Annotated in this window: 44 protein-coding genes and 5 pseudogenes (1 of these 49 running past the window's edge); 24 read left to right on the top strand and 25 right to left on the bottom strand. The window is 70.8% G+C overall.

Annotation, left to right across the window (positions count from 1 at the left end; translation table 11 throughout):
• From MCHUDSM44219_RS31350 to MCHUDSM44219_RS24275, 3 genes are all read left to right on the top strand, one after another.
• Positions 1 to 4166: part of a type I polyketide synthase coding region (locus MCHUDSM44219_RS31350; protein WP_236695578.1), annotated on the top strand (this coding region is incomplete at its 5' end). Its footprint begins 2355 nt before the window's first position; the window shows 4166 of its 6521 annotated nt.
• Between the two features lie 85 nt (positions 4167 to 4251).
• Positions 4252 to 4746, top strand: coding sequence for a TspO/MBR family protein (locus tag MCHUDSM44219_RS24280; RefSeq protein WP_048420834.1), 495 nt, complete (start codon positions 4252 to 4254; stop codon positions 4744 to 4746).
• Between the two features lie 12 nt (positions 4747 to 4758).
• On the top strand, positions 4759 to 5550 hold the full coding sequence (locus tag MCHUDSM44219_RS24275; protein ID WP_048420833.1) for an SDR family oxidoreductase: 792 nt from the start codon (positions 4759 to 4761) through the stop codon (positions 5548 to 5550).
• On the opposite strand, the gene MCHUDSM44219_RS24270 is transcribed toward MCHUDSM44219_RS24275, so the two are convergent.
• Positions 5547 to 6635, bottom strand: a complete 1089-nt coding sequence (locus MCHUDSM44219_RS24270) for an NAD(P)H-dependent amine dehydrogenase family protein (protein WP_048420832.1) — start codon at positions 6633 to 6635, stop codon at positions 5547 to 5549. The genes MCHUDSM44219_RS24275 and MCHUDSM44219_RS24270 overlap by 4 nt on opposite strands.
• A 238-nt stretch (positions 6636 to 6873) precedes the next feature.
• Here MCHUDSM44219_RS24270 and MCHUDSM44219_RS24265 point away from each other — a divergent pair, with 238 nt between their 5' ends.
• Positions 6874 to 8709: an acyl-CoA dehydrogenase gene (locus tag MCHUDSM44219_RS24265; protein WP_048420831.1), complete on the top strand. Its 1836-nt coding sequence runs from the start codon at positions 6874 to 6876 to the stop codon at positions 8707 to 8709.
• 244 nt (positions 8710 to 8953) lie between these two features.
• On the opposite strand, the gene MCHUDSM44219_RS24260 is transcribed toward MCHUDSM44219_RS24265, so the two are convergent.
• Complete coding sequence (locus tag MCHUDSM44219_RS24260; RefSeq protein ID WP_048420830.1) at positions 8954 to 9886, bottom strand: TIGR03564 family F420-dependent LLM class oxidoreductase; 933 nt, start codon at positions 9884 to 9886, stop codon at positions 8954 to 8956.
• Between the two features lie 117 nt (positions 9887 to 10003).
• The gene (locus MCHUDSM44219_RS24255; protein ID WP_048420829.1) at positions 10004 to 11305 is read right to left on the bottom strand and encodes an acetyl-CoA C-acetyltransferase; all 1302 of its coding nucleotides are present in this window, start codon (positions 11303 to 11305) and stop codon (positions 10004 to 10006) included.
• Between the two features lie 151 nt (positions 11306 to 11456).
• On the opposite strand from MCHUDSM44219_RS24255, the gene MCHUDSM44219_RS24250 reads away from it, so the two are divergent.
• Complete coding sequence (locus MCHUDSM44219_RS24250; protein WP_109777952.1) at positions 11457 to 12809, top strand: 3-oxoacyl-ACP reductase; 1353 nt, start codon at positions 11457 to 11459, stop codon at positions 12807 to 12809.
• Positions 12806 to 13657 (top strand): MaoC/PaaZ C-terminal domain-containing protein, encoded by an 852-nt coding sequence (locus MCHUDSM44219_RS24245; protein WP_048420859.1) that lies wholly within the window; start codon positions 12806 to 12808, stop codon positions 13655 to 13657. Before MCHUDSM44219_RS24250 ends, MCHUDSM44219_RS24245 begins: the two co-directional genes overlap by 4 nt.
• Before the next feature lie 3 nt (positions 13658 to 13660).
• Here the strand turns inward: MCHUDSM44219_RS24245 and MCHUDSM44219_RS24240 are convergent, their stop codons facing one another.
• From MCHUDSM44219_RS24240 to MCHUDSM44219_RS24235, 3 genes and pseudogenes are all read right to left on the bottom strand, one after another.
• Positions 13661 to 14290 carry a TetR/AcrR family transcriptional regulator gene (locus MCHUDSM44219_RS24240; RefSeq protein WP_048420827.1) on the bottom strand — a complete coding sequence of 210 codons (630 nt, stop codon included), beginning with the start codon at positions 14288 to 14290 and terminating at the stop codon, positions 13661 to 13663.
• A 64-nt stretch (positions 14291 to 14354) separates the two neighbouring features.
• Positions 14355 to 14794, bottom strand: a pseudogene (locus tag MCHUDSM44219_RS31785) (glycoside hydrolase family 3 N-terminal domain-containing protein); the annotation flags it as partial.
• A gap of 1 nt (position 14795) precedes the next feature.
• Positions 14796 to 15764: glycoside hydrolase family 3 N-terminal domain-containing protein (locus MCHUDSM44219_RS24235; protein WP_413783642.1), on the bottom strand; the 969-nt coding region annotated here is incomplete at its 3' end.
• A 70-nt stretch (positions 15765 to 15834) separates the two neighbouring features.
• Here MCHUDSM44219_RS24235 and MCHUDSM44219_RS24230 point away from each other — a divergent pair.
• From MCHUDSM44219_RS24230 to MCHUDSM44219_RS24220, 4 genes and pseudogenes are all read left to right on the top strand, one after another.
• Entirely contained in the window at positions 15835 to 16302 is a 468-nt protein-coding gene (locus MCHUDSM44219_RS24230; RefSeq protein WP_048420826.1) for a universal stress protein, read from the top strand.
• Positions 16303 to 16326: 24 nt separating this feature from the next.
• Positions 16327 to 16500, top strand: coding sequence for a DUF2613 domain-containing protein (locus MCHUDSM44219_RS29220; protein WP_070356595.1), 174 nt, complete (start codon positions 16327 to 16329; stop codon positions 16498 to 16500).
• A 13-nt stretch (positions 16501 to 16513) separates the two neighbouring features.
• A pseudogene (locus tag MCHUDSM44219_RS24225) lies at positions 16514 to 20518 on the top strand (alpha-(1->3)-arabinofuranosyltransferase); the annotation flags it as partial.
• A gap of 273 nt (positions 20519 to 20791) precedes the next feature.
• Positions 20792 to 22255, top strand: coding sequence for an AMP-binding protein (locus MCHUDSM44219_RS24220; protein ID WP_048420825.1), 1464 nt, complete (start codon positions 20792 to 20794; stop codon positions 22253 to 22255).
• Here the strand turns inward: MCHUDSM44219_RS24220 and MCHUDSM44219_RS24215 are convergent.
• Positions 22230 to 23423 (bottom strand): acyltransferase family protein, encoded by a 1194-nt coding sequence (locus MCHUDSM44219_RS24215; protein WP_109777949.1) that lies wholly within the window; start codon positions 23421 to 23423, stop codon positions 22230 to 22232. The two genes, MCHUDSM44219_RS24220 and MCHUDSM44219_RS24215, sit on opposite strands and share 26 nt — an antisense overlap.
• A gap of 147 nt (positions 23424 to 23570) precedes the next feature.
• Between MCHUDSM44219_RS24215 and MCHUDSM44219_RS24210 the strand changes: the two genes are divergently transcribed.
• Positions 23571 to 24776: a cell envelope lipid trafficking protein PgfA gene (locus tag MCHUDSM44219_RS24210; RefSeq protein WP_048420823.1), complete on the top strand. Its 1206-nt coding sequence runs from the start codon at positions 23571 to 23573 to the stop codon at positions 24774 to 24776.
• 41 nt (positions 24777 to 24817) lie between these two features.
• The gene (locus MCHUDSM44219_RS24205) at positions 24818 to 26536 is read left to right on the top strand and encodes an MmpA family trehalose lipid delivery protein (RefSeq protein WP_109777947.1); all 1719 of its coding nucleotides are present in this window, start codon (positions 24818 to 24820) and stop codon (positions 26534 to 26536) included.
• On the opposite strand, the gene MCHUDSM44219_RS24200 is transcribed toward MCHUDSM44219_RS24205, so the two are convergent.
• The 4 genes from MCHUDSM44219_RS24200 to MCHUDSM44219_RS24185 are packed head-to-tail and all read right to left on the bottom strand — an operon-like array spanning position 26477 to position 29014.
• Positions 26477 to 26734 (bottom strand): hypothetical protein, encoded by a 258-nt coding sequence (locus MCHUDSM44219_RS24200; protein WP_048420821.1) that lies wholly within the window; start codon positions 26732 to 26734, stop codon positions 26477 to 26479. The two genes, MCHUDSM44219_RS24205 and MCHUDSM44219_RS24200, sit on opposite strands and share 60 nt — an antisense overlap.
• Before the next feature lie 8 nt (positions 26735 to 26742).
• The gene (locus MCHUDSM44219_RS24195; RefSeq protein WP_048420820.1) at positions 26743 to 27600 is read right to left on the bottom strand and encodes an oxygenase MpaB family protein; all 858 of its coding nucleotides are present in this window, start codon (positions 27598 to 27600) and stop codon (positions 26743 to 26745) included.
• Positions 27597 to 27821 (bottom strand): hypothetical protein, encoded by a 225-nt coding sequence (locus MCHUDSM44219_RS24190; RefSeq protein ID WP_048420819.1) that lies wholly within the window; start codon positions 27819 to 27821, stop codon positions 27597 to 27599. Before MCHUDSM44219_RS24190 ends, MCHUDSM44219_RS24195 begins: the two co-directional genes overlap by 4 nt.
• Positions 27822 to 27856: 35 nt before the next feature.
• Positions 27857 to 29014: a glycosyltransferase family 4 protein gene (locus MCHUDSM44219_RS24185; protein WP_048420818.1), complete on the bottom strand. Its 1158-nt coding sequence runs from the start codon at positions 29012 to 29014 to the stop codon at positions 27857 to 27859.
• Positions 29015 to 29050: 36 nt separating this feature from the next.
• Here MCHUDSM44219_RS24185 and MCHUDSM44219_RS24180 point away from each other — a divergent pair, with 36 nt between their 5' ends.
• A complete protein-coding gene (locus MCHUDSM44219_RS24180; protein ID WP_048420817.1) occupies positions 29051 to 29818 on the top strand; it encodes a class I SAM-dependent methyltransferase in 768 nt (255 codons plus the stop codon).
• 55 nt (positions 29819 to 29873) lie between these two features.
• Positions 29874 to 31346: an aldehyde dehydrogenase gene (locus MCHUDSM44219_RS24175; protein ID WP_048420816.1), complete on the top strand. Its 1473-nt coding sequence runs from the start codon at positions 29874 to 29876 to the stop codon at positions 31344 to 31346.
• 84 nt (positions 31347 to 31430) lie between these two features.
• Here the strand turns inward: MCHUDSM44219_RS24175 and MCHUDSM44219_RS24170 are convergent, their stop codons facing one another.
• The 4 genes from MCHUDSM44219_RS24170 to MCHUDSM44219_RS24155 are packed head-to-tail and all read right to left on the bottom strand — an operon-like array spanning position 31431 to position 35194.
• Positions 31431 to 31826, bottom strand: a complete 396-nt coding sequence (locus MCHUDSM44219_RS24170; protein WP_048420815.1) for a YybH family protein — start codon at positions 31824 to 31826, stop codon at positions 31431 to 31433.
• Positions 31827 to 31869: 43 nt separating this feature from the next.
• Positions 31870 to 33705: an acyl-CoA dehydrogenase gene (locus MCHUDSM44219_RS24165; protein ID WP_048420814.1), complete on the bottom strand. Its 1836-nt coding sequence runs from the start codon at positions 33703 to 33705 to the stop codon at positions 31870 to 31872.
• A 33-nt stretch (positions 33706 to 33738) separates the two neighbouring features.
• Positions 33739 to 34260 (bottom strand): dihydrofolate reductase family protein, encoded by a 522-nt coding sequence (locus tag MCHUDSM44219_RS24160; RefSeq protein ID WP_048420813.1) that lies wholly within the window; start codon positions 34258 to 34260, stop codon positions 33739 to 33741.
• Position 34261: 1 nt separating this feature from the next.
• The gene (locus MCHUDSM44219_RS24155; protein WP_048420812.1) at positions 34262 to 35194 is read right to left on the bottom strand and encodes a helix-turn-helix domain-containing protein; all 933 of its coding nucleotides are present in this window, start codon (positions 35192 to 35194) and stop codon (positions 34262 to 34264) included.
• A 230-nt stretch (positions 35195 to 35424) separates the two neighbouring features.
• Between MCHUDSM44219_RS24155 and MCHUDSM44219_RS24150 the strand changes: the two genes are divergently transcribed.
• The 3 genes and pseudogenes from MCHUDSM44219_RS24150 to MCHUDSM44219_RS29215 form a co-directional block, all read left to right on the top strand.
• Positions 35425 to 36117, top strand: coding sequence for an SDR family oxidoreductase (locus MCHUDSM44219_RS24150; protein WP_048420811.1), 693 nt, complete (start codon positions 35425 to 35427; stop codon positions 36115 to 36117).
• 114 nt (positions 36118 to 36231) lie between these two features.
• Complete coding sequence (locus tag MCHUDSM44219_RS24145; RefSeq protein ID WP_413783644.1) at positions 36232 to 37023, top strand: 1-acyl-sn-glycerol-3-phosphate acyltransferase; 792 nt, start codon at positions 36232 to 36234, stop codon at positions 37021 to 37023.
• Positions 37023 to 37658, top strand: a pseudogene (locus MCHUDSM44219_RS29215) (AMP-binding protein); the annotation flags it as partial. The gene MCHUDSM44219_RS24145 and the pseudogene MCHUDSM44219_RS29215, both read left to right, overlap by 1 nt.
• Here MCHUDSM44219_RS29215 and MCHUDSM44219_RS31340 read toward each other — a convergent pair.
• Positions 37643 to 37783, bottom strand: a pseudogene (locus MCHUDSM44219_RS31340) (YggT family protein); the annotation flags it as partial. The pseudogenes MCHUDSM44219_RS29215 and MCHUDSM44219_RS31340 sit on opposite strands and share 16 nt — an antisense overlap.
• A gap of 69 nt (positions 37784 to 37852) precedes the next feature.
• Between MCHUDSM44219_RS31340 and MCHUDSM44219_RS29210 the strand changes: the two are divergent.
• Positions 37853 to 38864 (top strand): AMP-binding protein (locus MCHUDSM44219_RS29210; protein ID WP_157868787.1); only part of this gene is annotated, 1012 nt, incomplete at its 5' end.
• A gap of 11 nt (positions 38865 to 38875) precedes the next feature.
• Positions 38876 to 40129: an alpha/beta hydrolase gene (locus tag MCHUDSM44219_RS24135; protein WP_048420809.1), complete on the top strand. Its 1254-nt coding sequence runs from the start codon at positions 38876 to 38878 to the stop codon at positions 40127 to 40129.
• A gap of 75 nt (positions 40130 to 40204) precedes the next feature.
• Here the strand turns inward: MCHUDSM44219_RS24135 and MCHUDSM44219_RS24130 are convergent, their stop codons facing one another.
• Together MCHUDSM44219_RS24130 and MCHUDSM44219_RS24125 are read right to left on the bottom strand one after the other, a co-directional pair.
• Positions 40205 to 41623 carry a WS/DGAT/MGAT family O-acyltransferase gene (locus MCHUDSM44219_RS24130; protein WP_048420808.1) on the bottom strand — a complete coding sequence of 473 codons (1419 nt, stop codon included), beginning with the start codon at positions 41621 to 41623 and terminating at the stop codon, positions 40205 to 40207.
• Between the two features lie 25 nt (positions 41624 to 41648).
• Positions 41649 to 42872, bottom strand: coding sequence for an alpha/beta hydrolase (locus tag MCHUDSM44219_RS24125; RefSeq protein ID WP_048420807.1), 1224 nt, complete (start codon positions 42870 to 42872; stop codon positions 41649 to 41651).
• Between the two features lie 154 nt (positions 42873 to 43026).
• Here MCHUDSM44219_RS24125 and MCHUDSM44219_RS24120 point away from each other — a divergent pair, with 154 nt between their 5' ends.
• Both MCHUDSM44219_RS24120 and MCHUDSM44219_RS24115 read left to right on the top strand, forming a co-directional pair.
• Positions 43027 to 45261: an acyl-CoA dehydrogenase family protein gene (locus MCHUDSM44219_RS24120; protein WP_048420806.1), complete on the top strand. Its 2235-nt coding sequence runs from the start codon at positions 43027 to 43029 to the stop codon at positions 45259 to 45261.
• 104 nt (positions 45262 to 45365) lie between these two features.
• Complete coding sequence (locus tag MCHUDSM44219_RS24115) at positions 45366 to 46208, top strand: alpha/beta hydrolase (RefSeq protein WP_048420857.1); 843 nt, start codon at positions 45366 to 45368, stop codon at positions 46206 to 46208.
• 7 nt (positions 46209 to 46215) lie between these two features.
• Here MCHUDSM44219_RS24115 and MCHUDSM44219_RS24110 read toward each other — a convergent pair whose 3' ends face one another.
• From MCHUDSM44219_RS24110 to MCHUDSM44219_RS24100, 3 genes are read right to left on the bottom strand one after another with little or no spacing between them, the layout of a single operon-like run.
• A complete protein-coding gene (locus tag MCHUDSM44219_RS24110) occupies positions 46216 to 47517 on the bottom strand; it encodes an amidohydrolase family protein (RefSeq protein WP_048420805.1) in 1302 nt (433 codons plus the stop codon).
• Entirely contained in the window at positions 47511 to 48623 is a 1113-nt protein-coding gene (locus MCHUDSM44219_RS24105) for a CoA transferase (RefSeq protein ID WP_048420804.1), read from the bottom strand. The genes MCHUDSM44219_RS24110 and MCHUDSM44219_RS24105 overlap by 7 nt, the downstream gene beginning before the upstream one ends.
• A gap of 16 nt (positions 48624 to 48639) precedes the next feature.
• Positions 48640 to 49641, bottom strand: a complete 1002-nt coding sequence (locus MCHUDSM44219_RS24100; RefSeq protein WP_048420803.1) for a MaoC family dehydratase — start codon at positions 49639 to 49641, stop codon at positions 48640 to 48642.
• 48 nt (positions 49642 to 49689) lie between these two features.
• Here MCHUDSM44219_RS24100 and MCHUDSM44219_RS24095 point away from each other — a divergent pair, with 48 nt between their 5' ends.
• The 3 genes from MCHUDSM44219_RS24095 to MCHUDSM44219_RS24085 all read left to right on the top strand — a co-directional run bounded on the left by MCHUDSM44219_RS24095 (position 49690) and on the right by MCHUDSM44219_RS24085 (position 52379).
• A complete protein-coding gene (locus MCHUDSM44219_RS24095; protein ID WP_048420802.1) occupies positions 49690 to 50850 on the top strand; it encodes an acyl-CoA dehydrogenase family protein in 1161 nt (386 codons plus the stop codon).
• 1 nt (position 50851) lies between these two features.
• On the top strand, positions 50852 to 51580 hold the full coding sequence (locus tag MCHUDSM44219_RS24090) for a GntR family transcriptional regulator (protein ID WP_048420801.1): 729 nt from the start codon (positions 50852 to 50854) through the stop codon (positions 51578 to 51580).
• A gap of 70 nt (positions 51581 to 51650) precedes the next feature.
• A complete protein-coding gene (locus tag MCHUDSM44219_RS24085; RefSeq protein WP_048420800.1) occupies positions 51651 to 52379 on the top strand; it encodes an SDR family oxidoreductase in 729 nt (242 codons plus the stop codon).
• Here MCHUDSM44219_RS24085 and MCHUDSM44219_RS24080 read toward each other — a convergent pair.
• The 4 genes and pseudogenes from MCHUDSM44219_RS24080 to MCHUDSM44219_RS30085 all read right to left on the bottom strand — a co-directional run.
• Positions 52354 to 53253: an enoyl-CoA hydratase/isomerase family protein gene (locus MCHUDSM44219_RS24080; protein WP_048420799.1), complete on the bottom strand. Its 900-nt coding sequence runs from the start codon at positions 53251 to 53253 to the stop codon at positions 52354 to 52356. The genes MCHUDSM44219_RS24085 and MCHUDSM44219_RS24080 overlap by 26 nt on opposite strands.
• Positions 53250 to 54770 carry a fatty-acid--CoA ligase FadD4 gene (fadD4, locus tag MCHUDSM44219_RS24075; RefSeq protein WP_048420798.1) on the bottom strand — a complete coding sequence of 507 codons (1521 nt, stop codon included), beginning with the start codon at positions 54768 to 54770 and terminating at the stop codon, positions 53250 to 53252. Before fadD4 ends, MCHUDSM44219_RS24080 begins: the two co-directional genes overlap by 4 nt.
• A gap of 152 nt (positions 54771 to 54922) precedes the next feature.
• Entirely contained in the window at positions 54923 to 56752 is a 1830-nt protein-coding gene (locus tag MCHUDSM44219_RS24070) for a phosphoenolpyruvate carboxykinase (GTP) (RefSeq protein WP_048420797.1), read from the bottom strand.
• A 196-nt stretch (positions 56753 to 56948) separates the two neighbouring features.
• Positions 56949 to 57671 (bottom strand): annotated as a pseudogene (locus tag MCHUDSM44219_RS30085) (hypothetical protein); the annotation flags it as partial.

The following is a 57671-nucleotide window of genomic DNA, read 5'->3' as shown; positions in this document are numbered from 1 at the left end:
TCGAGCAGATCGTCGCGACGTTCGGTGAGGACGGCGTCCGCTGCACCTGGCTGGAGACCAGCCACGCCTTCCACTCCGAACTGCTCGACCCCGTCCTCGACGAATTCGAGTCCTACGCCGCGCAACTGCCGTTCGCCGCCCCGGCGCTGCCGCTGGTCTGCAACCGCACCGGCGCGGTGCTCACCGGCCACACCACGCTGGACGCCGAGTACTGGCGCAAGCACTCCCGTCAGCCGGTGCAGTTCGCCGAGAGCGTGCGCACCGTCGCGGCCCTCGGTTGCTCGGTGCTGATGGAGATCGGTCCGCAACCGGTGCTCACCGGCTCCGCGGTACAGGTCTGGCCGGAGCACCTGCCGGCCCCGCGGGCGATCGCGTCGCTGCGCAAGGGCGTCAGCGACCGCCGTCAGATCGCCGACGCGCTGGCCGCCGCCTACGTCGGCGGCCACCGGCCCGACTTCGCCGCGGTGGCGCGCCGTCCCCGGCACGTCGTGGAACTGCCCACCTATCCGTTCCAGCGTCGCCGCTTCTGGCCCAGAAGTGCGGGCATCACGGTGGACGGCGGGGTCGGCCCCGCGGTGTCCGGGATCCTGGGCAGCGCCAAGGAACTGGCCTCCGGTGACTCGGTGTACACCAGCAGGCTGTCGGTGAAATCGCAGCCGTGGCTGTCCGACCACGTCATCTACGGCACCGTCGTCGTGCCCGGCGCGACCTACGCGGCGATGGCGCTGGCCGCCGTCGGCGCCCCCGCCCGGGCCAGGGACGTCTTCTTCTACGAGCCGATCATCCTGCCGGAGAAGGCGTCCCGCGAGGTGCAGCTGACCCTGCATCCCACCGACGGCGACTGGACCTTCCAGGTGCACAGCCGGCCCTACGGCGAAGCCGGTGCCGACTGGTCGCTCAACGCCGAGGGCCGGGTGCTGGCCGGCACAGAAGACGCAGACACCGCCGATGATGCCTCCGACGCCCCTGCACCCGAACCGATCGACGAGGCCGTCGAGCGGCTCACCCGGATGCGGCCGCAGGAGCTGTTCGAGACGTTCGCCGACCTCGAACTGGCCTGGGGTCCCACGTGGTCGGGATCGCTGAAATCGCTGTGGCTCGGCGACGGCGAGGCGATCGGCGACATCCTCGTCGGCGAGGAACTCACCGAACACCTCGGCACCGAACCGATGCATCCGGTGCTGATGGATCTGTGCACGGGAGTCGCGTTCCCGGCGTTCCCGGCGCTGCTGGCCGCCGAACAGGGCGTCACCGATCTGTACCTGCCGCTGCGGTACGGGCAGGTGTCGGTGGCGCAGAGCATGCCGCGCCGGTTCTACTGCCGCGCCACCTGGCACCGGGCCGCGCTGGACAGTGAGACCCAGGTCTTCGATCTCGACTTCGTCGACCGGGACGGCAACCGGCTGGGCGGTATTCGCGATTTCACCGTCAAACGGGCGCCGCGCGAAGCACTGCTGCGCGGCCTCGGCGGCGACGCGACCCGGCTGCTCTACACCGTGGGCTGGCACGAGGTGCCTCCGCCGGCCGCCGAGGATCCGGTGCCCAGCGGTACCTGGCTCATCGCCGGGTTCGACGAGCTGGCCGCGCTCGTGCCGGGGTGTGTTCCGTTGCCCCGCACCACCGAGTCCCCCGCGCTGGGACGGGTCCTGGCCGACGCGCACCAGCGCGGTGTCGGGTTCTCCGGCGTCGTGTGGCGCGCCGCCCCGTCCCCCGAAGACGAATCGGGCGCCGCGCGGGCCGCCCGCCTGGACGGCGAGATCGACCACCTGCTCAGCGCGGTCCATGCCGTGCAGAGCGGGGAGGTGAAGCTGCCCGGCGGACTGTGGATCGTCACCGAACGCGCGGTGGCCTGCGAATCCGGCGAGCCCGTGGACCCCGTCCAGGCCGCCCTGTGGGGATTCGGGCGCACCGTGGCCAACGAGGAACCCGCACTGCGGTCCCGGCTCGTCGACGGCGACGGATCACCGGAAGCCGTCCGTGCGCTGGCCACCCTGCTCACCCACCCCGTCGACGAACCCGAAGTCGCTGTGCGGCAGGGCAAACTGTTGGCCTCCCGGCTGGTGCCGTGGGCGCGCACCGGGCACCTCACCGTCCCCCGGGCGAACGACTACGTGCTCGCGCCCACCGAACGGGGCGCCATCGACAACCTGCGGCTGACCGAGACCGAGGTGGCGCCGCCCGCCGAAGGCTATGTGCAGGTGCGGGTCGAGGCGGCGGGGCTGAACTTCCGCGACGTCCTCAACGTGCTGGGCCTCTACCCCGGCGATCCCGGCCCGATCGGCGGCGACTTCGCCGGCACCGTCACGCACGTGGGTGACGGCGTCACCGGACTCGAGATCGGCCAGCGCGTCTACGGCTCCATGCAGGGGGCGTTCGCCAGCCGGTTCAACGTGCCCTCGCAGTTCCTGGCCCCGATCCCCGACGGGGTGAGCGCGGTCGAGGCCGCGACCATCCCCGCAGCGGCACTCACGGTGCGTCTGTCCTTCGACTGGGCGCGGCTCGAGCCGGGCGACAAGGTGCTGATCCACGCCGCCAGCGGCGGCGTCGGACTGGCGGCCGTGCAGATGGCCCAGCGCTGCGGGGCAGAGGTGTTCGCCACGGCCAGCGCCTTCAAGCGCGAGACGCTGCGCCGGATGGGGGTGCAGCACGTCTACGACTCGCGCAGCACCGATTTCGCCGATCAGATCCTGGCTGACACCGACGGTGCCGGCGTCGACGTGGTGCTCAACAGCCTGACGAGTGAGGGGTTCATCGAGGCGACGTTGCGGGCCACCGCCCACGGCGGCCGCTTCGCCGAGATCGCCAAGCGTGACATCTGGACGCCGGAACAGATGGCGCAGGCCCGGTCCGACATCGACTACGAGATCGTCGCCCTGGACACGGTGATGCTCACCGAGCCCGAGCGCATCCGCGGGCTGCTGACCGAGGTGTCGGAGGGTCTGGCCAAGGGCGAGTGGACGCCGCTGCCCGCGGAGATCTACCCGCTGACGGAGGCCAGATCGGCGTTCCGGCGCATGCAGCAGGCCCGGCACATCGGCAAGATCGTGCTGCAGATACCGAGACCGCTTCAGCCGCAACCTGATCGGACCTATCTGATCACCGGCGGTCTGGGCGCGATCGGGCTGCACACCGCGGCGCATCTGGCGCAGCTCGGTGCCGGCGACATCGTGCTCACCAGTCGCCGCGCCCCGTCCGCCGATTCGGCGCAGCTCCTCGACGACCTCGCCGAACGGCACCGGTGCCGGGTGCACGTCGTGACCGCGGACGTCGGCGACGAGCACGAGGTGACGGCCCTGCTGGACCGCATCCGCGCCGAGATGCCCCCGCTTGCGGGCGTGGTGCATCTGGCCGGCGTGCTCGACGATGCGCTGCTGTCGACGCAGGATCTGCAGCGGTTCCGGAACACGTTGGCCCCCAAGGCCTACGGCGCCGATCACCTCGACCGGTTGACTGGCGACGACGATCTCGACTTCTTCATCGTGTCGTCGTCGGTGTCCAGTGTGTTCGGGTCTCCGGGGCAGGCCAACTACGCGACGGCCAACGCGTTCCTCGACGGTCTGGTCGCGGCGCGGCGGGCCCACGGTCTACCGGCGACAGGCGTGAACTTCGGCCCCTGGGCCCGCGGCGGGATGGCGTCGTCGGAGGCGGCGACGGCCAACATCAGCGCCCAGGGCCTAACCCCGCTCGAACCGTCGGCGGCGCTCAGCGCGCTGTCGGAGGTCGTGGCCAACGGGACCGGGCAGGCGACCGTGCTCAAGGCCAACTGGCAGCGGGCCGCCAAGGTGCTCGGCGCCGCGCGTCCGCCGATGCTCGACCTGGTGCTGCCCAGCGCCGGCGGTGAGGTGACCGGCGACAGCGAACTGCTGCGCCAGCTGCAGGAGATCCCGGTGCCGCAACGCGCCGGTTTCGTCACCGAGTTCCTGCAGCGCGAGGTGCAGAACTTCCTGCGCCTGGCACAGCCGCCGGCGGCGTCGAGCAGATTCCTCGACCTCGGCACCGATTCGCTGATGGCGATCGAGCTGCGCAACCGGCTGCACAGCCAGTTCGGCGGAGCGTTCACGATCAACGCGACCGCGGTGTTCGACTACCCGACCATCGGCGGGCTCGCCGAGTACCTGGTGGGCCAGCTGCCCGATGCCGAACCGCCCGCCGAATCGGCGGACTGACGCCGGGTGCGGCAATTCGAACGGAATCGGGACGTCGCGACCGCGGTGGCCGGCCGCGGCCGTCGCACCGGTAGGGTAATCCGGCATGGTTGACAGTCATCAACCCACGCGCTCGAAAAACGTTATCGCTCTCGCGATCTCACTCGGCGCGGTGGTCATCGCGTCGGCCCTCGGCGGTCTCGCGTCGGCCACCTCGGCGCAGGACTACGCACGGCTGCAGCAGCCGTCGTGGGCGCCGCCGTCGTGGGTGTTCGGTCCGGTGTGGACGGTGCTCTACACGATGATGGCGGTGGCGGCCTGGCTGGTGTGGCGCAGCGGGCCGTGGTCACAGACGCGGCCGGCACTGATCGCCTACGGCACCCAGCTGGTGCTCAACGCCGCCTGGACGCCGCTGTTCTTCGGTCTGGGCTGGCGCGGTATCGCCTTCGCCGAGTTGAGCGTCCTGCTGCTGGTGCTCGTCGGCACCGTGGTGCTGTTCTTCCGCCGCAGCGCGGTCGCGGGCTGGCTGCTGGTGCCCTACCTGGCGTGGTCGACGTTCGCACTGTGCCTCAATTTCGCTGTCTGGCAACTGAATTCCTAGGAGGAGCGGTCCATGACCAAGTCGGTGTTCATCACCGGAGGTGCCACCGGGATCGGCAGGGCGACGGGTCTGCTGCTGGCGCAGCGGGGGTACTTCGTCGGCGCGTACGACATCGACGAGGAACGGCTCGCCGTGCTGGAGCGCGACATCGCCGCGGTGGGTGGCCGCGGCGTGGTCGGCCACCTCGACGTCACCGACGCCGACGAGATGGCGCGCCGTCTGGCCGAGTTCCACGAGACCGCCGGCGGGCGGCTCGACGTGCTGATCAACAACGCCGGGCTGCTCAACGCCGGACGCTTCGAGGAGATCTCGCTCGAGGTGCACCACCGCGAGATCGAGGTCAACGTCAAGGGCGTGGTCAACGGCCTGCACGCCGCGTTCCCGTACCTCAAGACCACACCCGGGGCCGTCGTGGTGAACCTCGCGTCGGCGTCGGCGATCTACGGCCAGGCCGAGCTCGCCAACTACAGCGCCACCAAGTTCTTCGTCCGGGCGATCACCGAGGCGCTCAACCTGGAGTGGGGCGGGCACGACATCCGCGTCATCGACATGTGGCCGCTGTACGTGAACACGGCGATGACCAGCGGTATCTCGACCGGCACCACCACCTCGTTGGGCATCCGGCTCACCGCGCAGGACATCGCCGAGGGCATCGTCGCTGCCGTCGACCCCACGCTGCCCCGCAAGGTGCTCCGCCAGGTGCACTTCCCGGTCGGCACCCAGGCCAAGGCGCTGGCCGCGGGCGCGCGGTTCTCCCCGGCGTGGCTGACCAGGCTGGTCAACAAGCGTCTCGCCGGGCACTAGACCCAGCGCGTCGCCTCCACCTCCGGCGGCAGCGGCGGATGCAGCGGGACGTCGAGCCCGTCGTAGATCCCCGGTTTCTGCTCGGCCAGCCACCCGATCGCGCCGAGCAGGCGGTTGGCCGCGGTGGTGTTGCCGCCGTCGGCGCGGGTTCCGCCGGGCACATCGGCGCGGGTGACGATGGTCAGCTGCGGGTCGCCGTCGACGATCACGCGGTGATCGCCCACCCCCTCGTCGGGTTGCGGCCAGTGCGGGGCGCAGGACGGGTCGATGCGGGTGATGTGTTCGACGATCACCCGCTGCACACCGCCGGCCCACCCGATGACGCGCAGGAAGAAGGCACCCTGGGTGCCCTGGTCGAAGCGGCCCATCACGGTGTCGACGGTCTCGTCGAGCGGAAGCCGCTCCACCTCCTCGGTGACCTCGTCGATCTCGATGCCCAGACCGCGTCCGATCAGCCGGATGTTGCCGCCCCACACCATGGTCGGGATCGACGGCAGCAGCATCATCGGCGTCTCGTCCATCGGCATCCCGAAACCGCACGAGACCCGCACGGCGTAGGGCTGGTCGTAGGTCGAGTAGTCGAAGATCTCCTGGCAGGTGATGGTGCGGATGCGGGTGCACAGTCCGGCGGCGGTGACCGCCAGCGCGTCGTTGGCCCAACCCGGATCGACACCGCTGACCAGCAGAGCCGCCCGGCCCTCCTCGGCGGCAGCGGTGAGACGCTGCACCCAGTCCGGCGGCGCGGAGCGTGGGTCGTACAGCGAGTAGAGCGACGGGGTCACGACGTGCGCTCCGGCGCGCAGGCACCGTTCGATGTCGGCGACCGCCTCGTCGGGCCGGATGTCACCGGAGGCCATGTAGGCGACCGCGTCGGCGCCGGCGAGTGCGGCGTCGACGTCGGTGCCGGCCAGGATTCCGGTCGGTGCGTCCAGACCGGCGAAGGTCGCGGCGTCCCGGCCGGCCTTGTCGCCGGACGAGGTGATGACACCCGTCAGGCGCAGTCCCGGAAAGGCGGTGACCGAGCGGATCGACGTCGCGCCCATGTTGCCCGTTCCCCATACCGCGACACCGATGCTGGAAGCCATGACCACACCCTAGAGACTCAAACGTGACCATCATCACAGGGTGCCGTTTGGCCTGGTCAGGGGCGAGAACGCGGCGAAAAACGTGTCCCGGCCAACTGCTCGGTTGGTCGGCGCGCGGAAATTGCTCACAGTGGTCTTGCGTTGAAGTTACCGGGCGGTATAGTCAGCCGCAGTTACTGGTGGGTAACTTGGCCGAAAAGTACCCAACCGCGTGTGGCGTTCTCGACGAGGAGGAAACGTGTCCCACTACAAGAGCAATGTTCGTGACCAGGTGTTCAACCTATTCGAGGTACTCGGGGTCGACCAGGCCCTGGGCCGGGGCGCGTACGCCGATCTCGACGTCGACACCGCGGTCGACATGCTGGGCGAGATCGCCCGGCTCGCCGAGGGCCCCGTGGCCGCCTCGTTCGAAGAGGGCGACCGCAACCCGCCGGTGTTCGACCCCAAGACCCACACCGTCACGCTGCCCGAGGCCTTCAAGAAGTCCGTGCGCGCCGTCGTCGAGGGTGGCTGGGACAAGCTGTCGGTCAGCGAGGAGCTCGGCGGCATGCCGATGCCCAGCGCGCTGTCCTGGGCCCTGCAGGAGCACATCCTGGGCGCCAACCCCGCCGTGTACATGTACGCGATGGGCGCCGGATTCGCCGACATCTTCTTCCACCTCGGCACCGAGGAGCAGAAGAAGTGGGCCAAGCTCGCCGCCGACCGCGGCTGGGGCTCGACCATGGTGCTGACCGAGCCCGACGCGGGCTCCGACGTGGGCGCCGGCCGCACCAAGGCCGTCCAGCAGCCCGACGGCACCTGGCACATCGACGGCGTGAAGCGCTTCATCACGTCGGCCGACTCGGACGACCTGTTCGAGAACATCATGCATCTGGTGCTCGCCCGCCCCGAGGGCGCGGGCCCGGGCACCAAGGGTCTGTCGCTGTTCTTCGTGCCGAAGTTCCACTTCGACCCGGAGACCGGTGAGCCCGGCGAGCGCAACGGCGTGTACGTCACCAACGTCGAGCACAAGATGGGCCTGAAGGTCTCCGCGACCTGCGAGCTCTCGCTCGGCCAGCACGGCACCCCCGCCGTGGGCTGGCTCGTCGGCGAGGTGCACGACGGCATCGCGCAGATGTTCGACGTCATCGAGCAGGCCCGAATGATGGTGGGCACCAAGGCGATCGCCACGCTGTCGACCGGCTACCTGAACGCGCTGGAGTACGCCAAGAGCCGTGTGCAGGGTGCCGACCTGACCCAGATGACGGACAAGACCGCACCGCGCGTGACCATCACCCATCACCCGGACGTGCGTCGTTCGCTGATGACCCAGAAGGCCTACGCCGAGGGGCTGCGCGCGCTGTACCTGTTCACCGCGACGCACCAGAACGCCGACGTCGCCAAGACGATCCACGGCATCGAGCCCGAGCTGGCCGTCAAGGTCAACGACCTGCTGCTGCCGATCGTCAAGGGCGTGGGTTCGGAGCAGGCGTACGCCAAGCTGACCGAGTCGCTGCAGACCTTCGGAGGCTCGGGCTTCCTGCAGGACTACCCGATCGAGCAGTACATCCGCGACGCCAAGATCGACTCGCTGTACGAAGGCACCACCGCCATCCAGGCGCAGGACTTCTTCTTCCGCAAGATCGTCCGCGACAAGGGTGTGGCGCTGTCGCACGTGGCCGGGCAGATCGAGTCGTTCGTCAAGTCCGAGACCGGCAACGGCCGGCTGAAGGCGGAGCGCGCCCTGCTGGCCACCGCGCTGGAGGACGTGCAGGGCATGGCCGCCACGCTGACCGGCTACCTGATGGCCGCGCAGGAGGATCCGGCGAGCATCTACAAGGTGGGCCTGGGTTCCGTGCGCTTCCTGATGAGCGTCGGCGACCTGGTCATCGGCTGGCTGCTGCAGCGCCAGGCGGCGGTGGCGATCGAGAAGCTCGACGCCGGCGCCACGGGTGACGACCGCGCCTTCTACGAGGGCAAGCTCGCGGTGGCGTCGTTCTTCGCGAAGAACTTCCTGCCGATGCTGACCAGCACCCGGTCGATCATCGACAACCTCGACAACGAGGTCATGGAGTTGGACGAGGCGGCCTTCTAGACCGCTTCCCCCACGAGACGCCCCCGGACTCTTCCCGGGGGCGTCTTGCGTTGGGCGGGTGTCGTGCGCACAAAAAAGGCGGGTTCGGGAGGACCTGTGGGCGCGTCACGCTAGTCTCGCGCGGTCGGCTTTCATCCCTTGCCGACTCTTCAGATCAGTCACTCCCGAACCCGTCGTGCAGGCGATGCTACGCCTGTGACACGTCTCACACCAGAGTGAATTTCCTCGGGGCGAGCAGGGAAGATCAGCTCTCGGTGTCGACCGCCCGCAGCAGTGCGCGGGTGCGTGCATGCGCCTCGGGCGAGCGCAGGAACACCGCGCCGACGAACTCGTCCACACCGGCCGATCGGAGCTCGGCGAGGCGGTCGCGGACGGTGGCCTCGTCGCCGATGATCGCCGCGTCCTGCGGACCGGCATAGCCCTCGCGGTCGAGCATCGCCCTGTACGACGGCAGCGTGCCGTAGACCGCGAACTGCTCGGCGGCCTCGGCCCGCGCCGCGTCGACGTCGTCGGTGACGCCGACGGGCAGCGCCGCGACCACCCGCACCGCGTCCTCGGGACGGCCCGCGTCGGCGGCCGCCTGCCGCAGCGACGGGCTGACGTGCCCGCCCAGCGTCGCCGGACCCGTCATCCACGTGCACGTGCCGGAGGTCCGCCTGCCCGCGAGCCGCAGCATCTGCGGCCCGAGCGCGGCGATGTAGACGTCCGGACGCGGCGCGCCGGGGATGACGAGCGCACCCCGCGTCGTCACGGTCTGGCCCGGCGCGTCGGCGGGCTCACCGGCGAGCAGCGGCAACAGGCCGTCGAGGTACTCGTTGAGGCGCCGTACCGGCTTGTCCCACGGGATGCCCCACATGCCCTCGGTGACCGCGGCGTGGGTCATGCCGAGCCCGAGCACGAACCGCCCCTGCGAGGCGAGGCTGACGGTGAGCGCGGCCTGCGCCATGTGCATGGGGTGCTGGTTCTGGATCGGGATGACGCCGCTGGCCGCCTGGATCGTGTCGACCTCGCGCAGCGCGATGGCCAGGATCGTCAGGAGGTCGGGCTCGTAGGGCAACTGACTCATCCAGACGCGGCCGAAGCCCTCGTCGCGCAGTTGCGCCAGGTAGGCGATGGTCGCGTCGACGGGTGAGCCGTCGCCGAGGCCGGTGAGCTGTCCGAACATGCTGATCTGCATGCTCAAAATGTAAGAGCCCCGTGTTGCCGTCGGGTCGGGGGGTCAGACGGCAACACGGAGCTATCTCATGTATCGATGCCCCAGGGGCGGGCGTTACAGCGTCGGGAAAAAACTTTTCTAGGCCTCGAGGATCGCGGTGACGCCCTGGCCGCCGGCGGCGCAGACCGAGATCAGGCCGCGGACAGGTTGTCCGGTTTCGGCTTTCTTCTCCGCGAGCTGCTTGGCCAGCTGGGCCACGATGCGCCCGCCGGTGGCCGCGAACGGATGCCCGGCCGCCAGCGAGGAGCCGTTGACGTTGAGCTTGGACCGGTCGATGGAGCCCAGGGCGGCGTCGAGGCCGAGCCGCTCCTTGCAGTACTCCTCGGACTCCCAGGCCGCCAGTGTGGCGAGCACCACGGACGCGAAGGCCTCGTGGATCTCGTAGAAATCGAAATCCTGCAGCGTCAGCCCGTTGCGGGCCAGCATCCGGGGCACCGCGTACGTCGGCGCCATCAGCAGGCCGTCGCGGCCGTTGACGTAGTCCACCGCGGCGGTCTGGCCGTCGACGAAGTACGCCAGCACCGGGATCGACCGGGCGTTGGCCCACTCCTCGGACGCCAGCAGCGCCGCCGAGGCGCCGTCGGTCAGCGGGGTGGAGTTGCCGGCCGTCATCGTCGCGTCGCCGGCCCGGACCCCGAACACGGGCTTGAGCTTGGCCAGCTTCTCGGTCGACGAGTCGGCGCGCAGGTTGTTGTCCCGGTAGAGCCCGAGGAACGGCGTCACCAGGTCGTCGAAAAAGCCGCGGTCGTACGCGGCGGCCATGTTGCGGTGGCTGGCCGCGGCCAGTTCGTCCTGGTCGACGCGCTTGATGCCCATCTCCTTGGCGGTCACCGCGGCGTGCTCGCCCATCGACATGCCGGTGCGCGGCTCACTGTTGACGGGGATCTCGACGCCGAGGGCGGCCGGCAGCTTGCCGACCAGCTTGAGCCGGTCGACGTTCGACTTCGCCCGGCGCAGCCCGAGCAGCACCGAGCGCAGGTCGTCACCGAGGGCGATGGGCGCATCCGAGGCGGTGTCCACACCGCCCGCGGCGGCCACCTCGTAGCGGCCGCGCGCGATGCCGTCGGCGGCGGCGATCGCGGCCTGCAGCCCGGTGCCGCAGGCCTGCTGCAGGTCGAACGCCGGGGTGTAGGACGACAGCGAGCTGCCCAGCACGCACTCGCGCATCAGGTTGAAGTCGCGGCTGTGCTTGAGCACCGCGCCGCCGATGACGGCGTCGAGGGTTTCGCCCTTGAGATCGAAGCGCTCAGCCAGGCCGTCCAGCACCGCGGTGAACATGTCCTGGTTCGACGCGTTCGCGTAGGCGCCGTCCGACCGTGCGAACGGAATCCGGTTGCCTCCGAGGACGGCTACCCGGCGGGTTGTTGTGCTGTCGGCCACGTCTGCCTCCCGGCGTCGCGAGGGATGTTGGTGTCGAGGGTCATACTACCCACCGTTCTTACTCTGGAGTAAGTTCGTGAGGGATACGACAGTGCTGGGTAACCATCACCGTCGACACACGATGTACCCGGATTTCTCGAAAGGCAGCGCCGTGGCTTCCGATCTCCTGTCCCAAGTCGTCAACTCCGGCCCGGGGTCATTCCTGGCCAAGCAACTCGGCGTGCCCCAACCCGAGCCGCTGCGCCGGTACAAGCCGGGTGAGCCGCCGCTGGCGGGCTCGCTGCTGATCGGCGGCGAGGGCCGCGTGGTCGAGCCGCTGCGGGCCGCGCTGGCCGAGGACTACGACGTGGTGTCGAACAACCTCGGCGGCCGCTGGGCCGACCGGTTCGGCGGGCTGGTGTTCGACGCCACCGGCATCACCGAACCCGAGGGCCTCAAGGCGCTCTACGAGTTCTTCACGCCGTTGCTGCGCAATCTCGGCCCGTCAGGCCGCGTGGTGGTCATCGGCACCACGCCCGACGAGATCGACTCGGTGCACGAGCGGACGTCGCAGCGCGCACTGGAAGGGTTCACCCGCTCGCTCGGCAAGGAACTGCGTCACGGCTCGACCGTCGCGCTGGTCTACCTGCACCCCGACGCCAAGCCGGCGGCGACGGGCCTGGAATCGACGCTGCGGTTCCTGCTGTCGGCGAAGTCGGCCTACGTCGACGGGCAGGTGTTCCGGGTCGGGGCCGCCGACGCCACCCCGCCCGCGGACTGGGACAAGCCGCTCGACGGCAAGGTCGCGGTGGTGACGGGGGCGGCGCGCGGCATCGGCGCGACGATCGCCGAGGTGTTCGCGCGCGACGGCGCGAAGGTCATCGCGGTGGACATAGAAGGAGCCGCGGAGCCGCTGGCCGAACTGGCCACCAAGATCGGCGGCACCGCGCTGACGCTCGACGTCACCGCCGCCGACGCTGTCGACCGCATCACCGAGCACGTCAAGGAGCACTACGGCGGCACGCTCGACATCCTGGTCAACAACGCCGGCATCACCCGCGACAAGCTGCTGGCCAACATGGACGAGGGGCGCTGGGACTCGGTGCTCGCAGTGAATCTGCTTGCCCCACTTCGCCTTGCCGAGGGCCTGGTCGGCAACGGCACGATCGGCGAGAACGGCCGCGTCGTCGGGCTGTCGTCGATGGCCGGCATCGCCGGCAACCGCGGGCAGACCAACTACGCCGCGACCAAGGCCGGCATGATCGGGCTCACCGACGCGCTGGCAGCGCCGTTCGGCGAGAAGTCGATCACCATCAACGCGATCGCCCCCGGGTTCATCGAGACCAAGATGACCGACGCGATCCCGCTGGCCACCCGCGAGGTCGGGCGGCGGCTGAACTCGCTGTTCCAGGGCGGCCAGCCCGTCGACGTGGCCGAGGCCATCGCCTACTTCGCCAGCCCGGCGTCGAATGCGGTGACCGGCAACACCATTCGGGTGTGCGGCCAGGCCTGGCTGGGGGCATGAGCGAGGGCGGGCAGCCGTCCGGGCTGCGCAACCTGGTGCTCGCCGCGGCGGGCGCACTGCCGTTCGTGCCGCGCGGGGACACCCTGCCCGACCGGACGCTGACGGTCGAGGACCTGACCATCGACCCCGCCCACGTCGCGGCGTACGCGAACGTCACCGGCCTGCGCTTCGACAACACGGTGCCACTGACCTACCCGTTCGCGCTGACGTTCCCGACGGTGATGTCGCTGATCACCGGCTTCGACTTCCCGTTCGCCGCCATGGGATCGGTGCACGTCGAGAACCACATCACCCAGCACCGGCCGATCGCGGTGACCGACACCGTGTCAGCGGCCGTGCACGCCGAGAACATGCGCGAGCACCGGCGCGGTCTGCTCGTCGACGTGGTCACCGACGTCAAGGTCGGCACCGAGACCGCCTGGCACCAGGTCACCACATTTCTGCACCAGCAGCGCACCAGCCTGTCCGACGAACCGAAGCCGCCGCCGGCCAAGCAGCCCAAGCTGGGTCCGCCGAACGCGGTGCTGTCGATCACGCCCGGCCAGATCCGGCACTACGCATCCGTGGGCGGGGACCACAACCCGATCCACACGAACTCCATCGCGGCCAAGCTGTTCGGCTTCCCGACCGTCATCGCGCACGGAATGTTCAGCGCGGCAGCGGTATTGGCGAACATCGAGGGACAGCTGCCGGATGCGGTGACGTATTCGGTGCGGTTCGCCAAGCCCGTGGTGCTCCCGGCGCGCGCCGGTCTGTACGTCGACCGGCGCGGCGACGGCTGGGAGCTGACGCTGCGGCATCTGACCAAGGGACATCCGCACCTGACGGGCACGGTGTCGCCGGCCTGACCGTCAGCTCTGCGCGACGGCGCCCACTTCGGGATCCGACGGCGCCGGCGCGCCCTTGAGGCCCAGCCAGAACAGGTTGATCATCAGCTCGGCGGCCTCGTCGACGTCGGCGTCTCCGGTGCTGACCCGGGAGGCGACGGCCTCGCCGGCACCCACCAGCGCGACGGCCATCATGTCGAAGTCGGTGTCCGGCCCGGGGAACCGGGTGCCCGAGCGGAGCAGCCGGCCGACGAGCTCGATGATGCGCTCGCGGCCCTCCCGCACGGTGTGCGCAAACCGCTGCGAGCTCGTCGCCTGGGTGTAGAGCACCATCCACGACGAACGGTTCTCGTCGATGTACTTCAGGAACGCCCGCACCGCGCTGCGCAGCAACTCCTTGGGCGGGTCGTCGAAGTCGATCTTGTCGCGCACCTCGTCGACGAAGCGCGCCAGCTCCCGGTCCAGGCACGCCCCGAACAGCTCCTCCTTGGAGCCGTAGTACAGGTAGAGCATCGGCTTGCTGATCTGCGCCTCGGCGGCGATCGCGTCCATCGACGTCTCGTGGTAGCCGTTCACCGAGAAGATCTGCACGGCCGCGTCGAGCATCTGCTGTTCGCGGACGGCACGCGGCAAGCGCTTGGTACCACCCGCCATGACGCGCCTTTCTCCACTCCCGGCCAACGTGCTTACCAACACAGGGTAAGCACTGGATGACGGATCAGCCGCCGCAGCGCGGGGACGGGCCCTTCATGGCGGCCAGCTTGGTGACCGACGCGTCGACGGCCGGCTGGGACAGCTCACCCGCCGCGACGGCCTTCTCCAGCCGGTCCAGGACGGCGGGCACCTCGTCGGTGGTGACCCACAGCGCGACGTCCGCACCGGCTTGCAGCGCGCGCAGCGCGGCGTCGGGCACCCCGAACCGGTCGGAGATGGCCTTCATGCTCGACAGGTCGTCGGTGAACACCACGCCGCCGAACGGCGGGCCTCCGTAGTCGCCCGAGCGGAGCAGTCCATAGGCCTGCGGGCTGAGGCTGGCGGGTTCGCTGCCGGTCAGTCCCGGCACCTCCATGTGGCCCACCATGACGCCGACCGGGCCCTGGGTGGTCAGCGACCGGTACGGCACCAGGTCGTTGTCCTTCAGCGCGTCGATCGGCGGGGNCGACAGGTCGTCGGTGAACACCACGCCGCCGAACGGCGGGCCTCCGTAGTCGCCCGAGCGGAGCAGTCCATAGGCCTGCGGGCTGAGGCTGGCGGGGTCGCTGCCGGTCAGTCCCGGCACCTCCATGTGGCCCACCATGACGCCGACCGGGCCCTGGGTGGTCAGCGACCGGTACGGCACCAGGTCGTTGTCCTTCAGCGCGTCGATCGGCGGGGTGACCACGCTGCCGGCGTGGGAATCGCCCGAGCCGTGGCCGTGGCCCGGGAAGTGCTTGAGCACCGGAAGCAGCCCGGCGTCGCGCAGCCCGCGGGCGTAGGCGCCGGCGTAGTCGGTGACAGCCGTCGGGTCCGCGCCGAAGGACCGGTCGCCGATCACGGTGTCGTCGGGGGCGTCGGTGACGTCGACGACGGGCGCGAAGTCGATCGTGAACCCGAGGCCGCGCATCTGCCGGCCGCGGTCGAGGGCGATCTGGTAGACCTCCTCGGGCGTGCGGGTGGCCGCGAGCGTGCGCGGTGAGGGCTGCGCCCCGATCAGCCCGGCCAGCCGGGACACCCGGCCGCCCTCTTCGTCGACGCTGACGGCCAGCGGCAGCGGGCCGGCATTGGCGGCGATGTCGGCCAGGGAGCCGTCGGTGAGCATCGACATGTCCGTCCAGCCGCCGACCATGATGCCGCCGACGTGCTGGTTGTCGACGACGGCACGGGCGTCGGCAGCGCCCGTGACGCCGACCATCAGCAGTTGGGCGAGCTTGTCGCGGGTCGACATGGCCGCGACGGCGGCGGCGGGATCACCGCAGGCGAGGGTCGGCGCCTTCTCGGGTGCGGAGCCGGGGGCCGGTCCGGCCGCCATCGCGACGGTGGTGGACGAGGTGGCCGTCGTGTCGTCGGCCGGCGCGCCGCACCCGGCCAGCAGGGCCGACGTCGCGAGCATTCCGGTCACCGCTCTGAACACGTTCCGCGTTGCAACCATGGGTCTCGACCCTAACGGCAACGCGGCCCGCGGCCATAGTCTGAGGGGACGGGCGCGAGAAGGGGGACCGATGCCAGCCGAAGAGACCGTCGTGCTCATCGCGTTCGACGGTTCGCCGGCGGCGCGGCGCGCGGTGCACTACGCGAGCCGCTTCCTGACCGTCGACCGCGCCGTCGTGCTGACGGTGTGGTCGCCGCTGCACCGCGGTTCCGAGCCCACCGCATTCGACCTCGACGGGCCGCCGGATCCGCCGGAAGCCGACGAGGCGGATATCGCGCTGGGCGAGGCGCAGCGCACCAACGCCGCCGGGGTCGAGCTGGCCGTGGCGGCGGGCCTGCCCGCCGAACCGTTGTGTGTCGCCCAGACCTACACGGTGTGGGGCACCATCATCGCCGTCGCCGACGACGTCGACGCCGATCTGATCGTCACCGGGACCCGGGCCACCACCGGGTTGCGCTCGCTGGTGCAGTCCAGCGTGGCCGATCACGTCCGGCGCCGGGGGCACCGGCCGGTGCTGATCGTGCCCCCGGAGCCATGAGACGCCCGTGCTAGTTTGAGGCCCATGGATCGGTTCCTCGTACCTGCGGCGGCCAGCATCGTCGTCGGCCTGCTGTTGGGCGCGGCAGCCGTGTTCGGGGTGACGCTGATGGTGCAGCAGGACACCCGGCCTCCGCTGCAGGCGGGCGATCCGGCGTCGTCGGTGCTCAACAGGGTCGAGTACGGCGACCGTAGCTGAGCAGACCCGGCCGCTGTCGCGGCGCTGGCTGTGGGTGGCCGCCGCGGCGGCACTGGTCCTGACCTTCGCCCAGTCCCCGGGCCAGATCTCCCCCGACACCAAGCTCGATCTCACCGCCAATCCGCTGCGCTTCCTGACGCGCGCGTTCACGCTGTGGAACAGCGAGCTGCCGTTCGGCCAGGCCCAGAACCAGGCGTACGGCTACCTCTTCCCGCACGGCACGTTCTTCCTCGCCGGAGACCTGCTGGGCGTGCCCGGCTGGATCACGCAGCGGCTGTGGTGGGCGCTGCTGCTGGTCGCGGGGTTCTGGGGGGTGCTGCGAGTCGCCGAGGCCCTCGGCATCGGCACCACCACCTCGCGGGTGATCGGCGCGGTCGCGTTCACGCTGTCGCCGCGGGTGCTGACCACCATCGGGGCGATCTCGTCCGAGACGTTGCCGATGATGCTGGCGCCGTGGGTGCTGCTGCCGGTGATCCTGGTCCTGCGCGGCGACCCCCGGATCCGCACGCTGGCGGCGCGCTCGGCGCTTGCGGTCGCCCTGATGGGGGCGGTCAACGCGGTCGCGACGCTGACGGCGTGCCTGTGCGCGGTGGTGTGGCTGTTCTGCCACCGGCCGGGCCCGGTGTGGCGGCGCTTCGTCGTGTGGTGGCTGCCGTGTGTGGCGCTGGCGGTGGCGTGGTGGGTGGTCGCGTTGCTGCAGCTGGGCCGCATCAGCCCGCCGTTCCTGGACTTCATCGAGTCCTCGGGTGTCACCACCCAGTGGATGTCGCTGACGGAGATGCTGCGCGGCACCGGGGCGTGGACGCCGTATGTGGCGCCGACGGCGACGGCGGGTGCGTCGCTGGTCACCGGATCGGCCGCGGTGATCGCGACGACGCTGGTGGCGGCCGGCGGGCTGGCGGGCCTCACGTTGCGCACGATGCCGGCCCGGGGGCGCCTGGTGACCATGCTGCTGGTCGGCGTGATGCTGCTGGCCGCCGGCTACTCGGGCGGGCTGGGCTCCCCGATCGCCCACCAGGTGCAGGCGTTCCTCGACGCCGACGGCACCCCGCTGCGCAACCTGCACAAGCTCGAACCGCTGCTGCGGTTGCCGTTGGCGCTGGGTGTGGCCCATCTGCTCGGCCGGCTGCCGCTGCCGGGCAGCGTTCCGCGGCCGGTGTGGCGGCGCGCGTTCGCGCACCCCGAGTCCGACAAGCGAGTCGCCGTCGGCATCGTGGTGCTCGCCGCGCTGCTCGCCTCCACGTCGCTGGCGTGGACGGGCCGGCTCACCGCACCGGGTGCGTTCGACGCGATCCCGCAGTACTGGCACGACACCGCGGCGTGGCTGGACGCCAACAACTCCGGCGGACGGGTGCTCGTCGCGCCCGGTGCGCCGTTCGCGACGCAGGTCTGGGGCAACAGCCACGACGAGCCGCTGCAGGTGCTCGGCGACAGCCCGTGGGGCGTGCGCGACTCGATCCCGCTGACGCCGCCGGAGACCATCCGCGCCCTCGACGCGGTGCAGCGCCTCTTCGCCGCCGGCCGCCCCTCGGCGGGTCTCGCCGACACCCTTGTCCGGCAGGGCATTTCGTACGTGGTGGTGCGCAATGACCTCGATCCCGAGACCAGCAGGTCCGCCCGGCCGATCCTGGTGCACCGGGCGATCGACGGCTCGCCGGGGCTGACGAAGGTCGCCGAGTTCGGCGCTCCCGTCGGTCCCGGCACCCTGGAGGGATTCATCACCGACAGCGGGCTGCGGCCGCGCTACCCCGCCGTCGAGATCTACCGCGTCGACGGCGCCCGAAACGCCATGGCGCCGTATGTCGTCGACGCTGACGCCATGCCGCGCGTCGACGGCGCGCCCGAATCGCTGCTGCGGCTCGACGAGCGCCGCCGGCTGACCGGCCGACCACCGCTGGGCCCCGCGCTGCTGACCCAGGACGCGCTGCGGGCCGGACTGCCCGCGCCCGTCGTCACCGTCACCGACACCCCGATGGCGCGCGAGACCGACTACGGCCGCGTCGACGACCACAGCTCGTCGGTGCGTGCCGCCGGCGACGCCCGCAACACGTTCAACCGCGTGCCCGACTACCCCTCGGCGGGAACCGATCCGGTGTCGGGCGCGTGGGGCGGCGGCCGGCTCACGGTGTCGAGTGCGGCCTCGGATTCCACGGCGCTGCCCAATGTCTCGCCGGCGTCCGGGCCGCCGGCCGCGATCGACGGCGACTCGTCGACCAGCTGGGTGTCGAACTCCCTGCAGAGCGCGGTCGGGCAGTGGTTGCAGGTGGACTTCGACCATCCGGTCACCAACGCGACGCTCACCATCACGCCCAGCGCGACCGCCGTTGGCGCGCAGGTGCGCCGGCTGGAGGTGTCGACGGTCACCGGCACCAGCACCGTCCGGTTCGACGAGCCGGGCAAGCCGGTGACCGTCGCGCTGCCCTACGGGGAGTCGCCGTGGGTGCGCATCACCGCGGTGGCCACCGACGACGGATCACCCGGGGTGCAGTTCGGCATCACCGACCTGTCGGTGACCCAGTACGACGCCAACGGCTTCGCCCACCCCGTCAACCTGCGGCACACCGTCGAGGTGCCCGGCCCTCCCCCGGGTTCGGCTGTGGCGCAATGGGATCTGGGCACCGAACTGCTCGGCCGGCCGGGCTGCGCCGCCAGCCCGACCGGTTACCGGTGCGCCGCCGCGATGGCCCTGGCCTCCGAGGAACCCGTCAACCTGAGCCGCACGCTCACCGTGCCCAGCCCCACCGAGGTGACACCGACGGTGTGGGTGCGCGCCCGGCAGGGACCCAACCTGGCCGACCTGATCGCGCAACCGAACACCACGCGCGCGGGCGGGGACGCCGACCTGATCGACGTCACAGGCTCGGCGTACGCGGCCACCGACGGTGATCCCGCCACCGCGTGGACCGCACCCCAGCGCGTGGTCCAGGGGCACATCCCGGCCACGCTGGTGCTGAAACTTCCCTCCCCGCATATGGTTTCCGCGCTGCGGGTGACACCGAGCGAGTCGGCGCTGCCGGCTCATCCGACGATGATCGCGATCGATCTCGGCGACGGCCCCCAGGTGCGCCGTCTGACCGACGGCACGGAGACGCTGCGGATCAAGCCGCGCCTGACCGACACCATCACCATCTCCCTGCTCGACTGGCACGACGTGATCGACCGCACCGCACTGGGTTTCGATCAGCTCAAGCCGCCGGGCCTGGCCGAGGTGGTCGCGCTCGACCCGCGCGGGGTTCCCATCGATGCGGCCGACGCCGCCGCCAACCGGGCGCGTACCGTCACGCTGGACTGCGGACGAGGCCCGATCATCGGCGTCGCCGGGCAGTTCATCCCGACCTCGGTGCGCACCACGGTCGGCGACCTGCTGGACAACAAGCCGATCCCGGCCCGGCCGTGCCGTGGCGAGCCGATCACACTGCCCGCCGGCCAGCAGGAGCTCGTGATCAGTCCCGGGTCGGCGCTCATCGTCGACGGCGTCGCGCTGACCACACCCCGGGACAGCGAGGTCCGCACCGCCACACCACAATCCGTCGGCACGCCGCTGTGGCGCAACGACCGTCGCGAGGTCGACGTCGCGCCGTCGGACTCGACACGCATTCTCGTCGTGCCCGAGAGCATCAACCCCGGGTGGTCCGCCCGCGGCGGCGACGGCACGGCGCTGCGCGCGGTCACCGTCAACGGCTGGCAGCAGGGCTGGCTGCTGCCCGCAGGCACGAGCGGCGCCGTGACGCTCGCCTTCACCGCCAACACGGCCTACCGCGCGGGGCTGATCGGCGGCCTCGCGCTGCTGCCCCTGCTGCTCGTGCTGGCCTTCGCACCGGCCCGCCGCCGCGACCCGCTTCCGCCGGCGCGGCCCTGGGCACCGAACCTCGTCGCCGTCGGCGTCGCGGCGACACTGGCCGCGACGGTGATCTCCGGTCCGGTCGGCGCCGCGCTCTCGGCATCGGCGTTCGGCGCCCGACACCTGCTGCGGCGGCGCGAAAAGCTCTGCGAGACAATCACTGTCGTCGGCGCGGCGNTCCGGTCGGCGCCGCGCTCTCGGCATCGGCGTTCGGCGCCCGACACCTGCTGCGGCGGCGCGAAAAGCTCTGCGAGACAATCACTGTCGTCGGCGCGGCGGGCGGGCTGATCCTGGCCGGGGCGGTGCTCAGCCAGAATCCGTGGCGCTCGGTGGACGGCTACGTCGGTCATTCGCCGTGGGTGCAGTTCCTCGCCCTGATCTCGGTGGTGGCGGTCGCCGTCTCGGCGGTTCCCTGGCCGACGGACACGAACAGCGGCCAGGATGACTGACATGACCTCCCCCGTCCCTCCGATCGGCACCCAGGTCTCGGCGTTGGCCGCGCAGCACCCGCACGCGCCCGCCGCCACGTGCGACGGCGTCACGGTGACCCGGGCCCAGCTCGACGCCGCCACCAACCGCCTGGCGCGCAGCTTCGCCGCGTGCGGCGTCGGGGTCGGCGACTACGTGACGATCCTGCTACCCAACTCGCTGGACTGGATCTACGCGGTGCTGGCCTGCTGGAAGCTGGGCGCAGTGCCCCAACCGCTGTCGGCGCGGCTGCCCGACGCCGAGCTGGCGGCACTGCTCGAGTTGCGGCGCCCGGCGCTTCTGGTCGGCCGGGCCGACCCCACCGGCGTCACCCCCACCACGACCGCGACGCCGGCACAGGACGTCTCGGACGCGCCGCTGCCCGAAGCGGTGTCGCCGGTGTGGAAGTCGATGGCCTCGGGCGGCAGCACCGGGCGGCCCAAGCTGATCGAGGCCGGCAACGACAGCCGCATCCCCGCGGCGATCGGCACGCCACTGGGGGCGCAGGAGGGCGACGTCTCGCTGATCTCGGTGCCACTGAGCCACAACACCGGCTTCACCACGTTCGCGGTGGGCCTGCTGCAGGGCCACCACCTGGTGGTGATGCCGCGCTTCGAGCCGCACGAGTTCCTGCGGCTGGTCACCGAGCACCGGGTGACGTTCCTGACCACGGTGCCGACGATCATGCAGCGGCTGCTGCCGGTGTACCGCGCCGACCCCGACGCCTACGACCTGTCGTCGATCCGCCGGTTCTGGCATCTCGCGGCGCCGTGCCCGCCCGCGGTCAAGCGTGCCTGGATCGAGCTGCTGGGCCCGGAAAAGGTGTGGGAACTGTACGGCGGCACCGAACTCCAGGCGCTGACCTTCATCTCCGGCGACCAGTGGCTGAGCCATCCGGGCTCGGTGGGCGTGGTGGTCGCCGGGGAGATGAAGGTCCTCGACGACGACGGCAACGAGTGCCCGCCCGGCGTGGCCGGCGAGATCTACATGCGCCGCGCGCCCGGAGCCCGGCCCACCTACCGCTACGTCGGCAGCACCGCCACGAGCCGCGACGGCTGGGAGTCGCTGGGCGACCTGGGCTACTACCGAGATTTCGGGGCGGACCGATACTTCTATCTCACCGACCGCCGCGTCGACATGTTCACCGTCGGCGGGCGCAACGTGTATCCCGCCGAGATCGAATCGGCGCTGGCCGAGCATCCCGGGGTGCTGTCCAGCCTGGCCGTCGGGGTGCCCGACGACGACCTCGGCCAGGTGCCGCACGTCATCGTCCAGGCGCCCGGTCTGGACGCCGCCGACGTGACGGCGTTCCTCGCCGACCGGCTGGCGGGCTACAAGCTGCCGCGCACCGTCGAGTTCACCGACCGTCCGCTGCGTGACGACGCCGGCAAGGCGCGCCGGTCGGCGGTGCGGGACGAGGTCATCTCGCGACGGCGGGCTCGGTGACGTCGTCGACGGAGCTGTCCAGCGGGGTCGGATCGTTGCGGCGCTCCCACCGGCGCAGCGCGTTACGGCACGGCGACTCCACCAGCGCGTAACTGACCGCGGCGATCGCGAACCCGAACACCACGGTCAGCACCAGCACCGGGGCGAAGTGCCCGTTGAACGCGAACTCCCCCAGCAGCGGGAACACCATCGCCAGGGCGGCCAGATGCCACACGAACAGGCCGTAGGACCAGCGGCCCAGCGTCACCATCGTCGGGTGCCCGATCCATCGATGCGCGGTGTCGGGGGTGTCGAGCACCAGCGGGGCCAGCAGCGCACCGGCCACCACCGCGCCCATCGCGGTCTTCACGGTGACCTGACCGATCGTGCCGAACTGCAGCCCCTCCTTGCCGGCCAGCGGTGACGCCGCGATCAGGAAGGCCGTCACCGCCACGGCCGCCATCAGCCACCGTCGGCGCGCCAGCCGGTGCGGCAGCCCCACCGGCGACACGGTCAGCTCGGCGAGCACCATGCCCGCGGCGAACCAGGAGAAGAACGCCGGCGGCCAGTTCCACAGGTTGTGCCCAGACGCCGGGTCGAACGGGATTCGCACCCAGAACAGGCTGGCCACCGCGGCGGCCACGATCAGCGGGGTCCGGGCCTGCACCGGGACGCGGCGCACCAGCAGCGCCAGGAACGGCAGCGCGATGTAGAACGCCACCTCCACCGAGAGGCTCCACATCTGGGTCAGCCCGGGGGTCAGCGTCAGCGGCACGTAGATCTGCGTCAGCGTCAGGTTCGACAGCCACACCGTCGCGTCGGCCTTGGCGTCCGGCAGCAGCGTGAGGATCACCACGACCGCGACGAGGTATCCGGGCATGATGCGCACGAACCGCGACCGCAGATAGTGGCCGGCCGCCGGCCGCTTGCGTAGCCCCCGGGCCGCGGCCGCGTGCCCGCGCCACAGCAGGAAGCCCGACAGCGCGAAGAACACGGCGACCGCCAGGTCGAAGCGACCCAGTAGCCGGCCCGTCACCCCGGTGGTGTGACCAGTCTGGAACGCCACGTGGGTGACGACGACACCGATGGCCGCGCAGGCGCGCAGGCCCTCCACCGCCGGCAGGAACCCCCGGGTGCCGCCGACGGCGCTGGGGCCGGCGGCCGTCTCGGATCCGGTCACGACGACCAGTGTGCGCCTCCGGCGTCGCCCGGCGGAAAACGGGTAGTCAGGCCCGGCGGGCTGCCCGAAGGTGCTTGTCACTGCTTGCTACTGAGGGCCTTAACTTGTGCTGTTAGGGTCGAACGGGTTTTGCCGCGCGCGAAGGGAGACACGGTATTGAACCGCGCAGTTGCGCTGAGGTTTGCCGCGTGCGGAATCATGGGATTGGGCGCCGCCCTGCTCATCGCCGCGCTGCTGCTGACGACGTACACCAAGGGCAAGATCTCCAAGATCCCGCTCGACATCGACACCACGCTGGTCAGCGACGGCACCGGTGACGCTTTCGACCCCGCGTCCCTGAACACGCAGAAGTTCGTCGTGAACAAGGACGTCCCGGTGGTGATGCAGCAGCAGATCAGCGTCGAGTCGCCGGCCAACGCCGACGTCGTCACGCTGCAGGTCGGCGACACGCTGCGGCGGTCGGACCAGCAGCAGGACAAGGGCCTGCTGCTGGCGATGGTCGACACCGTGACCCTGGACCGCAAGACCGCCGAGGCGGTGTCCAGCGAGAGCAACCCCGGCGGTGCCGTGCAGAAGCCGCGCGCCATCGAGGACGAGAACCCGCCGACGAACATCGCGCTGCCCCACGAGGGGCTGGCCTACCGCTTCCCGTTCGACACGCAGAAGAAGACCTACCCGTTCTTCGACCCGATCGCGCAGAAGCCGTACGACGCGAACTACGCCGGTGAAGAGGACGTCAACGGGCTGACCGCCTACAAGTTCACCCAGAACGTCGGTTTCGACAACGACGGCAAGCTGGTGGAACCCGTCAAGTACGCCTCGCTGTACGACGACGACGCCGACAGCCAGGTCACGGCGCGCGCCGCGCTGTGGGGCCTCGAGGGCGACCCCGAGGAATCGATCACGATGACGCGCTACTACGCCGCGCAGCGCACCTTCTGGGTGGATCCGGTGTCGGGCACGATCGTCAAGGAGACCGACCGCGGCTACCACTACTACGCCCGCGAGGCGCTCAAGCCCGAGGTGACGTTCGTCGACTACACGGTGACGACCAACGACGAGTCGGTGGAATCCCAGGTGGCGGCGGCGTTCGACGAGCGCGACCGGGTGGCGCTGTGGGGCCGCATCCTGCCGATCACGTTCACCGCGCTCGGGCTGGTCTTGCTGATCGGCGGCGCGCTGCTGGGCTCGTTCAGCCTGCGGGCCGAATCGATGCTGATCGACCCCGGCCTGGACGACACCGGCAACCGGTTCTTCGGCGGGCGCGGCGACGAGGGTGAACCGGTCCCCGGCGCGGAGGCCAAGACCGAGAAACTCCCCGCCCAGCGGCCGACGGATCTGCCGCCGGACAGACCGGTCTGATCGCCCGCACCCGCTCGCTGGTCGCGCCGGCGTACGCGCTGGTGCTGGCGCTGGCGGTGACCGCGCCGCTGCTGGGGCCGGGGTACTTGCTGCTGCGCGACGCGGTGTCGACGCCGCGGTCGTATCTGACCGATGCCGCGCTGGGGCTCACCCAGGCCGCGCCGCGGGCGCTGCCGCAGGACGTCGCGGTCGCGTGGGCGTCGGCGGTGCTCGACGGCGGCGCGGTGGTCAAGGCGCTGCTGATCCTCGGGATCTGGCTGGCCGGCTGGGGCGCCGCCCGACTCGCCGCGGCGTTGCTGCCCGACGCGGGCCTGCCCGGGCAGTGCGTCGCGGCCACCATCGCGATCTGGAATCCGTATGTGGCCGAACGCCTGCTGCAGGGGCACTGGAGCCTGCTGGTGGGGTACGGCGCGCTGCCGTGGGTGGCAGGGTCGGTTCTGGCCTTACGTTCCGCGCCGAAACTGTATTCCACGCGCGAAAAGGACGAGTTTCCCCGCGTGGAATGCAATGTCGGCGGGATCGGGGCGGCGCTGTTCTGGCTGGCGCTGGCCGGGCTGACGCCGACGGGCCTGATGCTGGCGGCGACGGTCGCGCTCGCGTGCGCGGTGGCGCCCGGGCCGGGGAGGTCCCGCCTGTTCTGCGCGGCGGTCAGTCTCGCCGCGGCGACGACGGCCGCGCTGCCGTGGCTGGTGGCCTCCGCGGTGGCCGACGGCTGGAGTTCCGGGGCGGATCAGGGGCCTGCGGTGAGTGCGTTCGCAGCCCGCGCCGAGCCGGGCCTGGGCACGCTGGGCAGCCTCGCCGGCCTCGGCGGCATCTGGAACGCAGACGCGGTACCCGCCTCGCGCACAGGCCTTTTCGCGGTGGTGGCGACGGTCGTGCTGCTGGCCGTGGTGGCCATCGGCGTGCCGGTGCTGATCCGGCGCCGCGCCGGGGTGCCGCTGCTGGTGCTCGCGGTCGCCGCGGTGGCGGTGCCCGCGCTGATGGCGACGGGCCCGGGGCTGGCGGCCGTCGAGGCGGTGATCGAGGCGGTTCCGGGCCTGGGTGTGGTGCGTGACGGTCAGAAGTGGGTCGCGCTGGCGATGCCCGGCTACGCGCTGGCCGGGGCGGCGGCCGTGGTCACGCTGCGGCCCCGGGTGCCGGTGGTCGCCACCGCCGCGGTGTGCTGCGCCGCGGTGATCGCGACGCTGCCCGACCTGGTCTGGGGCGTGGGTGGAAAGGTCCGGCCGGGGCAGTATCCGCCGGCGTGGCGGGAGGCCGCCGCGGTGATCGACACCGACCCGGCGCCGGTCGCGGTGCTGCCCGTCGACAGCATGCGCCGCTTCGCCTGGGCCGGACCCGCACCCGTGCTCGATCCGCTGCCGCGGTGGCTACGCGCCGAGGTGCTCGCCACGGGCGACCTGTCGATCGGCGGGCGCACCGTGCCGGGTGAGGGCGTGCACGCGCGCGAGGTCCAGGCGATGCTGCTCGCCGGTGCTGACAGGGACCAACTGGCCGCGGCGGGTGTGGGCTGGGTCGTCGTCGAAGGGTCCGGCGCGAATCTGGCTCTGCCCGTGGCTTTTCGGGACAGCGAGCTCACCGTCTACCGGGTCGGCGGGGACAGTCCGTCCTCACCGCACCGCGGCGTCGTGCTCGCCGCGCACGGGGTGTGGCTGGCGCAGCTGGTCGTCGGCCTCGGGGCCATGGCACTGCGCCGCTTCCGATCACGCGGCGCAGACGGCCGGCATGAGCAGGTCGAGGGGCCAGAGCGCGGCGACGAGTAGATAGGACAGGATGTCCGCGCCCGCCGGCACCCGGGTCGTCAAGACGTCCTCGAGCCGGGCGACCTGCTGCGTCTGGAAGAACGCCCACGTCAGTCCGATGCCCACGTACGGGATCGCGAGCCACAGTGACAGTTCCACGATGTCGTAGACCGACACGCGTCTGCTCAGCAGGCGGCGGGCGGCGGTGCGGATTCCCATCGAATGCCCTAGACCAGACGGCGGTGCCGACGCACCCGGGTCCGGACGTCGGCAAGAAGCAGAAACGTGCCGGCCTGACGCACGAATTCCGGCAGGAATCGGTTGACGAGGGCGACCACCAGGAAGAGCCGTTCGAACCACCACTGACGCATGGCACCCCAGCTCACGCCGAGCGCATCGCGGAACACCGGCGCCAGGAAGCCCGCCGTGAGAAACCTCAGCAGGGGCCGGAACGACGCTGCCAGAAGGGGATTGATCATTCGCAGGTCGACCATGTCCATCAGGTAGTCCCGCACCACGGGGTCGATCGCGACCTGCGCGCAGGCTGCAACCCAATAATCGTCGAACTCGTCGCGGGTCGCCGGCCACTGGTCCTCGGTGACCTGCAGTGTGGTGCCCAACGACCACGCCGAGCGATAGAACTGCTCCCGTTGTTCTGGTGTCATCGGACCGCGTAGCAACTGGTAGGTGTCTTCGAGACCGACGAAGAGACATGCCGCCACCCACATCTGAAGATCACGGTCGAAAGCGTTGTAGCGCACCGGACTCGACGGTCCGGACTTCACCTGCCGGTGTACGCCGTCCACCGCCGCGCGGAACGCCGCCCGGTCCTCGTCGGTGCCGCGGATCGCCACCGCGAGATAGGTGAACGTGGTGCGCGCCCGCTTCCACGGGTGCTTCATCAGATTGCCGGACTCGACGGTGCTCTCGACGACACCGTGCCCCACACCCGGGCGGGACAGCTGCATGATCACGTTGGCCGCGCCGGCGGCGAACGACCAGAAATCCATCGCATCGCCGATCGTCACCGGGCCGTCCCCCCACCGAGCGGTGTAGCGCGCGATCTCAATCCGGTGCGCGCTCACGGTGTACAGGACCCGAGGAGCAACAGCACCGGCCAGTAGACGACGCTCCCGGCGAACGCGGCGGCCGCACGAAGGCCCTCGGCGCGATGCAGGTACTCGTTGCCGATCAGGGTGTAGGCGACTCCGATCACGAGGTACGGCGTGCCGAGTAGCACTGCGGTGCCGATCCATTCGGCCACGGTCATCCGGTAGTCGAGATACCGCTGCACAGGGCTGGGCATGCGGTGATGGTAGCGCCGGGCAAGGTTGCGCAGCGTCAGACCAGGCCGCTGGTGCGGCGGCCGGCTCGCACGGCGTCGAGGACCTCACGCATCGCGTCGGCACTCTGATCCCAGGAGAACTCCCCGCTGCGCACCTGCGCTTTGGCGCCGAGCTGGTCGCGCAGCACCGGGTCGGTGAGCAGCCGGTGCAGGCCGTCGACCAGATCCTCGGCGTCGTCGACCAGGATCCCGGTGACTCCGTCGACGACGGAATCGGACAGCCCGCCCGAGGACCGGTATCCGATCGTGGGCACGCCGTGCTGGGCGGCCTCGACCACGGCCAGCCCCCAGCCCTCCTTGCGCGACGGCAGCACGTTCACCCAGCTACGTTGCAGCACAGCGTGTTTGGTGACGTCGTCGACGTGACCGTGGAAGGTGACGGCGTCGGCGATGCCGAGGCGCTCGGCGTGGTCGACCAGGCGCTGCGCCCACCACCCGCCGCCCACGACGTCGAGGTGCAGCTCGGGGATCCGCGGGCGCAACCGGGCGACGGCGTCGAGCGCGTCCTCGATCTGCTTGTGCGGCACCAGCCGGGAGAGCACGACGACGCGGGGGGTCGGCGACCGCGGCGCGGTCAGGCTGGCCTGCGGCGCGGCGTCGACGCCGTTGCGCACCACCGCGACGTGGTCGGCCCGCACCCCGAGTTCGGTCAGATCCCGCGCCGAGGGCAGCGACACCGTCACGTACTGGTTGCGCCGGTGCAGCCGCGGCGACAGCCGGGATTCGACGAACCAGCCGATGCGGCTCTTCACCGGCCCGGCCACCGGCCACTGCTCACGGTGGCAGTGGTGCACCAGCACGACGGCGCGCCGGCCGTAGGCCAACCGGGCCAGGAACGGCAGCCCGTTCTGGGTGTCGACGACGACGTCGGGCCGCACGTGCCGCAGCGGGCCCACCCCCACGCGGGCCGCGACCATCGCCAACCCGGCGCGCACGTACACCGAGTAGGGCCCGCCCCGGCGCTGGATCTCGACCCCGTCGACGACCTCGCGCCGCGCCGACCCGTCGTAGCGCGCCGTGCGCAGTGTGACGCGGACTCCGGAGCGCGCCAGGTGGGCGCCGATGCGCTGCAGGTAGGTCTCGCTGCCGCCGCCCTGCGGGTGGCCGGTGTCGCGCCAGCACAGCAGCAACACGGAGTTCAGGGGGGCGGACATCGGTGTTCAGACTAGCGCTGTGCCTAGGGTGACCGGGTGGTCGCTACGGATCTGTTCGCCCAACGGGCGACGCTGGCGCGCTCGCTGCGGTTGCTCTCGGCGTTCCGCTTCGAGCAGAGCGATCCCGACCGTTTCTACGGCGCGCTCGCCGACGACACCGTCGCGCTCGTCGCCGACCTGTGGGCCGGTGCGACCGGCACCGATCCGGCCGACCTGACCGTGCTCGACGTCGGCGGCGGCCCCGGCTACTTCGCGTCGGCGTTCACCGACGCCGGGATGCGCTACCTCGGGGTCGAACCCGACCCGCGGGAGATGCACGCTGCGGCGCCGCGCACCCACCGGCGCGCGGGCACGTTCGTCCGCGCCTCCGGGATGGCGCTGCCGTTCGCCGACGGCAGCGTCGACGTCTGTCTTTCCTCCAACGTCGCCGAACACGTCGCGCAGCCGTGGCGGCTCGGCGCGGAGATGCTGCGCGTCACCCGGCCCGGCGGGCTGGCGATCCTGTCGTACACGGTGTGGCTGGGGCCGTTCGGCGGCCACGAGATGGGGCTGACCCACTACCTGGGCGGCCGGCGCGCCGCCGACCGGTACGCCCGTCGGCACGGCCATCGACCCAAGAACGACTACGGCTCGTCGTTGTTCGCCGTGCACGCCCGCGACGGGCTGCGGTGGGCGGCGGGCACCGGCGCGCTGGTCGCCGCTTTTCCCCGCTACCACCCGCGATGGGCCTGGAACCTGACGAAGGTGCCCGGGCTGCGGGAATTCACGGTGAGCAACCTGGTGCTGGTGTTGTCCCCGCCCTGAATCCGCGAACTGCAACAGGTTCTACTTCCGCCGGATCGTAGGTAATGTGACGTCCATGACACAGAGCACGGCGTTCAAGACCGAATGGGACAAGCTGTTCATCGGCGGCAAGTGGGTCGAGCCGGCCACCTCCGACGTGATCGAGGTGCACTCCCCCGCCACCGGTGAGCTGGTCGGCAAGGTTCCGCTGGCGAGCGCCGCCGACGTCGACGCCGCCTGCGCGGCCGCCCGCAAGGCGTTCGACGAGGGCCCGTGGCCGCAGATGTCGCCCGCCGAGCGCGGCGAGGTGCTGGCGCGGGCGGTCAAGATCCTCGAGGAGCGGGCCGAGGAGCTGAAGTTCCTGCTCGCCGCGGAGACCGGGCAGCCGCCGACGATCGTCGACATGATGCAGTACGGCGCCGCGATGTCGGCGTTCCAGTTCTTCGCGGGCGCGGCCGACAAGTTCACCTGGCAGGAGATCCGCGACGGCATCTACGGCCAGACGCTGGTGGTGCGCGAGCCGATCGGTGTCGTCGGCGCCGTCACCGCCTGGAACGTTCCGTTCTTCCTGGCCGCCAACAAGCTGGGCCCCGCACTGCTGGCCGGCTGCACGATCGTGCTCAAGCCCGCCGCCGAGACCCCGCTGTCGGTGTTCGCGATGGCCGAGGCGTTCGCCGAGGCCGGGCTGCCCGAGGGCGTGCTGTCGATCGTGCCCGGCGGCCCGGAGACCGGCCGCGCGCTGACCGCCAACCCGGAGCTGGACAAGTTCACGTTCACCGGCTCGTCCGCGGTGGGCAAGGAGATCGCCAAGATCGCCGCCGAGAAGCTGAAGCCGTGCACGCTGGAGCTGGGCGGCAAATCGGCGGCGATCATCCTCGAGGACGCCGACCTCGACTCCACGCTGCCGATGCTGGTGTTCTCGGGGCTGATGAACTCCGGGCAGGCCTGCGTCGGGCAGACCCGCATCCTGGCGCCGCGCTCGCGCTACGACGAGGTCGTCGAGAAACTCTCGGCCGCGGTGTCCGGGATGCTGCCCGGCTTGCCCACCGACCCCGCCGCGATGATCGGCCCGCTGATCAGCGAGAAGCAGCGCGAGCGCGTGGAGGGCTACATCAAGAAGGGTGTCGAGGAGGGCGCGCGCGTCGTCGTCGGCGGGGAGCGCCCCGAGGGCCTGGACAGCGGCTGGTACGTGCAGCCGACCGTGTTCGCCGACGTCGACAACTCGATGACGATCGCCCAGGAGGAGATCTTCGGGCCGGTGCTCGCGGTGATCCCTTACGAGGACGAGGACGACGCGGTGCGCATCGCCAACGACTCCGTGTACGGGCTGGCCGGGTCGGTGTACACCACCGACAACGAGAAGGCGCTCAAGATCGCCCGCCGGATCCGCACCGGCACCTACGCGGTGAACATGTACGCGTTCGACCCGGGCGCCCCGTTCGGCGGGTACAAGAACTCGGGCATCGGCCGCGAGAACGGCACCGAGGGCATCGAGGCGTACTGCGAGCCGAAGTCGATCCTGCTGCCGTTCGGCTACACCCCGTCCTGACCCCTCTGATCGCGCGCCAAATGCACGGTTTCTGACGGATTTCCAGCGATTTCCGTCAGAAACCGTACGTTCGGCGTCGCGCAGTCAGGCCGTGTGCGGCATCGAGTGGTGCTCGTGGGCGATCACCCACGCACCGTCGACCTTGCGTAACCCGAACGTGCTGCGCAGCCGCTTCTCGGGATGGGCGGCGATATCCTCCGGCATGCCGGCGCGGAACAGGGCGTGCGCGTAGGCGACGGTCTCGCCGGCGGTGACGTCGAGCCGGACCAGTTCCAGCACGGCGCCCCCGGCGATCCACTCGAAGAACTCCGGCCACGTGGCGCGGTAGCCGTCGATGCCGTACACCCCGTCGTAGGGGACCGGCACGTCGAACAGCACGATGTCGTCGGTGTGCGCGGCGGCGACGCCGTCGAGGTCACGGGCGCGGATCGCGCCCAACCAGCGGTCGAGCACGTCGCGGATGGCGGTTTCGTCGGTCATGCGGGTGCAGACCGGGAGCGGACCCGCAAGTCATCGCCGCGGGCTAGAACGCCGACTCCGGCACGTCCATGGCCGTCAGGTCGACCGCTTCGAGGATGGCCCGGCGCGACGTCAGCCCGGGCAGCATGTTCTTGGCGAAGAACATCGCGGTGGCCACCTTGCCGGTGTAGAAGTCGCGGTCGCGCGGGCTCACGTCGCCGTCGAGCGCGGTCAGCGCGATCTCGGCCTGGTGCAGCAGCAGCCAGCCGAGCAGCAGGTCACCGACCGCGAGCAGGAACGGCACCGACTCCAGACCCACCCGGTAGAGCTCGCGCGGGTTCTCCTGCGAGTCGATCAGGTATTTCGTCATCGCCGCGACCATGGCCTGCACGTCGGCGACCGCGGTGGACAGCAGCGCCCGGCCGTCGGCGAGCTCGGGACGCGCCGCGCCGTCGTCGAGGAACGCCCGGATCTGCGTGACGACGTGCAGCAGCGCCCCGCCCTGGTCCCGCGCGATCTTGCGGAAGAAGAAGTCCTGCGCCTGGATCGCCGTGGTGCCCTCGTACAACGAATCGATCTTGGCATCGCGGATGTACTGCTCGATCGGATAGTCCTGCAGGAAGCCCGATCCTCCGAGGGTCTGCAGTGACTCGGTCAGGCACTGGTACGCCCGTTCCGAACCCACGCCCTTGACCACCGGCAGCAGCAGGTCGTTGACGCGGTCGGCCATCTCGGCGTCGGCGCCCGAAACCACCGCGGCCACCGCCGGATCCTGATGGGCGGCGGTGTACAGGTACAGCGCGCGCAGCCCCTCGGCGTAGGCCTTCTGCGTGAGCAGCGCCCGGCGCACGTCGGGGTGGTGGATGATCGTCACCCGCGGTGCGGTCTTGTCGGTCATCTGGGTCAGGTCGGCACCCTGCACGCGGCTCTTGGCGTACTCGAGCGCGTTCAGGTAGCCGGTCGACAGTGTCGCGATCGCCTTGGTGCCCACCATCATTCGCGCGTACTCGATCACCTTGAACATCTGCGCGATGCCGTTGTGGGTGTCGTTGACCAGCCAGCCGACCGCTGGGGCGCCGTGCTGGCCGAACGTCAGTTCACAGGTCGCCGACGCCTTGAGCCCCATCTTGTGCTCGAGCCCGGTGACGTACACGCCGTTGCGCTCCCCGAGCTCGCCGGTCTCGGGATCGAAGTGGTACTTCGGCACGATGAACAGGCTCAGGCCCTTGGTGCCGGGTCCGGCGCCCTCGGGCCGGGCCAGCACCACGTGGATGATGTTCTCGAACAGGTCGTCGCCGTCGCCGTTGGTGATGAACCGCTTGACGCCGTCGATGTGCCAGGTGCCGTCGGGCTGCTCGACGGCCTTGGTGCGACCCGATCCGACGTCGGAGCCGGCGTCGGGTTCGGTGAGCACCATCGTCGCGCCCCAGTCCCGCTCGATCATCAGCGACGCCCAATGCCGTTGCTGCTCATTGCCGATCGCGTAGAGGATGTCGGCCATCTTCGGGCCGGCCGAGTAGAGGAACACCGCGGGCTGGGCGCCGAGGGCGAACTCGTTGACCGCCCACTCGACCATCGCCGGGACCGGCACGCCGCCGATGTCCTCCACCATGCCGACGCGCGACCATTCGCCGTCGCGCCAGGCCCGGAAGGTCTTCTTGAACGGCTCGGGGATGCTGACGACGTGCGTGCCGGGGTCGAAGGTCGGCGGCCGCCGGTCGGTCTCGGCGAACGCCTCGGACAGAGGCCCCTCGGCGAGCTTGGCCGCCTCGTGCAGCATCTGACGCACGGACTCGCCGTCGAGGTCGCCGAAGTCGCCCGTGGCGAGCACCTTCTCCAGTGCCAGCGTCTCGAACAGGCCGAACTCGATGTCGCGGACGTTGCTGCGGTAATGCCCCATGGTGGGCCAGACTATGCCGCCGGGCCGCGCCCGTCAGGCTTTACGCCAGTGTGCGCAGACGAAGGCGGCGTTGCGGGCCGTGGCGACCAGTTCCCATTCGGAGCGCACCGGCAGCACCGGGGAACCCGCCCCGAGCGTGCACGGCGCGTAGGACACGATCATCTCGTCGACCAGGCCGGCGCCGACGAACTGCGCGGCCACCTTTCCGCCGCCGACCACCCAGACGTGCCGGTCCCCGGCCGCGTCGCGCAGCGTCGGGAACAACTGCGTCGCCTCACCCGCGAACGTGTGCACGGGGTGCTCCGCGGCCACGATCTGCGGACGGTGCGTCATCACCCACGACGGCTGGTCGTACATCCACGCGCCGGGGTGGTTCGTGAGGATCCACTCGTAGGTGTCGGCGCCCATCACCAGCGCGCCGACCGAGGCCAGGAACGGGTCGATGGCGAACGGTCCGTTGGCGTCGATGTCACGGGTGACCAGCCACTGCAGGCTCGCGTGCTCGTCGGCGACGTAGCCGTCGAGGCTCGCGGCGGTGTAGTAGACGCAGGCCATGTCAGGTCCCTCTCATCCAGTCCAGCGGGTCACCGCGGCCGGTGTCGACGCCGTGCTCGGCGAGCATCGCGCGGGTGAGTTCGCGTCGGTGCGCGGAGTAGGTCAGCACGTGCGCGACGATCCCGTACAGCGGGAACGACTCGGGGGGTTCGCAGAGCGCGTCGATCACGGTGTCGCCGAGCCGGCCGGCTGTCGTGTGGTCGGCGATCGTTGTGCGCCAACGCTTTCCGATCTCGTCGTGGAACGCCGTCAGCGCGTCGGCGTCGACCAGGTCAGGACTCGTCGAGGTCCGCGCCGGGAAGTCCTCCCCGGCGATGGTGGCCAGCCAGACCTGCTTGGTCCAGACGATCGCGCCCAGCACGGCCCCGACGCTGGGTTCGGGCCCGTCCCAGTCGAGCACCGTCTGGGCCGGGCGGATCGGCGCCGTCCACTGCTGCGGTGTCAGCCGGGCCGCCCGGCTCAGGAGATGCGCGGTGTCGGCGAGGTCGTGGTCGATCATCAGCGCGGTCACATCGGACACCGGGGCGGTACTGCGGGCACTGTCCAGCCACAGCGACTGTGGCGGGTGGAAGTGCAGCCCGTTCGGCGCGGGCAGCCGGAAGTGCACGGCGGCGGCCTCCGACGGCGGGCATCCGAAGGTCCGGCGGAAGGCCCGGGAGAACACCTCGGCCGAGGACCAGCCCTCCGCGGCGGCGACGGCCGACACCGGTTCACCGCGCTGGAGCCGCCAGGCCGCCCGCTCGAGCATGATGCGACGCCGCAGCGCCGCGGGGGATTCGCCGGTGAGCCGGCGCACCTCCCGGGAGAAGTGGAATTCCGAGGCGTGGCTGCTGCGCGCCATCGCACCGACAACCCTCTTTCCCGAGCCGTCGCCTACGTCGGTCACCGCGTCGAGGAGTTCGCGAAGCCGATCGCGCCCCGATGGGTCCGTCACGCGTCCGAGTATCGCCGCCGCCGCGGCCCGGGACCATGACAATTCCTGCTGCGATCCAGCCGGCCGCGGCCCGAAACACACTATGGCGGAATCCCCGACCAGGTTCCGCCATAGTGAGCATGAACCTACCGTCGCGCGGGACACACCGCTGGCTTTCGGCCGGCGGGACTATCGGACCCGCCCTCTGCGTTCAGAAAGCTATACCCAGCGTCGCCCCGGAGGAGGATGACATGACCACCGACCACATCACCGCGCTCGTCACCGGCGCCAACCGCGGGCTCGGCCGCCGCTTCGCCGAGCAGCTCCTCGAACGCGGCGCCACCGTGTACGCCGCCGCGCGCCGCCCCGAGACCATCGACCTGCCCGGGGCGATCCCGCTGCAGCTCGACATCACCGATCCCGAATCGGTGCGCCGCGCCGCCGAGACCGCGCACGACGTGACCGTGCTGATCAACAACGCCGGTGTCTCCACTCGCGCCGGACTGCTCGACGGCCCGATCGACGACATCCGGCTGGAGATGGAGACGCACTACTTCGGAACGCTGGCCATGGTGCGCGCGTTCGCGCCCGTCATCGAACGCAACATCGCCGAAGGGGGTGGCGGCTCGATCCTCAACGTGCTGTCGGTGCTGTCCTGGGCGCACGTGCCCACCAGCGGCGCCTACGCCGCCGCGAAGGCCGCCGGTTGGGCCCTCACCGACGCCGTGCGCACGGAGCTGGCCCCGCGCGGCATCCACGTCGCGGCGCTGCACGTCGGCTACATGGACACCGACATGGTCAGCTACATCCCGGCCGATCAGAAGACCGATCCCGCGGTGGTGGCGGGCCTGGCTCTCGACGGCCTGTTCGCCGGCAAGCCGGAGATCCTCGGCGACGAACTGACCCGCAACGTCAAGGCGCACCTGTCCGACGCCCCGCAGTGACAGGATGGTCGGCACAGCGCCGGCCACACCTTGGGTAGACTGGCCAAAACTAGAACACGTTCCAGTCCGACGTCCGTCTCTACCAGGGGGCCTTCCGTGAGCTCGACCGACATCATGCCGTCCGAGATCACCAAGTGGGATCCCGTGCTCACCGAACGGGTGATGGGGCTGCTGCGACCGTTCCTGAAGGGCTATCACCGCGCCGAGGTCCGCGGCCTCGACACCTTCCCGGCCGGCGGCGCGCTGGTGGTGGCCAACCACTCCGGCGGACTGCTGCCGATGGACGTGCCGGTGTTCGCCAGCGGCTTCTACGAGGAGTTCGGCTACGACCGGCCGGTGTACACGCTCAGCCACGACCTGCTGATGGTCGGCCCCAGTGGTGCGTTCCTGAAGAAGACCGGCTTCATCCCCGCCAACCACCACAACGCCGACGAGGCGCTGCGCTCCGGTGGGGTCGTGGTGGTGTTCCCCGGCGGCGACTACGACGTCTACCGGCCGACGCTGGCGGCCAACAAGATCGACTTCGGCGGCCGCACCGGCTACATCAAGGCCGCGCTGAACGCCGGGGTGCCGATCGTGCCGACCGTCGGCATCGGCGGCCAGGAGAGCCAGCTGTTCCTCAGCCGCGGCACCGACGTGGCCAAGGCGCTCGGCCCGATCGCGCGGGCGTTCCGCACCAAGATCCTGCCCGTCTCGTTCGGCTTCCCGTTCGGGCTGTCGGTCGTGCTGCCGGTCAACGTGCCTCTGCCCACCAAGATCACCATGCAGGCGCTGCCGCCCATCGACATCGTCGCCCAGTTCGGGGAGAACCCCGACATCGACGAGGTCGACGCCCACATCCGGCACGTGATGCAGCGCGCGCTCGACGACCTCGCCGCGCAGCGCCGGCTGCCGGTGCTGGGCTGATGGGCATCGCCGACCCGATCACCGGCACCGTCGGCCTGCTCTCGACGCTGACGCGCGCGGGCCTCATCGCGCCGATGCGGCCCGACAAGTACCTGCGCATCGTCGGCGCGATGCAGCGCGAGAACATGGCCGTCACATCGGGATTCGCCGCGGCCGCCCAGCGCTGCGGTGACCGCGCCGGGCTGATCGACGAGATCGGCATCCTGACCTGGCGACAGATCGACCGCCGCGCCGACGCGCTGGCCGCCGCGCTGCAGGCGCTGCCCGGCGGGCAGCCCGATGTCGTGGCGTTGATGGCGCGCAACCACCGCGGCTTCGTGGACACGCTGATCGCCGCCAACCGGATCGGCGCCGACGTGCTGCTGCTCAACACGTCGTTCGCGGGCCCGGCGCTGGCCGAGGTCGTGGCGCGCGAAGGCGAGGGCCGCTCCCTCGTCCTGATCTACGACGAGGAGTTCGGCGACACCGTCGATCGTGCGCTGCAGGGGCGCCCCGAGACGCCGCGCATCGTCGCGTGGACCGACACCGACGGCCACGAGCTCACCGTCGAGCAGCTCATCGACGCCCACGCCGGGCAGGAGCCGCGCCGCGCCACCGAGCGGAGCCGGACGATTCTGCTGACCTCGGGCACCACCACGGTCGCGCCCCGCGGATGCCACTCCCGGCTGAACGACCGGATGAACTCGACCACGACCCGGGCGATCAGCAGGAGCCAGAACACGAACAGCGCGAAACCGAGGATTTCAAAGAACAGCCCCAACGGAAGGTGACCTCACTCAGGCGATGTGACGGGAATGCCGGCCGCGATGTCGGTCGGCGCCGCCAGCCNGACCGTCGTGATCCGCGACGGCAAGCTCGTGGGCGCCACCCTCGTCGGCGACGTCTCGAAGGTGTCGTTCCTGGACCGGACGCCGTGGCGGGCCGAGCAGCCCGTGGTCGTCGTCGCGCCGATGTTCCACGCGTGGGGGTTCTCCCAGCTGGTGTTCGCGGCGTCGATGGCGTGCACCGTGATCACCCGCCGCAAGTTCGATCCCGAGGCGACGCTGGATCTGGTGGACCGGCACCGCGCCACCGGGCTGTGCGTCGTGCCGGTGATGTTCGACCGGATCATGGAACTTCCCGACGAGGTACTGGACCGCTACAGCGGACGGTCGCTGCGGTTCGCGGCGGCGTCCGGATCGCGGATGCGCCCCGACGTCGTCATCCGGTTCATGGACCGGTTCGGCGACGTCATCTACAACAACTACAACGCCACCGAGGCCGGCATGATCGCCACCGCGACGCCACGCGATCTGCGGGCCGCCCCCGACACTGCGGGCCGGCCGGCCGAGGGCACCGAGATCCGGATCCTCGACGGTGATTTCCACGACGTGCCGACCGGTCAGACCGGTGCGATCTACGTGCGCAACAAGACCCAGTTCGACGGCTACACCTCCGGTGCGACCAAGGACTTCCACGACGGCTTCATGTCCTCCGGGGACGTGGGATATCTCGACGGGGACGGCCGGCTGTTCGTCGTCGGCCGCGACGACGAGATGATCGTCTCGGGCGGCGAGAATGTCTACCCGATCGAGGTGGAGAAGACGCTGACCGCGCATCCGGACGTCGCGGAGGCTGCGGTGCTCGGCGCCGACGACGAGAAGTTCGGTCAGCGCCTGGTGGCCTTCGTGGTTTTGACCCCCGGCGCCACGGCTACCCCGGACTCGCTCAAGCAGCACGTGCGAGACAACCTGGCCAACTACAAAGTGCCGCGCCAGATCACGATCCTCGACGAACTGCCCCGCAGCATCACCGGCAAGATCTCCCGTAAGGAATTGCAGGACCGCATAGATCATGATTAAAGCGGTAGACCATGATTAAGCGCCGACCCGTGCTGCGCGCCGTCGCCGAACTGCTCAACGCCGCCAACGGCGTCCGGCCACTGGCCCGTGAGGGTTACCCCACCATTCCCGTCTTCGCCTTCGGCTGGCCGACCTCGGAGATGTCCGCGCTGTACCTGGCCGGTTCGATGGCCGACGCGGTGCGGCGCGGCATCCGCGGTGACTTCCGGGGCACCCGCGGGCGAATCGCCCTGGCACTGACTGCCGTTGCGTGGGCGTTGCTGGGAGTGATCCACCGCCGCAACGCCTCCTCGCAGCCGCACTTCGAGGACCCGTTGCGCGTGGCGCTGGGCGCGGACTACCAGGAGATCGCCGAGAAGGCGAAGGCAAAGCGCCGCCGACGCATCGGGATCCCGCCCAACGACCTGATCCGGCGCCGCTACGTCGAGAAGGCCGGCACCGTGCAGTACGGCCCGCACGGCGGTGCCAACCGCGCCGACATCTGGCGCCGCGCCGACCTGACTCGGGACGGGAAAGCACCGGTGCTGCTTCAGGTTCCGGGTGGTGCGTGGTCGATCGGTATGCGGCGGCCGCAGGCCTATCCGCTGCTCAGCCATCTGGCCGACCACGGCTGGGTGTGCGTGTCGATCGACTACCGGGTCAGCCCGCGCAACACGTGGCCGGACCACATCATCGACGTCAAGCGGGCGCTGGCCTGGATCAAGGAGAACATCGCCGAGTACGGCGGCGATCCCGACTTCGTGGCGATCTCCGGCGGTTCGGCCGGCGGCCACCTGTCGGCGCTGGCCGCGCTGACCCCCGACGATCCGTTGTTCCAGCCCGGGTTCGAGGACGCCGACACGTCGGTCGTGGCGGCAGTGCCGGTCTACGGCCGCTACGACTGGGTCACGGTGCACGGCAACGGCCGTCGGGAGTTCATCGCGTTCCTGCAGAAGTTCGTCGTCAAGTTGCCGTTCCGGTCGAACCGCGCCGTCTACCTGGACGCCTCACCGATCCACCGGCTGCGCCCCGACGCGCCGCCGTTCTTCGTCCTGCACGGCCGCGACGACTCGATCATCCCGGTGCCCGAGGGCCGCGAGTTCGCCGAAGCGCTGCGCGAGGTGTCGACGTCGCCGGTGGTGTATGCCGAGATCCCGCACGCCCAGCACGCTTTCGACTTCTACTACGGCTCGCCGCGGGCGCACTACACCGCGCAGGCGGTCGAGGAGTTCTTGTCCTGGGTGCAGGCCACCCGCCAGGCGGCGCCTCGCGAACAGGCCGGCTAGGGCACCACTTTCCGTCGAAACTGTATTCCACGCGCCGATTTCGCGGTTCAGGCCGCGTGGAATACAGTTTCGGCGCTAGGGCGCCATCGCGGTCTCGACGACGGTCAGTTCCTCGGGAAGCCCTGCGGCGCGCCGGATCTCGATGAAGGCCTCGACCATCGCGTCGGTCAGCTCGTGCGGGTCCCCCAGCGTCTTGCCGTCGGCCAGCACCGAGATGTTGAGCTGCTCGACGTAGCTCCACACGGTGATGTTCAGTCCGCTGCCCGCGGTCAACGGCCCGACCGAGTAGATCTCGGTCACCAGCGCGCCACCGACGCGTGCCCGCTCCCGCGGACCGGGCACGTTGGAGATCGGCAGGTTCATCACCTTGTTCTGGCCGTCCTTGGTCGACAGCCACCGGAACATCGCCTCGGCGGGGGCGGGCGGGAAGTACGCCGACCACTGGCTGACCAGTTCGGGGCCCAGCAGCGTGTTGCTCTCCTTGCCGGCGGCCGCCGAGTCGTGCGCGACCCGCACCCGCTCCAGCGGGTCCTCGATCTCGACGGGAAGGCTGACCAACACGCCGGTGAAGTAGTTGCCCGAGATCCGGTCCGGAGAGAAGTCGAAGCTGACCGGAACCGACGCGAGCAGCGGATGATCGGCGTGACCGTCGTACTGCAGCAACAGTTTTCGCAGCGCGCCCGCCGAGATCGACAGCACCATGTCGTTGATGGTGACACCGAGGTGCTTGGCCGTCTGCTTGACGTCGTCGAGCGCGAGGGTCGCGGTGGCGAACCGGCGGGTGGCGTCGAGCATGTGGTTCATGAACGTGGGCGGCGGCGTGAACGGACGGGTCAGTTCGGGCGAGAGCTTGTGCGGGCTCTGCCGGACCCGGCGCACACCCTGCGCGGTGTAGCGGACCACCGACGGGAACCGGGCGATCTGGCGCAGGTGATCGGTGAACGCGGTGCGCACCAGTTCACCTCGCGACGGGGCGGGATCGGTGGCGTAGGAGTCGCGGTCGATCTGCGGCCCGTCCTGCAGATCCATGCCCCGGGCAAGCAGATTCGCGGAGGCGACGCCGTCGGCCAAGGCGTGGTGGATCTTGCCCAGCACCGCGATCCGGCCACCCGCCAGGCCCTCGATCAGGTACATCTCCCACAGCGGGCGACTGCGGTCCAGCGGGGTGCTCGCCAGCCGGCCGACCGCCTCGTCGAGCTGGCGGCGGCCGCCCGGGGCGTCGACGCGGTAGGGCCGCACGTGGTAGTCGAGGTCGACCTCGGCGTTCTCCCGCCACATCGGATGGTGGAACTTGAACGGGATGTCGATGAGCTCGTAGCGGAACGGATCGAGCTTGTAGAGCCTGCTGTGCAGGACCTTTCGCAGCTCCTCGACGCCGAACGTCGCCCCGCCCAGACCGTCGAGCTCGATCACCGCCAACTTCAGCGTGTGCATGTGGACGTTGGGGGTCTCGCTGTAGAGAAGAACAGCGTCCCACCCGCGAAGCCTCTTCACAGCCCGCACCTCTCCTCGGAGGTGTCTATATAACCTCTTTGGCCCCGATGAGGCTGCGGTTTCGATGTATGTGGTTGAGGAACAAGCCGATTGCGGTCGACGCCGCGCCGGTGCGGGCCCCGTCGGTCATGTCGAAGCCGTGTCCGGCGCCGGGCAGCTCGACGTAGCTGACCACCGAGCGCGACACCTCCTTCAACCGGTCGACGAAGCTGCGGGCCTGCGCCACTGGGATCACGCTGTCGCCGGTGCCGTGCAGCACCAGGAACGGCGGCGCTTCGGCGTGCACCCGGGCGATCGGGGAGGCCTTGTGGAACACGTCGGGATGCTTGGCGATCTTGCGCCGCACCACTACCCGCTCCAGGAAGTCGACGAAGCGGACGCGCTCGACCGTCGAACGGTCCTCCCAGTCGTAGCGCCCGTAGATCCCGATGACGGCGTCGACCGACGTGTCGGACCCCTCGGGCAGTTCGCACTGCATCTCCGGGTCGTTGGCGGTCAGGCCCGCCAGCGCCGCGAGGTGTCCGCCCGCCGAGGTGCCGGCGACCGCCACGAAGTCACGGTCGCCGCCGAATTTGTCGACGTTGGCGCGCGCCCAGGCGATCGCGGTCTTGACGTCGGTGATGTGCGCCGGCCACGGATGGTGCGGGGCCACCCGGTAGTCGATGGACAGGCACACCCAGCCCATCTCGGCCAGGTGGGACATCAGGGCATAGCCCTGCAGCATGCGGCTTCCGTGCACCCACGCCCCGCCGGGCACGAACAGCAGCACCGGCGCCGGCTGGTCGGGCAGGTCGTCGCGACGCCAGACGTCGAGCAGCTGGGTCGGCCGCGGACCGTAGCGCACCGAGGTGCGGTGCACATGGCGCCGGTGTTCGCGCATCTTCCACACCGGCGGAACCCGCTCGGCGGCCGGCCAGTCGATCTCGAGATCCTTCGCCGACACCACGCCGCGCAGCGCGGCCTGGGTGACCTCGTTGGTGCAGTCCCGTTCGCGCTGCTTGAGCTCGGCGTCGTTGGGCGCCATCAGCGACTTGACGGTGGAGTTCAGGAAATCCGGCGCGTGCCGGGCACCCCAGATTCCGGCGGCCGTGAGTGCGCCGAGCGGCTCCAGGTGCTTGCCGATCACCGGCAGCGACGCGGTGGCCACACTGGCGGCCAGCATGTAGTCGCTGGGACCGGCCTTGAGCAACCACTGCAAACGCGTGGTCAGCGTGGGCCCGGGGTACCGGATATCCGGCCGTTCCGTCATGGCGCTTACCGTACCCCGCAGTTCAGAACCGAAACGGACATTCTCAGCAACGTTGTCTACTGTTTTCCCGCCGTGGCCCAATTGTGACGTGGGCCACAGCCCGGCTGAGCGGCGAAACCGCAGGTTAGGTTCTTCTCGACAAGTGTCAACTGGCATGTCAACCGGCAGGGAGGCCGACACCGTGAGCACCACCGTCAGCGCGTCTGCACTCGCCATCACCGAGGACCACCAGGCCCTCGCCGACGCCGTCGCCGGCCAACTCAACCGGCTGCACGCCCTGTCGCAGGCCCGCGCGGCGCTCGACGGCGAGTCCCGCCACCCGGCCGACATCTGGTCAGCGGCAACCGATCTCGGGTGGCAGGGACTGGCCGTCGCCGAAGAGCACGGCGGGTCGGGCTTCGGACTCGCGGAACTCGCCGTGGTGGTGGAGTGCCTGGGCCGTCAGCTGTGTCCCGGGCCGTTCCTGCCGACCGTGGCGGCGGCGGTGACGATCGACCGGTGCGCACCGGATTCGGTTCGGGCAGAACTACTTCCGGGGCTGAGCTCGGGCGCGACGGTGGCCGCCCTCGGGATCACCGGCAGCGTGACGGTGGGCGCCGACGGGACGGTCAGCGGGGAGAGCCCGGTGGTGCTGGGCGCCCCGGACGCCGACCTGCTGGTGCTGGTGGCCGGGGACGACGTCGTGGTGCTCGACGCGGGTGCCGTGACGGTCACCGCGCTGGAGTCGCTCGACCCGACCCGCAGCATCGGGTCGGTGGTGGTGCAGGACGCCGCCGTGCCCGCCGAGCGGGTGCTGCGCGGCGCGGCCCGCGAAGCGCGCACGGTGTTCCGGATCCTGGCGTCGGCCGAGGCCGTGGGTGTCGCCTGGGCGGCGCTGGACATGGCCGTGGCGTATGCGAAGGTGCGCGAGCAGTTCGGCCGCACGATCGGCACCTTCCAGGCCGTCAAGCACCACGCCGCCAACATGCTGGTTGCCGCGGAGGTGGCGACCGCGGCCACCTGGGACGCGGCCCGCGCCGACGACCTGGCCAGCGCCGACTTCCCCGCGGCGGTGGCCGCGGCACTGGCGATCCGCGCGCAGATCCTCAACACGCAGAACAACATTCAGCTGCACGGCGGTATCGGCTACACGTGGGAGCACGACGCCCACCTGTTCCTGCGCCGCGCCCGCACGCTGGCCGCGCTGATGGCCGACGGCACCGACCCGCTGCTCGACGTGGTGGCGGGCCAGCGCGAGGGCCGGGCCCGGGCGGCGACGTTCACGCTGCCGCCCGAGGCCGAGGGATACCGCAGCCAGGCCCGCGAGGCCGCCGCGGCGGTGCGGGCGCTGCCCGCCGCACAGCAGCGCGACGCCCTCGTCGACTCCGGCTACCTGGTGCCGCACTGGCCCGCGCCGTGGGGCCGGGGCGCCGACGTGCTCGAACAGCTGGTGATCGAAGAGGAGTTCGGCCCGGCGGGCAGGAGCGAAGCGACCGGGGAATCGACAGGTATCAAGCGGCCCGATATGGGCATCACGGGGTGGGTGGCGCTGACCATCGCCCAGGCCGGCACCGAGGAGCAGCGGCAGCGATGGGTCGAGCCGGTGCTGCGCGGCCAGGTGATGTGGTGCCAGCTGTTCTCCGAGCCGGGTGCGGGCTCCGACGCCGCGGCCGTGCGCACGTCGGCCACCCGGGTCGACGGTGGCTGGCTGGTCAGCGGGCAGAAGGTGTGGACGAGCCTGGCCCATCTGTGCCAATGGGGCCTGGCGACCGTGCGCACCGATCCCGACGCCCCCAAGCACGCCGGTGTCACGATGATGGCGATCGACATGACATCGCCTGGGGTGAAGGTCAATCCGCTGCGCGGCATCACCGGCGACGCACACTTCAACGAGGTGTTCTTCGACGACGTCTTCGTGCCCGACTCCGACGTCGTCGGCGACGTCAACAAGGGGTGGCTGGTGGCGCGGGCGACGCTGGGCAACGAGCGGATCTCCATCGGCGGCGGATCCGGTGCGTTGACTGGCATCACCGCCGACGACCTGGTGGCGCTGCTGGACAGCTCACCGCAGAGCGCGGCCCACCATGTGTTGCGTGCCGGGGAGGTGATCGCCGAGACCCACACCCTGCGTCTGCTCAACCTGCGCCGCGCCACCCGCGCCATCGCCGGCGCGGAACCGGGACCCGAGGGCAACGTCACCAAGCTGCTGGTCGCCGAGTCCGGACAGCGGCTCACCGAGCTGGCCTTCGACCTGGCCGGCACCGCCGCCGTCGTCGAGCAGACCGTGGCACTGACCCGCAGCTACCTCGGCAATCGCGCGATGACCATCGCCGGCGGCACGTCGGAGATCACCCGCAACACGATCGCCGAACGCATCCTGGGGCTGCCCCGGGATCCGCTGCTGCGTTAGCTGCGCATACTGAACGGGTGCCCCGCACCACATCCCCCACGAAGACGAGCTCCCCGGAGTTCCACCCCGAGTTGCGCCGCAGTGCCCGCCTCCTGCCCAAGCAGATGATCACGCCCGTCACGCTGCCGTTCGTGCGGGCGGCGTCACGGTTGATGTGGCGCGGTCAGCCGGACGGCGTGGAGGTGCTTACGCTGGCGTCCGGCGTCGGCGTCCGGCTGCACCGTCCCCCCGGGGTCGCCACGCCCGGGCCCGCGCTGCTGTGGATCCACGGCGGCGGTTACGTCATCGGCGACGCCGCCCAGGACGACGTGCTGTGCCGCCGCTTCGCCCGCGAGCTCGGTGCGACGGTGGTGGCGGTGAATTACCGCCTGGCGCCCGAACATCCTTATCCGGTGCCGGTCGAGGACTGCTATGCCGCGCTGTCCTGGCTCGCGGAGCTGCCGTCCGTCGACCCGGACCGTGTCGCGATCGGCGGGGCCAGCGCCGGCGGGGGCCTGGCCGCTGCGCTCGCGCTCCTCGTCCGGGATCGCGGCCGGATTCCCTTGGCCGCACAGCTTCTCGTCTATCCGATGCTCGACGACAGGACCGTCGAACGCACCGGCCTGGACAACCCGGGACACCGGCTGTGGAACCAGTCGAGCAACCGCTACGGCTGGCGGGCCTACCTGGGTGACGCCGACCGCGACGTGGCCGTCCCGGCCCGGCGCACCGATCTGGCCGGCCTGCCGCCGGCCTGGGTCGGCGTCGGCACGCTCGACCTGTTCCACGACGAGGACGTGGCGTACGCGCAGCGACTCCGGGAGGCCGGGGTGCCGTGCGAGGTGATGGTCGTCGAGGGCGCGTTCCACGGATTCGACGGCATCGCTCCCAAAGCCCCTGTGTCGCAGAGGTTCTTCGACAGCCAGTGCGCGGTTCTGCGCACCGCGTTCGCGCCGTCGGCGGTGTGAGCCGGCCTCACCGGGTGTAGACCACCTCGCCGGCCACCACCGTCGCCGCGACGTGCTCCGCGTCCAGGTCGGCCAGCACCTGCTGCGGGCTTGCCGAAAGGACGCAGAGGTCCCCGCGCGCACCGGGCTCGATGCGCCGCGGGATCGCGGGGGTCAGAGGGTCGCCGAGGAACATCGCCAGAGCCTGCGCGGCGGAGACCTTTTCGGCGGCGGTCAGCACCGCACCGGACGGGGTACGGCGCGTCACCGCGGCGCGCATCGCCGCCCACGGATCGGGGTGCCCGAACGGTGCGTCGGTCGACAGCGCGACGGGCACGCCCGCGGCACGCAGCGAGGCCACCCGCCACAGTTCGTGATGCTCGGCGGCGAGGACGTCGCGCAGGTACGCCTCGCCGCGCTCGGCGACGAAGTTCGGCTGCGTCACCACCGTGGCCCCGCACGCCGCGACCGTGGCCAGGCTGCCGTCCGGGACGACGGCGGCGTGCTCGAGCCGGTCGTCCGGGTGGCGGCCCGCCGAGTCCAGTGCCGCGAGGGCGACGACGAGTTGCGCGGCGGTGACACAGTGCAGCGCAACGGGATCACCCGCGGCATGCCGGGCGGCGATCCATCCGGTGAGCGCGTCGAGGTCGAGATCGTCGTCGTGCAGGATGCGCTTGCCCGGCGCCAGGCAGTGCACGGACTGCATCAGCTCGCCGCTCCGGTGCGCCTGCTGCAGGGCCGCGACGTCGGCGGCGCTCAGATCGGGAGTGGCGTCGGTGACACCGGTGACGCCGTAGCCGCTCAGCCGCGCGCTGAGCGGCGCCAGGCCGGGTTCGGTGCGGGCCAGCGCCGCCGTCCAGCCGGTGTCGGCGCTACGCAGCCGGCCGTCGGGATGATCGGGCAATCCGACCAGCGCCAGGGCCGCCGAGTTGAGCGTCCACAGCACGCCGCTGCGGTGCTGGATGCGCAGCGGGACATTCGGGCAGAAGCCGTCCAGCGCGGTGCGATTCAGCGGACCCGCGACGGACTCGTGGTAGCCCACCGCGCGGATCCAACCGTCGGCGCCGACGGTCGCTGCGCGCAGGACGTGTGCGAGCTGCTCCGGTCCGGTCACCTCGTCGGGACCCACCCGTACCGAGTGCAGGGCGGCCGCGGCGGCGCGCAGGTGCAGGTGGTGGTCGTGCAGGCCGGGCAGCACGGTGCCGCCGCCGGCGTCGAGGACCGTCTCCCCCCGTCGGGTCGGTAGTCCGTCGGCGACCTCGGTGATGCGGCGCCCGACGCGGATGTCGGTCCGGGTGCCGTCGAGCAGGACGCCGCTGCGGATCAGCACGCCGGGGCCAACCGGCGCGCCACCAGGTCTTCGACCAGCGCGTTGTGTTCGCCGAGCCGGGCGGCAGTACCTGTCACGGAGGGTGTTGCACTGCAGGGTATTTCGCCTTCCACCGGCAGCGCCGCGTATCGGGCGGCCACCGCGGCCATCGCGACGTCGATCACCTCACCGCCGCCGCGGGCGTGCGACTCCAGCACTGCGCGGGCGGCCTCCAGCCCCGTCAACGGGTCGGCGATGGCGTCCCCGCAGAACACCGGCGCCGCCGCGGTGCCGCCGACCAACCCCCCGGAGACCGCCGCGTCGTCGCCGAACGCCACCCAGTGCGCGCGCTCCCCGACCGCGCCGTGGCCGGTGATCTGCACCCAGATGCGGCCGTCGCGGGCCGGGACGTCGGCGGGGCCCAGGCCGCGGGTGTGCAGCGCGGCCGGCCGGGAGGACTCCAGCACGACGTCGGCGGCGGCGAGCAACCTGACCAGCCCTCCTGGCCGCGCGAAATCGACGGCGTACGAGAGCTTTCCGCTGTTCACCCAGTCGAAGAACGGTGCCGGGCCGGCGCGGGTGCCATCGGGCCGGTTCGGGCTCTCCACCTTCACCACCGTCGCCCCGGTGCGGGCGAGCAGCCGGCCGCACAGCGGACCGGCCCACATCGAGGAGAGGTCGGCCACCAGCAGATCGCGCAGCGGGTGCGGGTGCGTGCGGGCACCGACGGTGCGCACCACCGGCGACGCCGGCGCCGTTTCCCCGAGCACCCCGGCCGGCAGACCGAGCAGCCGCGCCCGCGCCGCAATCGCGTGTACCCCGGTGGCCCGGATCCGTTCCCGCACCGCGGCCCACGGGTCCGGGGTGTCGTCGGCCTCGACGAGCGCGGGCACCGCGTCGAGGTCGTCGGGGCGCGCCAGGGTCAGCGCGCACCACCCGTCCTCCGCACCCATCAGCCGGGTGGCGCCACCCGCCGACACCGTGCCCCCGCGCGGGAGATCGAGCAGCGCAGCGCGTCCGCCCAGCGCCTCATCGGCGTCGACATCGACACCGGTCGCCGCGGTCACCGTCCGCGCCGTCGCCCGCGCTTCGGCGAGCACGGCCGCGGGGAGCACCACCGGCGTCATCGGACCATTGTGGCGGTCAGAACAGCAGACCGGTGAAGACCCAGTCGAGCACGGCCCGATCAGCGCCGTCGTCGGCGACGGCGTAGACGGTCGAGCGCAGCCGCACGGTGCCGCCGCGGCCGCCGGGCAGCGGGTTCGCGGCCTCGACGGCCAGGTCGCTGTAGAGGGTGTCGCCCTCGTACACCGGCGCGGTGTGGTCGCACGAGTCCCAGCCCAGCACCGTCACCAGACCGGGCAGCACCCGGCAGGCCTGCGCGAAGGCGAGCCCGATGGTGTGACCGCCGTACACCAGCCGGCGACCGGAGCCCCGTGAATCATGATGTGCGGCAGCGATGTTGAGCGTCAGCCGGGCCAGCTCGGGGGCGCTGGTGACGACGTCGGCGGTGCTGCGCAGCACGGCGCCCGCCAGTGCCGGGTCGAACCCGGGCCCGGGGACCCGGGCGCGGAACGCGTCGGCGTCCCAGTCGGCGGTGGGATCGGGGGCGGGTCCGGCCCCGGCGCCGATCGCGGCCATGTCGTCGCTGTGCCCGGTCTCGACGCCGTCGGCGCTCAGCGGCAGCATTGCGCAGCGGTGAAAGTCGAGCACCAGCCGACCGACACCGTCGATGGTGGTCATCCGAAGCGCGGCCAGCCCGGTCGGCGGCCGGCCCGGCCGAGTCGCGTTCTGCTTGAGCCCGACCACCTCGGTGCGGGTGAACAGGGTGTCCCCGACGACCGGGAACCGGTGGAACGTCAGGCCGCGGTAGAACAGGTTGGCTCTGACCCGCTGGGTGACCACCGTCGACTGACCGATCGCCACGTCGCACACCAGCCCGGGATGTGCCAGCGGCGCGGTCGCGCCGGTGACGAGCGCTGACAGTTCGGCGTCCAGCGGCAGCCGCAGCCGGTCCCCGAGGATCGCCTGATGGGCCGCGGCCACCCCGGCGGTCAGCGTCATCGTCGGCGCCGCGTCGAAGACCTGACCGACGTGCAGATCGTCGAAGAACGGGCCTCCCGAGATTTGGCCGTACAAAGTCACAAGCGGTCATGCTGGCACTGACGCTTCGCATGTGTCAACATCGGCAGAATGGCCGTACATTTGCTCGACGACGACGAAACGATGCTGGTCGACACCGTGGCGCAGTTCGTCGACCGCGAGGTGAAACCGACCGTCCGCGACGTCGAGCACGCCAACGCCTACCCCGAGGCGTGGATCGAGCAGATGAAGCGCATCGGGATCTACGGGCTGGCCGTGCCGGAGGCCTACGGCGGCACCCCGGTGTCGACGCGCTGCTATGTGCTGGTCACCCAGGAGCTGGCCCGCGGCTGGATGAGCCTGGCCGGCGCGATGGGCGGGCACACCGTGGTCGCCAAACTGCTGGACCTGTTCGGCACCGACGAGCAGAAACAGCGCTATCTCCCGGCGATGGCGACCGGGCAGCTGCGCGCGACGATGGCGCTCACCGAACCCGGCGGCGGATCCGACCTGCAGAACATGCACACCGTCGCCCGGCCCGACGGCGACGGGTGGGTGATCAGCGGCGCCAAGACATGGATCTCCAACGCCCGCCGGTCGGGCCTGATCGCGCTGCTGTGCAAGACCGATCCGGACGCGACGCCGCGGCATGCGGGCATCTCGGTGGTGCTGGTGGAGAACCCGACGCCGGGCCTGACCGTGTCGCGCGATCTGCCCAAGCTGGGCTACAAGGGCGTCGAGTCGTGCGAGCTGGCGTTCGACGGGTGCCGGGTGCCCGGCGACGCGGTGCTGGGCGGCGTTCCCGGAAAAGGGTTCGCGCACATGATGAAAGGCCTCGAGACCGGACGCATCCAGGTGGCGGCGCGGGCGCTGGGCGTCGCGACCGCCGCGCTGGACGACGCGCTGGCCTACGCCCGCGAGCGGGAGAGCTTCGGGGTGCCCATCTGGAAGCACCAGGCGATCGGGCACTACCTGGCCGACATGGCCACCAAGCTGACCGCCGCCCGCCAGCTGACGCTGCACGCCGCCGACTGTTACGACAGCGGCGAGCGCGCCGACATGGAGGCCGGCATGGCCAAGCTGTTCGCCTCGGAGGCCGCGATGGAGATCGCGCTGAACGCGGTGCGCATCCACGGCGGCTACGGCTACTCCACCGAATACGACGTCGAGCGGTACTTCCGCGACGCGCCGCTGATGATCGTCGGCGAGGGCACCAACGAGATCCAGCGCAACGTCATCGCCGCCCAGCTGGTGGCCAGGGGCGGTTTGTGAGATGAAGGCGCCGCCGGCCTACCAGGTGCTGCGCGAACGGCTCCGTGAGGAGATCGTCGCCGGCCGGTACACCGACGGTGCGCGCCTGCCGACCGAATCGGAACTGTCGGCGCGCCATGGACTTTCGCGGCAGACCGTGCGACGGGCCTTCCAGGATCTGGTGGCCGAGGGCGTGGTCTACCGGGTGCCGGGGCGGGGCAGCTACGCCGGCGAGGGCGGCAGGCGCTACCTGCGTCGGCTCGGCTCCGTCGACGATCTGATGAGCCTGTCCGACGACACCACGATGGAGGTGCTCGACGGGCTGCGCCGGCGCGTCGACATCGACGCCGCCAGCCGCCTACGCCTCGACGACGACGTCGTGCACTCGGTGACGTTCCGGCGGCTGCACGACGGGGTCCCGTTCGGGCACACCGTCGTTCACCTTCCCCCGGCGATCGCGGCGACGGTGTCGGCGTCACCGCATCTGAGCACCGGAGCGGTGAGCACCCATACGGTGATCGGATTGCTCGAGCCGCATCTGGAAGCGCCGATCGCCGAGGCCGCCCAGACGATCACCGTCGGCATGGCCGACGCGGGGGCGGCGGCCGCGGTCGGCTGCGAGCCCGGGCATCCGATGCTGCGGGTGGACCGCCTCTACGGCGACGACGCCGGCCGTCCCGTCGAACTCGCCGTCAGCCACTTCCTGCCCGAGCAGTACACCTACCGGGTCACCCTGCGCCGCTCGGGCTGACGTCGCGGGCCGGGCAGCCTGGGTGTGGCGCACCCTGGCTGTGTCAGCCCGGAGCCGCCACGCTGGGAGCATGACCGACACCAAGATCATCATCGTCACCGGAGCCAGCAGCGGAATCGGCGAAGCCGTGGCCGAACGGCTCGCCGCCGACGGGCATCACGTCATCGCCGGGGCACGGCGGAAGGACCGGCTGGAACAGCTGGCCGAGCGGGTCGTCGGGCAGGGCGGCAGCATCGAGGTGCACGCGCTCGACGTGACCGACCGGGCGTCCGTCGCCGCGCTCGTCGACGCCGCCGTCGCCACCCACGGACGGGTGGACGTGATCGTGAACAACGCCGGCGTCATGCCGCTGTCCCGGCTCGACGCGCTGCTGGTCGACCAGTGGGACCAGATGATCGACGTCAACGTCCGCGGGCTGCTCCACGGCATCGCCGCCACGCTGCCGCACTTCCAGCGTCAAGGCTCAGGACACTTCATCACGGTGGCCTCCATCGGAGCGCACGAGGTGGTGCCGACCGGCGCGGTGTACTGCGCGACGAAGTACGCGGCGTGGGCGATCACCGAGGGCCTGCGCCTCGAACTCGACCCCTCGATCCGCGTCACGACGATCTCGCCGGGCGTGGTGGAATCCGAACTCGCGCAGACGATCACGGACACCACGGCGGCCGAGGCGATGCGCGGATACCGGGCCGACGCGATCCCGCCGGCGGCCATCGCCCGGGCGATCGCCTACGCGATCGGCGAACCGGCCGACGTGGACGTCAACGAGATGATCATCCGGCCGGCGCGGCAGCGCTGATCTGGTCGACCAGTCCCCACTGCAGCGCGGTGGCGGCGTCGACGGACCGGCCGGACAGCACCAGGTAGGCGGTGCGCCATCGGCCGATCCGGCGGGTGATGCTCACCGTGCCGCCGGCGCCGGGGATCAGACCCAGCCTCAGCTCCGGTAGCCCCAGCACCGCGTCGGGGTGGCAGCTGACCCGGCCACAGAACGCCGCCATCTCCAGCCCGCTGCCCTGCACCTGCCCGTGGACCTCGGCGCGGCAGGCCGATCCGAGCCGGGCGGTGATCTCGGCGAGCGCCAGCGCGGGGCTGTGCCGGGTGCGGGCCAGGTGCGCGCTGGCCGGGTCGGCGAGGGTGCCGAACTCGGCGAGGTCGCCGCCGCTGCAGAACGACGGACCGTTGCCGGCCAGCACCACCTCTCGGACCGACGGGTCGAGGCGGGCCACCTCGAGCGCGTCGAGCAGCGCCGCCCGCGCGTCGGTGGAGAACGCGTTGTGCCGCGCGCCGCGGTTGAACCGGATCGTCAACCGGTCGTCGACGCGGTGCGCCACAACGGGTTCGGCGATCACGGGCACGGTGGCCGGGCCGCGTTCGGTCAGCCAGCGGGCGAACTCGGCGCCCGCCTGCAGCGTCGAGTAGGCCAGCGATTCGGTGACGATGCCGGCGAACGTCGTCCCCGCCGGGTCCAGGGCACGCAGTACGTCGTCGCACACGGCCGACGCCTGCGGCCACCGCGCGACCCGGCCGGCGACCTCCGCCACCGCCGCGTCGACGGAATCGACCGTGACCGCGCGGACGTCGTCGCAGGGCTGCTCGGTCAGCGAGAACGTGGCGTCGTCGGCCGACGCGGCCTCGATCAGTTCCCCGGCGGCGACCCGGACGTGCTTCACGAGTACTTCTTTATCAGCTCCTGCTTGTAGAGCTTGCCGGTATCGGTGCGCGGCAGCTGTGCCTCGAACGACAGCGACCGCGGGCACTTGTAGTGCGCCAACCGGTCGCGCAGCCACGCGATCAACTCGTCGGCGAACTCCTCGGTGGCGTCGCGTTGGTCGACGGTCTGCACGACGGCCTTGACGCGCTGGCCCATCTCCTCGTCCGGGACGCCGAACACCGCGGCGTCCATCACCTTCGGATGGGTGACGAGCAGGTTCTCGGCCTCCTGCGGGTAGATGTTCACCCCACCGGAGATGATCATGTGGTGCCTGCGGTCGGTCAGGTAGAGGAAACCCTCCTCGTCGAGATACCCGATGTCGCCCACCGTCTTCCAGCCGCGGGCGTCGCGCGAGCTCTGCGTCTTCTCGGGATCGTTGAGGTACTCGAAGTCGTTGCCGCCCTCGAAGTAGATCTCGCCGGGATGGCCGGGCGGGAGCTCGTTGCCGTCCTCGTCGAGGATGTGCACCGCGCCGCCCATCGGTTTGCCGACCGAGCCGGGGTGGGTCAGCCAGTCCTCCGCGAAGATCAGCGTCGACCCGTGCGCCTCGGAGGACGCGTAGTACTCGTCGACGATCGGGCCCCACCAGTCGATCATCTGCTTCTTGATGTCGACGGGACACGGTGCGGCGGCGTGCATCACCCGCTGCAGGCTCGACACGTCGTAGCGGGCGCGCACCTCCTCGGGCAGCTTGAGCATCCGGGTGAACATCACCGGCACGAACTGCCCATGGGTCACCTTGTGTTTCGCGATCGCGTCCAGCGCGCCCTCGGCGTCGAACTTCTCCATCACCACGGTGGTGATGCCGCCGGCCTGGGTCTGCATCGACCACACCGACGGTGCGGTGTGGTACAGCGGGGCGGGGCTGAGGTAGACCGCGTCGGGATGCATCCAGAACGAGACCAGCGCGGCCATCAGCCCCGGGGACTCCGACGGCGGCACGTGCGGCAGCGCGCGTTTGATGCCCTTGGGGCGTCCCGTCGTTCCCGACGAATACTGCAGCAGGTCGCCCTCGATCTCGTCGTCGATCGGGGTATCGGGTTGTCCGGCAACACATTCCGGGTAGCTCTGCCACCCGTCGAGAGTTCCGTCGGCGATGATGCGCACCGGCGGCAGCCCGCCCGGCAATTCGGCCGCCAGCCCGGCGAGGGTGTCGACGAGCTTGCCGGAGCCGACGATCGCCTTCGCGCTGCTGTTGTCGATGATGTAGGCCGCCTCCGCGGCGGTCAGGTGGGTGTTGATCGGGACGTAGTACAGCCCCGACCGGCGCGCGGCCCACATCACCGCGTGCATGTGCTCGCTGTTCTCCATCAGGATCGCGACGGCGTCACCCTCGACGAGACCGGCCTCGCGGAACAGGTGCGCCAGCCGGTTGGCCCGGGCCTCGAGCTCACCGAACGTCACCACGGTGCCCGAGGGGTACATGATGATCGCGGGCTTGTCAGGGGAGGCAACGGCGGTGTCGCGGATCTGCATGGGCTGAGGATACTTCGCCCGACTTGACAGGTGTCAAGTGCCCATTGGACGTGATGCAGACCGCGGGGTTCGGTCGGCGAGCGTGCGCGAACTCCCGCTTAAGGTCGGCGTGTCGGGTGCAGACACGCACGCTCGCGGCAGAGAGAGGGGGGTTACTCCGCTTCGGCGAGGCGCGTCTTCAGCGCGTCGAACTCGTCCTTGATGCCGGTGGGCAGCTTCTCGCCGACGAACTCGAACCACTCCTCGATCAGCGGCAGCTCCTTGCGCCACTCGTCGGGCCGCACCGCCAGCGCCTCGTCGACGTCGGCGGCCGACACGTCCAGGCCCTCCAGATCGAGGTCCTGCGCGGTCGGCACGATGCCGATCGGTGTGCTCTTGCCGTCGGCCTGGTGCTCGATGCGCTCGATCGCCCACTTGAGCACGCGGCTGTTCTCACCGAAGCCCGGCCACAGGAAGCGGCCGTCGGCGCCGCGGCGGAACCAGTTGACGAAGAAGACCTTCGGCAGCTTGGTGTCGTCGGCGTTCTTGCCGATGTCGATCCAGTGCTGGAAGTAGTCGCCGACGTTGTAGCCGAGGAACGGCAGCATGGCCATCGGATCGCGGCGCACGGTGCCGACCTTGCCCTCGGCGGCGGCGGTCTGCTCGGAACCCAGCGTGGCGCCGATGAACACGCCGTGCTGCCAGTCGCGGGCCTCGGTGATCAGCGGGACGGTGGTCTTGCGGCGGCCGCCGAACAGGATCGCCGAAATCGGCACACCCTGCGGGTCGTCCCACTCCGGCGCCAGCGTCGGGCACTGCGAGATCGGGGTGCAGTACCGCGAATTCGGATGCGCCGCCTTACTTTCCGTCTCGCGCAGGATCCAGTCGTTGCCCTTCCAGTCGATCAGGTGATCGGGCTCGCCCTCCAGACCCTCCCACCACACGTCGCCGTCGTCGGTCTTGGCGACGTTGGTGAACACCGTGTTGCCCCCCGCGATGGTCTTCATCGCGTTCGGGTTGCTGCTCCAGTTGGTCCCCGGCGCGACGCCGAAGAAGCCGAACTCGGGGTTGGTGGCGTAGAGCCGGCCATCCTTGCCGAACCGCATCCACGCGATGTCATCACCGACGGTCTCGGCGCGCCAGCCCGGAATCGTGGGCTGCAGCATCGCGAGATTGGTCTTGCCGCACGCCGACGGGAACGCTGCGGCGATGAAGTAGGCCTTGTTCTCCGGGGAGATCAGCTTGAGGATCAGCATGTGCTCGGCGAGCCAACCCTCGTCGTGGGCCATCGCCGACGCGATGCGCAGCGAGTAGCACTTCTTGCCCAGCAGAGCGTTGCCGCCGTACCCCGACCCGTAGCTCCAGATCTCGCGGGTCTCGGGGAAGTGGGTGATGTACTTCGTGTCGTTGCAGGGCCACGGCACGTCCTGCTGGCCCGGCTCCAGCGGCGCACCGATCGAATGCAGCGCCTTGACGAAGAAACCGTCGTCGCCCATCTTCTCCAGCGCGGCCGACCCCATCCGGGTCATCGTGCGCATCGACACCACGACGTACTCGGAATCGGTGATCTCCACGCCGAGCTTCGGGTCCTCCGCGTCCAGCGGGCCCATGCAGAACGGGACCACCCACAGCGTGCGGCCGCGCATGCTGCCCCGGTACAGGTCGGTCATCAGCGCACGCATCTCGGCGGGGTCCATCCAGTTGTTGGTGGGCCCGGCGTCGATCTCACGCTCGCTGCAGATGAAGGTGCGCGACTCGACGCGCGCGACGTCGGAAGGGTCCGACAGCGCCAGGTACGAGTTCGGCTGCTTCTGCGGGTTCAGCTTCTGGAAGGTGCCGGCCTCGACCAGCTGGGCGCAGAGCCGCTCGTACTCCTCCTCGGACCCGTCGGCCCACGCCACACGGTCGGGCTGTGTCAGCTCGGCGACCTCGCGCACCCAGGCGAGCAGGCCCTCGTGCTTGGTCGGTGCGGAATCCAATCCCGGAATGGTCGCTGCGGTCATGCTGTGTTGTCTCCTGCACTGTTCCTGCGCGTGGTCTTCAGCGGACGCAGGCGCCGGAACCGACCATGATCTGGTCTTCACAGGCAGCTGCCGCCCCTCCTGAACATTGAGGTTAACGCGGGTGACATACCCGCGGAAATCCAGGACTATGTCCGTTCACTCACAGGAACGATTCAGAACAGGCCGACCGGGAGGGCTACCGATCGGTAACCGCGAAATCCGTCGCGGAGGGGTCGAACGACCGGCGCCGCTCCGGGTATCGCCGCAGCTCGGCCTCCATGTGCGCCAGCCGCCGATCGACGGCGACGACGCGGGCCGTCTCGACGGCCAGCAGCCGCGCCGAGACCCGGTCCTCCACCTCGGTCCGCAGCATCGCCACAGCGTCGGCGACCCAGCGTTCCATCAGCGCGCGGTCGTGCAGCAGGGCCCGCGCCCGCACCACCCAGACGGTGACGGCCAGACCAGCCAGCACGGCGGCCACGGTGCCGCCGACCGCCAGCACCCCGGCGAGCGGCGCCGCCACCCGGGCCATCACGACGGCCACCCCGAACCCGAACCCCACTCCGAGCACCACCATCAGTTGGGTCTCCAGCCGTCGCGCCCGACGCGGCGGCGCGGGCGCGATGATCGCCCGCTCGGGCGGCGACGGCACCGGTGATGCCGTCAGCTCGCCCACGCGGGCGTCGATCTCGTCGTTGACCTCGTCCAGGGTGTCCGCGCAGTGCTGCCGCACCCGGTCCTCGACAGCGGGCCGCGTGCGCCGTGTCATCGCGGCCACCTCGGCGAGCAGGTCGGCCCGCACGGCCGCGCAACGCTGCCGCGCGGAGTGCGTCAGCTCCAGCCGGATGCGCTGCAGCCGGTGCCGCCACTGCGCGTGGCCGGTCCGCGTCGACCGGTGGGCCCGCAGCACGTCGGCGCG

It is taken from the genome of Mycolicibacterium chubuense (genome assembly GCF_001044255.1).
GTDB classification, from domain to species: Bacteria; Actinomycetota; Actinomycetes; order Mycobacteriales; family Mycobacteriaceae; genus Mycobacterium; species Mycobacterium chubuense.
This window is presented reverse-complemented; position numbering and strand designations above follow the sequence as displayed.

Coding starts and splice junctions, on each gene's coding strand:
- MCHUDSM44219_RS24280 (WP_048420834.1), top strand. CDS start 4,252: ATGGTTGACAGTCATCAACCCACGCGCTCGAAAAACGTTATCGCTCTC.
- MCHUDSM44219_RS24275 (WP_048420833.1), top strand. CDS start 4,759: ATGACCAAGTCGGTGTTCATCACCGGAGGTGCCACCGGGATCGGCAGG.
- MCHUDSM44219_RS24270 (WP_048420832.1), bottom strand. CDS start 6,635: ATGGCTTCCAGCATCGGTGTCGCGGTATGGGGAACGGGCAACATGGGC.
- MCHUDSM44219_RS24260 (WP_048420830.1), bottom strand. CDS start 9,886: ATGCAGATCAGCATGTTCGGACAGCTCACCGGCCTCGGCGACGGCTCA.
- MCHUDSM44219_RS24245 (WP_048420859.1), top strand. CDS start 12,806: ATGAGCGAGGGCGGGCAGCCGTCCGGGCTGCGCAACCTGGTGCTCGCC.
- MCHUDSM44219_RS24240 (WP_048420827.1), bottom strand. CDS start 14,290: ATGGCGGGTGGTACCAAGCGCTTGCCGCGTGCCGTCCGCGAACAGCAG.
- MCHUDSM44219_RS24230 (WP_048420826.1), top strand. CDS start 15,835: ATGCCAGCCGAAGAGACCGTCGTGCTCATCGCGTTCGACGGTTCGCCG.
- MCHUDSM44219_RS29220 (WP_070356595.1), top strand. CDS start 16,327: ATGGATCGGTTCCTCGTACCTGCGGCGGCCAGCATCGTCGTCGGCCTG.
- MCHUDSM44219_RS24220 (WP_048420825.1), top strand. CDS start 20,792: ATGACCTCCCCCGTCCCTCCGATCGGCACCCAGGTCTCGGCGTTGGCC.
- MCHUDSM44219_RS24200 (WP_048420821.1), bottom strand. CDS start 26,734: ATGGGAATCCGCACCGCCGCCCGCCGCCTGCTGAGCAGACGCGTGTCG.
- MCHUDSM44219_RS24190 (WP_048420819.1), bottom strand. CDS start 27,821: ATGCCCAGCCCTGTGCAGCGGTATCTCGACTACCGGATGACCGTGGCC.
- MCHUDSM44219_RS24185 (WP_048420818.1), bottom strand. CDS start 29,014: ATGTCCGCCCCCCTGAACTCCGTGTTGCTGCTGTGCTGGCGCGACACC.
- MCHUDSM44219_RS24175 (WP_048420816.1), top strand. CDS start 29,874: ATGACACAGAGCACGGCGTTCAAGACCGAATGGGACAAGCTGTTCATC.
- MCHUDSM44219_RS24170 (WP_048420815.1), bottom strand. CDS start 31,826: ATGACCGACGAAACCGCCATCCGCGACGTGCTCGACCGCTGGTTGGGC.
- MCHUDSM44219_RS24165 (WP_048420814.1), bottom strand. CDS start 33,705: ATGGGGCATTACCGCAGCAACGTCCGCGACATCGAGTTCGGCCTGTTC.
- MCHUDSM44219_RS24160 (WP_048420813.1), bottom strand. CDS start 34,260: ATGGCCTGCGTCTACTACACCGCCGCGAGCCTCGACGGCTACGTCGCC.
- MCHUDSM44219_RS24150 (WP_048420811.1), top strand. CDS start 35,425: ATGACCACCGACCACATCACCGCGCTCGTCACCGGCGCCAACCGCGGG.
- MCHUDSM44219_RS24145 (WP_413783644.1), top strand. CDS start 36,232: ATGCCGTCCGAGATCACCAAGTGGGATCCCGTGCTCACCGAACGGGTG.
- MCHUDSM44219_RS24135 (WP_048420809.1), top strand. CDS start 38,876: ATGATTAAGCGCCGACCCGTGCTGCGCGCCGTCGCCGAACTGCTCAAC.
- MCHUDSM44219_RS24125 (WP_048420807.1), bottom strand. CDS start 42,872: ATGACGGAACGGCCGGATATCCGGTACCCCGGGCCCACGCTGACCACG.
- MCHUDSM44219_RS24120 (WP_048420806.1), top strand. CDS start 43,027: ATGTCAACCGGCAGGGAGGCCGACACCGTGAGCACCACCGTCAGCGCG.
- MCHUDSM44219_RS24115 (WP_048420857.1), top strand. CDS start 45,366: ATGATCACGCCCGTCACGCTGCCGTTCGTGCGGGCGGCGTCACGGTTG.
- MCHUDSM44219_RS24105 (WP_048420804.1), bottom strand. CDS start 48,623: ATGACGCCGGTGGTGCTCCCCGCGGCCGTGCTCGCCGAAGCGCGGGCG.
- MCHUDSM44219_RS24095 (WP_048420802.1), top strand. CDS start 49,690: ATGGCCGTACATTTGCTCGACGACGACGAAACGATGCTGGTCGACACC.
- MCHUDSM44219_RS24090 (WP_048420801.1), top strand. CDS start 50,852: ATGAAGGCGCCGCCGGCCTACCAGGTGCTGCGCGAACGGCTCCGTGAG.
- MCHUDSM44219_RS24085 (WP_048420800.1), top strand. CDS start 51,651: ATGACCGACACCAAGATCATCATCGTCACCGGAGCCAGCAGCGGAATC.
- fadD4 (WP_048420798.1), bottom strand. CDS start 54,770: ATGCAGATCCGCGACACCGCCGTTGCCTCCCCTGACAAGCCCGCGATC.
- MCHUDSM44219_RS24070 (WP_048420797.1), bottom strand. CDS start 56,752: ATGACCGCAGCGACCATTCCGGGATTGGATTCCGCACCGACCAAGCAC.